This is a genomic window from Faecalibacterium sp. An192, from assembly GCF_002160175.1.
Lineage (GTDB): Bacteria > Bacillota > Clostridia > Oscillospirales > Ruminococcaceae > Faecalibacterium.
The window spans coordinates 1-47,104 of record NZ_NFKB01000028.1; the positions used below are offsets into that span (position 1 = coordinate 1).

41 protein-coding genes and 3 pseudogenes are annotated in these 47,104 nt (G+C 54.6%); 9 read left to right on the forward strand and 35 right to left on the reverse strand.

What is annotated here, in order from left to right; genetic code table 11:
* Positions 1 to 49 precede the first annotated feature (49 nt).
* The 3 genes from B5F27_RS09425 to B5F27_RS09435 all read left to right on the forward strand — a co-directional run bounded on the left by B5F27_RS09425 (position 50) and on the right by B5F27_RS09435 (position 2,451).
* Positions 50 to 700, forward strand: coding sequence for a hypothetical protein (locus tag B5F27_RS09425; RefSeq protein WP_087366903.1), 651 nt, complete (start codon positions 50 to 52; stop codon positions 698 to 700).
* 685 nt (positions 701 to 1,385) lie between these two features.
* Positions 1,386 to 1,775: a CidA/LrgA family protein gene (locus B5F27_RS09430; protein ID WP_087366968.1), complete on the forward strand. Its 390-nt coding sequence runs from the start codon at positions 1,386 to 1,388 to the stop codon at positions 1,773 to 1,775.
* Entirely contained in the window at positions 1,768 to 2,451 is a 684-nt protein-coding gene (locus tag B5F27_RS09435; RefSeq protein ID WP_158098226.1) for an LrgB family protein, read from the forward strand. The genes B5F27_RS09430 and B5F27_RS09435 overlap by 8 nt, the downstream gene beginning before the upstream one ends.
* Before the next feature lie 111 nt (positions 2,452 to 2,562).
* On the opposite strand, the gene bsh is transcribed toward B5F27_RS09435, so the two are convergent.
* Positions 2,563 to 3,534, reverse strand: a complete 972-nt coding sequence (gene bsh / locus B5F27_RS09440) for a choloylglycine hydrolase (protein WP_087366909.1) — start codon at positions 3,532 to 3,534, stop codon at positions 2,563 to 2,565.
* A 158-nt stretch (positions 3,535 to 3,692) separates the two neighbouring features.
* Between bsh and B5F27_RS09445 the strand changes: the two genes are divergently transcribed.
* Positions 3,693 to 5,114 (forward strand): RNA-binding domain-containing protein, encoded by a 1,422-nt coding sequence (locus tag B5F27_RS09445; protein WP_087366912.1) that lies wholly within the window; start codon positions 3,693 to 3,695, stop codon positions 5,112 to 5,114.
* Positions 5,115 to 5,356: 242 nt separating this feature from the next.
* On the opposite strand, the gene B5F27_RS09450 is transcribed toward B5F27_RS09445, so the two are convergent.
* From B5F27_RS09450 to B5F27_RS09515, 12 genes are all read right to left on the reverse strand, one after another.
* Positions 5,357 to 6,550 (reverse strand): site-specific integrase, encoded by a 1,194-nt coding sequence (locus tag B5F27_RS09450; RefSeq protein ID WP_002587453.1) that lies wholly within the window; start codon positions 6,548 to 6,550, stop codon positions 5,357 to 5,359.
* A gap of 155 nt (positions 6,551 to 6,705) precedes the next feature.
* Entirely contained in the window at positions 6,706 to 7,926 is a 1,221-nt protein-coding gene (locus B5F27_RS09455; RefSeq protein ID WP_002587452.1) for a site-specific integrase, read from the reverse strand.
* Positions 7,927 to 8,010: 84 nt separating this feature from the next.
* Positions 8,011 to 8,241, reverse strand: a complete 231-nt coding sequence (locus tag B5F27_RS09460; RefSeq protein WP_002587451.1) for a hypothetical protein — start codon at positions 8,239 to 8,241, stop codon at positions 8,011 to 8,013.
* A 572-nt stretch (positions 8,242 to 8,813) separates the two neighbouring features.
* Positions 8,814 to 9,227 (reverse strand): sigma-70 family RNA polymerase sigma factor, encoded by a 414-nt coding sequence (locus B5F27_RS09470; protein ID WP_002587450.1) that lies wholly within the window; start codon positions 9,225 to 9,227, stop codon positions 8,814 to 8,816.
* 464 nt (positions 9,228 to 9,691) lie between these two features.
* Complete coding sequence (locus B5F27_RS09480; protein ID WP_016147206.1) at positions 9,692 to 10,378, reverse strand: response regulator transcription factor; 687 nt, start codon at positions 10,376 to 10,378, stop codon at positions 9,692 to 9,694.
* A gap of 127 nt (positions 10,379 to 10,505) precedes the next feature.
* Entirely contained in the window at positions 10,506 to 11,378 is an 873-nt protein-coding gene (locus tag B5F27_RS09485; RefSeq protein WP_002587448.1) for a DegV family protein, read from the reverse strand.
* On the reverse strand, positions 11,378 to 12,742 hold the full coding sequence (locus B5F27_RS09490) for a radical SAM protein (protein WP_002587447.1): 1,365 nt from the start codon (positions 12,740 to 12,742) through the stop codon (positions 11,378 to 11,380). Before B5F27_RS09490 ends, B5F27_RS09485 begins: the two co-directional genes overlap by 1 nt.
* A gap of 89 nt (positions 12,743 to 12,831) precedes the next feature.
* On the reverse strand, positions 12,832 to 13,005 hold the full coding sequence (locus B5F27_RS09495) for a cysteine-rich KTR domain-containing protein (protein WP_072419552.1): 174 nt from the start codon (positions 13,003 to 13,005) through the stop codon (positions 12,832 to 12,834).
* A 45-nt stretch (positions 13,006 to 13,050) separates the two neighbouring features.
* Positions 13,051 to 13,836, reverse strand: coding sequence for an ABC transporter permease subunit (locus B5F27_RS09500; RefSeq protein WP_002587446.1), 786 nt, complete (start codon positions 13,834 to 13,836; stop codon positions 13,051 to 13,053).
* Positions 13,837 to 13,848: 12 nt separating this feature from the next.
* Positions 13,849 to 14,643: an ABC transporter permease subunit gene (locus B5F27_RS09505; protein ID WP_002587445.1), complete on the reverse strand. Its 795-nt coding sequence runs from the start codon at positions 14,641 to 14,643 to the stop codon at positions 13,849 to 13,851.
* 13 nt (positions 14,644 to 14,656) lie between these two features.
* Positions 14,657 to 15,544, reverse strand: coding sequence for an ABC transporter ATP-binding protein (locus tag B5F27_RS09510; protein WP_002587444.1), 888 nt, complete (start codon positions 15,542 to 15,544; stop codon positions 14,657 to 14,659).
* Complete coding sequence (locus B5F27_RS09515; RefSeq protein WP_242962146.1) at positions 15,541 to 16,146, reverse strand: TetR/AcrR family transcriptional regulator; 606 nt, start codon at positions 16,144 to 16,146, stop codon at positions 15,541 to 15,543. Before B5F27_RS09515 ends, B5F27_RS09510 begins: the two co-directional genes overlap by 4 nt.
* Before the next feature lie 241 nt (positions 16,147 to 16,387).
* On the opposite strand from B5F27_RS09515, the gene B5F27_RS16535 reads away from it, so the two are divergent.
* The 5 genes from B5F27_RS16535 (at position 16,388) to B5F27_RS09545 (ending at position 21,230) form a co-directional block, all read left to right on the forward strand.
* Positions 16,388 to 16,744 carry a helix-turn-helix transcriptional regulator gene (locus B5F27_RS16535; protein WP_002587442.1) on the forward strand — a complete coding sequence of 119 codons (357 nt, stop codon included), beginning with the start codon at positions 16,388 to 16,390 and terminating at the stop codon, positions 16,742 to 16,744.
* Between the two features lie 195 nt (positions 16,745 to 16,939).
* On the forward strand, positions 16,940 to 17,920 hold the full coding sequence (locus B5F27_RS09530) for an alpha/beta hydrolase (RefSeq protein WP_002587440.1): 981 nt from the start codon (positions 16,940 to 16,942) through the stop codon (positions 17,918 to 17,920).
* Between the two features lie 27 nt (positions 17,921 to 17,947).
* Entirely contained in the window at positions 17,948 to 19,483 is a 1,536-nt protein-coding gene (cls, locus tag B5F27_RS09535) for a cardiolipin synthase (protein WP_002587439.1), read from the forward strand.
* A 12-nt stretch (positions 19,484 to 19,495) separates the two neighbouring features.
* A complete protein-coding gene (locus tag B5F27_RS09540; protein WP_002587438.1) occupies positions 19,496 to 20,686 on the forward strand; it encodes an AI-2E family transporter in 1,191 nt (396 codons plus the stop codon).
* Positions 20,687 to 20,873: 187 nt separating this feature from the next.
* Positions 20,874 to 21,230: a helix-turn-helix transcriptional regulator gene (locus B5F27_RS09545; protein ID WP_002587437.1), complete on the forward strand. Its 357-nt coding sequence runs from the start codon at positions 20,874 to 20,876 to the stop codon at positions 21,228 to 21,230.
* 188 nt (positions 21,231 to 21,418) lie between these two features.
* Here the strand turns inward: B5F27_RS09545 and B5F27_RS09555 are convergent, their stop codons facing one another.
* The 22 genes and pseudogenes from B5F27_RS09555 to B5F27_RS09670 form a co-directional block, all read right to left on the reverse strand.
* Positions 21,419 to 22,831 carry a relaxase/mobilization nuclease domain-containing protein gene (locus B5F27_RS09555; RefSeq protein ID WP_087366918.1) on the reverse strand — a complete coding sequence of 471 codons (1,413 nt, stop codon included), beginning with the start codon at positions 22,829 to 22,831 and terminating at the stop codon, positions 21,419 to 21,421.
* 100 nt (positions 22,832 to 22,931) lie between these two features.
* Positions 22,932 to 23,240: a hypothetical protein gene (locus tag B5F27_RS09560; protein ID WP_087366921.1), complete on the reverse strand. Its 309-nt coding sequence runs from the start codon at positions 23,238 to 23,240 to the stop codon at positions 22,932 to 22,934.
* Positions 23,237 to 24,085, reverse strand: coding sequence for a nucleotidyl transferase AbiEii/AbiGii toxin family protein (locus B5F27_RS09565; protein WP_087366923.1), 849 nt, complete (start codon positions 24,083 to 24,085; stop codon positions 23,237 to 23,239). Before B5F27_RS09565 ends, B5F27_RS09560 begins: the two co-directional genes overlap by 4 nt.
* Positions 24,082 to 24,675 carry a type IV toxin-antitoxin system AbiEi family antitoxin domain-containing protein gene (locus B5F27_RS09570; protein WP_087366926.1) on the reverse strand — a complete coding sequence of 198 codons (594 nt, stop codon included), beginning with the start codon at positions 24,673 to 24,675 and terminating at the stop codon, positions 24,082 to 24,084. The genes B5F27_RS09565 and B5F27_RS09570 overlap by 4 nt, the downstream gene beginning before the upstream one ends.
* 103 nt (positions 24,676 to 24,778) lie before the next feature.
* The gene (locus B5F27_RS09575; RefSeq protein ID WP_087366929.1) at positions 24,779 to 25,090 is read right to left on the reverse strand and encodes a CD1845 family protein; all 312 of its coding nucleotides are present in this window, start codon (positions 25,088 to 25,090) and stop codon (positions 24,779 to 24,781) included.
* Positions 25,087 to 25,392, reverse strand: coding sequence for a hypothetical protein (locus B5F27_RS09580; protein ID WP_087366933.1), 306 nt, complete (start codon positions 25,390 to 25,392; stop codon positions 25,087 to 25,089). Before B5F27_RS09580 ends, B5F27_RS09575 begins: the two co-directional genes overlap by 4 nt.
* Before the next feature lie 141 nt (positions 25,393 to 25,533).
* Positions 25,534 to 25,878 carry a plasmid mobilization relaxosome protein MobC gene (mobC, locus tag B5F27_RS09585; protein ID WP_087366936.1) on the reverse strand — a complete coding sequence of 115 codons (345 nt, stop codon included), beginning with the start codon at positions 25,876 to 25,878 and terminating at the stop codon, positions 25,534 to 25,536.
* Positions 25,875 to 26,951, reverse strand: coding sequence for a DUF3849 domain-containing protein (locus B5F27_RS09590; protein WP_087366939.1), 1,077 nt, complete (start codon positions 26,949 to 26,951; stop codon positions 25,875 to 25,877). The genes mobC and B5F27_RS09590 overlap by 4 nt, the downstream gene beginning before the upstream one ends.
* 1 nt (position 26,952) lies before the next feature.
* Positions 26,953 to 28,812 (reverse strand): annotated as a pseudogene (locus tag B5F27_RS09595) (helicase-related protein); the annotation flags it as partial.
* 104 nt (positions 28,813 to 28,916) lie between these two features.
* Entirely contained in the window at positions 28,917 to 30,731 is a 1,815-nt protein-coding gene (locus B5F27_RS09600; protein WP_002576337.1) for a reverse transcriptase/maturase family protein, read from the reverse strand.
* A gap of 587 nt (positions 30,732 to 31,318) precedes the next feature.
* A pseudogene (locus B5F27_RS17500) lies at positions 31,319 to 35,632 on the reverse strand (DEAD/DEAH box helicase family protein); the annotation flags it as partial.
* A 203-nt stretch (positions 35,633 to 35,835) separates the two neighbouring features.
* Positions 35,836 to 36,192 carry a TnpV protein gene (locus B5F27_RS17235; protein ID WP_087366945.1) on the reverse strand — a complete coding sequence of 119 codons (357 nt, stop codon included), beginning with the start codon at positions 36,190 to 36,192 and terminating at the stop codon, positions 35,836 to 35,838.
* Between the two features lie 848 nt (positions 36,193 to 37,040).
* Positions 37,041 to 37,256 (reverse strand): transposon-transfer assisting family protein, encoded by a 216-nt coding sequence (locus B5F27_RS09625; RefSeq protein WP_087366948.1) that lies wholly within the window; start codon positions 37,254 to 37,256, stop codon positions 37,041 to 37,043.
* 1 nt (position 37,257) lies between these two features.
* Positions 37,258 to 40,341, reverse strand: a complete 3,084-nt coding sequence (locus B5F27_RS09630; RefSeq protein ID WP_087366951.1) for an LPD16 domain-containing protein — start codon at positions 40,339 to 40,341, stop codon at positions 37,258 to 37,260.
* Positions 40,342 to 40,343: 2 nt separating this feature from the next.
* On the reverse strand, positions 40,344 to 40,625 hold the full coding sequence (locus tag B5F27_RS09635; protein WP_087366955.1) for an immunoglobulin: 282 nt from the start codon (positions 40,623 to 40,625) through the stop codon (positions 40,344 to 40,346).
* Positions 40,622 to 42,721 (reverse strand): type IA DNA topoisomerase, encoded by a 2,100-nt coding sequence (locus B5F27_RS09640; protein ID WP_087366958.1) that lies wholly within the window; start codon positions 42,719 to 42,721, stop codon positions 40,622 to 40,624. The genes B5F27_RS09635 and B5F27_RS09640 overlap by 4 nt, the downstream gene beginning before the upstream one ends.
* Positions 42,718 to 42,918, reverse strand: coding sequence for a hypothetical protein (locus B5F27_RS17240; RefSeq protein WP_087366962.1), 201 nt, complete (start codon positions 42,916 to 42,918; stop codon positions 42,718 to 42,720). Before B5F27_RS17240 ends, B5F27_RS09640 begins: the two co-directional genes overlap by 4 nt.
* Complete coding sequence (locus B5F27_RS09650) at positions 42,915 to 43,697, reverse strand: DUF4366 domain-containing protein (RefSeq protein WP_087366965.1); 783 nt, start codon at positions 43,695 to 43,697, stop codon at positions 42,915 to 42,917. The genes B5F27_RS17240 and B5F27_RS09650 overlap by 4 nt, the downstream gene beginning before the upstream one ends.
* Complete coding sequence (locus B5F27_RS09655; protein WP_002576345.1) at positions 43,687 to 43,941, reverse strand: DUF4315 family protein; 255 nt, start codon at positions 43,939 to 43,941, stop codon at positions 43,687 to 43,689. The genes B5F27_RS09650 and B5F27_RS09655 overlap by 11 nt, the downstream gene beginning before the upstream one ends.
* Before the next feature lie 33 nt (positions 43,942 to 43,974).
* Positions 43,975 to 45,708 (reverse strand): CHAP domain-containing protein, encoded by a 1,734-nt coding sequence (locus tag B5F27_RS09660; RefSeq protein ID WP_002576346.1) that lies wholly within the window; start codon positions 45,706 to 45,708, stop codon positions 43,975 to 43,977.
* Positions 45,701 to 46,081, reverse strand: a complete 381-nt coding sequence (locus B5F27_RS09665) for a DUF3851 domain-containing protein (protein WP_002576347.1) — start codon at positions 46,079 to 46,081, stop codon at positions 45,701 to 45,703. The genes B5F27_RS09660 and B5F27_RS09665 overlap by 8 nt, the downstream gene beginning before the upstream one ends.
* Positions 46,078 to 47,104: pseudogene (locus B5F27_RS09670) on the reverse strand (conjugal transfer protein TraE); the annotation flags it as partial. The gene B5F27_RS09665 and the pseudogene B5F27_RS09670, both read right to left, overlap by 4 nt.

Below are 47,104 nucleotides of genomic sequence, written 5' to 3' on the forward strand. Positions count from 1 at the left end.
CTGTTTTGGGTCTCTATCTTTTTACACCATTAAGGAGGAAAAATTCATTATGAAACTCAAGAAGATTGCTTCTCTGATGCTCGCTGGCGTTATGGCCATCAGCATGCTGACCGCTTGTGGTGATAAGGGCAGCTCTAGCTCTTCCAGTGAGGTTCCTGAGACCAATGACTTGGTCAGCAAAGTGGTTGCTGAGCTGGATGAAGACATCACCAAGAAAGTGACCTTTACTGCAGATTCGAGCCTGCAGGATACGCTGAATGAGATGATTGCCTACTATGGCTATCAGAACTCTATGTCGAACTTCAAAAAGGAGAATCTGGTGAAGTTTGACACCGATCTGAAGGATGATGAACTGGCTCCGCTGGATACTACTGTTGTCAGCAAGGATGATGACAAGCAGACTACTACTGTTGTTGCTGTCGTGAAGACCAGTGATTCCAATGATACCTATGTTGCAAAGAAAATTGCTGCTGCAATCGAGGATCAGTATGTCATGACTGGTGCCATCAAGCTTGCAGGTCTTCCTGTTAAGGGCAATGATGTGAAGAGCAGCTCTACCGCTTCGGCAGCTGATTGCTACTATACTTTTGAGTATACTGGCAATATGGCTGTGCAGTCCGTGGATGATAGTCTGGGCAATGTGACTGGCTACGTTGTTGCTTTCACTGTTACCCGCACCCCTGCCAAGCACGACCTGTAATCTGTTGGTAACAGCATATAAAAGTTAACTTTACTTATAACACCCCGGCAGCACCATAGCCGGGCGTGATGTAAGGGATCTTGGGCAAGAGACCGCCTGAGATTCGGGTAAATAACCCATCCGATGTGGCGACAAAGGGGAATAATTAACCACTATTCCTTCTGTTGTTGATCGCACCAAAACAAAAGAACTTTTGCGTCACGAAAGATAGGGTCCCTCTGCGAGGGCCGGCTCTTACGAGCTGGCCCTCGCATTGTTTGTTGTACGGAAAATATCCGGTATAGAGAATGTACTCTGTGTTTCAGCCCTTGACGCCGCGGTCTGAATTTTCAAGCATCATGCTTGAAAATTCAGGGCACCGCAAGATGGAGCTTTTCTGCGGTTCAGAAAACCGGGCTATGAGGCAGTTTGCATCGTACCCGGCCGCAGGCCGGACGTAACGTGAGCGCGGCATGGCTTGCAACCTCCACAAACGGTATAAAGAGCGGCCAGAGTGTATGGTACCCAGTAAAGTTTTTTGCAAAGCTTTTTTTCAAAAAAGCGTGAAAATGGGGGAAGAATATGGGATGGTTTGCACATTGTACAGGGGAGGGGATTGTGGTACAATAGCCGCTGCATGGTCCATAGAGGGGCTGTGGGATGATAAGAATCAATGATATTGAAAATGAAAAGAAGGGGATTGGTTTTGCATTATCTGCGTCAATTTTTGTGGATTATCGGCTTCACCCTGGCAGGTGAAGTGCTGCATGCGGCTGTCCCGCTGCCGGTCCCGGCGGCGGTGTGGGGCCTGGTGCTTCTGTTCGCAGCGCTGGAAAGCGGAAAACTGAAACTGAGTTCCGTGCAGGACTGCGGTCAGTTCCTGCTGGGCCTGATGCCGGTGCTGTTCATTGCGCCGTCGGTGGACCTGATGGACAGCTGGCCGCTGCTGGCCAGCGTCTGGCCGGCGGTCCTGGCCATCATTGTGCTTTCGACGGTGGTGGTGTTCGCCGTCAGCGGCCTGGTAACCCAGGGCCTGCTGGATGCTTCCAGCCAGACCGAAAACGCCGCCCAGGCGGAGGAGGTTTCCGATGAGTGAGTTTCTTTTCGGATCGTCGCTGTTTGCGATCCTGTTGACGTTTGGCGCCTATGAGCTGGGCCGTATGTTCCAGCAGAAAACCCGCATGGCGATTTTTAACCCGATTCTGGTGGGCGCTCTGCTGGCCGGTGTGGTTCTGGTCCTCACCGGCGTGTCCAATGAGGCTTATCAGGAAGGCTGCGCCACCTTCTCCTGGCTGCTGACCCCGGCCACCGTCTGCCTGGCTATCCCGCTGTATGCCCAGTTCAGCCGCCTGCGGCACAATCTGCCCGCCATTCTGGCCGGCGTCACCGCCGGCACCCTGACCAGCCTGGGCTTTGTGTGGCTGCTGACCCGCCTGTGCGGCCTGAATGAGGTGCTGACCGTTTCCCTGATGCCCAAGAGCATCACCACCGCTATGGGTATTGTGGTCAGCGAGGCCGCCGGCGGCGAGCCCGCCATCACCACGGCCGCCATCATCCTGACCGGTATTCTGGGCAGCATCCTGGGCCCCGCCCTGTGCAAGGCTCTGCGGCTGCAGAATTCGGTGGCCCAGGGCGTGGCCTTTGGCACGTCGGCCCACGTGGTGGGCACCTCCAAGGCGGCCGAAATCAGCCAGACCGCCGAGGCGGTCAGCAGCCTGTCCCTGGTGTTTGCAGGCATCCTGACCGCGGTGCTCTGCCCGCTGATCCTGTGATTCCCATTGTGCGATTTCCAGACCCAAGTGCAGGCGTCTGAAACGAAAAACCGGCATTCCCGAGGCTCTGTCAGCCCGGGGTATGCCGGTTTTGTTTTGTTGGCTGCGGAATCAGTTCTCAAAGGCTACGTCCTGCGCCTCCCGCAGGGGGAAGGCCATGGGCTGGTCGCTTTCCAGGTCGGTCCCGGCCATGCGAACCGCTGTGATCCGGCTGTTGCCGTAGGTCTTGTAATAGTAGGTTCCTCCGGCACAGCAGCAGGAATAGGTGGTGAGGTCGTATTTCCCCTCGGGGGTGAGGACGGTTCCCCGCACCATGGCCACCGTGTCCAGCAGGTGGAAGAACTGGGTAACCCGGGTCAGCTCATCCCCTTGGTCGGGGCTGTTCAGCTTGCTGAAGGCGGCCCGGACGTACCGCGACGCCGGGGAGGCGTCGCCCGGCAGGCCGAGGGCGCCCATGCCCTGGCCAAAGGGGGCCAGATCCACCCCCGGCGCCAGATGGTTTTCCGGGGGCCGGGCGGTGAGGGCCTGGTACTGCCGCAGGTTCAGCTGGTGGAAGGGGAAGGGCGGGTTGTTGGTGAGGACCCCCACCGGGTCGTCGTAGAGATGGACCCCGTCCCGGGTGGCTTCCAGCACGGCGGCCCCGGTCTTGTCGGCAATGTGCCAGTGGAGGGCTGCCAGGGGCAGCCCCTCCGCAAAGGCCACCCCCAGCGGCCGGAATCGGGCCAGCTTCTCTTTGGCCTGGGCCAGCGTCTCGCAGCTGCCCAGCACCCAGGGGATCAGCTCATAGGGAGCCACGGCGTCCCATTCCGGCGCCACCTCGGGCTCATACCAGGCATTCCCCGGGAAATACAGCCCCGCCATATACAACCCCGCCTCGTTGACGGCCTCCGCATACAGGGGATGTCCATCCGCCATGTGGGCCATCCCCACCATGGCCAGATGCCGGTCCAGCGGCGGCTGACGCCGGAACCGCAGGGGATACTGCCGCGGCGTCACCACCACCTGTTCCCCAAAGGAATATTCCAGGTCCAGGTTGCGGCCGAACAGGCCGCCGCCCTGCTGCATCGCGATACTGGTGCACATCTTGTCTGCCTCCTTTTGTATCTTTCATTATGAACCGAAGGGCTTCCGTTTACACCGGTTTGGTCCCGGCGGGCAAAGGTTTCGTTTGCTTCCCGCCGCGGCCTATGATATGATAAGAATAACATACGGCCGTCCAACCTGCAAGGAGGTGCCCGCCTGTGATCGACCTGGATCATCTGGAACAATACCGCGAAAACAACCGCATCGAGGCCAAGAAGGCGATGGGCGGTCTGCCCAAGAGCCTGTGGGAGACCTATTCTGCCTTTGCCAACACCATGGGCGGTCTGCTCCTGCTGGGGGTGGAGGAACTGCCCGACAAGTCCCTCCACGCGCTGGAACTTCCGGCGCCCCAGCGGCTGGCAGAGGAATTCTGGGAGATCGTCAACGATCCCAACCGGGTCAGCGTCAACATCCTCTCCCGGGGGAGCCTGTCCATCGAGGAGACCGGCGGCGGGCGGATTCTGGTGATTCGGGTGCCCCGGGCCCAGCGCACCGACCGCCCCATCTACATCGAGGGGGACCCCATGTGGGGCACCTACCGGCGGAGCGGAGAGGGGGATTACCGCTGCACCCCCGAAGAAGTGCGGGCCATGCAGCGGGACGCTGCCGTCAAAACCCAGGACATGACCCTGCTGGAGGATGTCTCTCTGGATGTGCTGGACAGGAACAGCCTCTGCCGCTACCGGGCCCGGATGGAGGCCTGCCGGCCCGGGCACATTTCCCAGCAGGACAGCGACAATGAGTTTCTCCGCTGGATTGGCGCCGCGGACCGGGGCGCAGACCAGAAACTGCACCCCACCGTCGCCGGCCTGCTGATGTTTGGCCGGGAACCGGCCATCCGGCAGGTGTTTCCCAATTATCAGCTGGACTACCGGGAACAGGCCGTCCCGGGCGGCCCCTGGACCGGACGCCTGCTGTCCTCCTCGGGGACCTGGAGCGGCGGCCTCTATGACTTTTACTGCGGGGTATCCCGGCGGCTGGACCGGGGCCTGTCTCAGGAGCCGGTGCGGAATGCCCTGCGGGAAGCCCTGGCCAACTGCCTGGACAATGCCGACTTTCACAGCCGCCAGGGGGTGGAAATCACCCGGCGGCCCGACAATATCACCTTCATCAACCCGGGCGGCTTCCGAATCGGTCTGCCGGAGGCTCTCAGCGGGGGCATCTCGGACCCCCGCAACAGCGCACTGACCCGGATGCTCAATCTGATCGACGTGGGCACCGGCACCGGCCGGGGCCTGCCCAACATTTACAACGTCTGGAACGCCCAGGGCTGGCCGCCGCCGGTGATTCGGGAGCAGTTTGACCCGGAGCGGATCACCCTGACCCTGTCCATGTCGGCAGGGCTGGTGGTGCCGGTCAGCAGCGCCCTGCAGGTTCCGGCGCCGGCCCAGGATGCGGTCCAGAAGGCCGCCATTGTGGAACATCTCACCAACTACTCCCGGGCCTCCTCGGCCGAGCTGGCAGCCCTGCTGGGGGTGAGCCGGGCCCGGGCCTGCATCCTGCTGAACCAGCTGGCGGAACAACAGATCGTGGTCCCTCTGGAGGAGGGCAATCAGCGCTTTTACCGGCTGAAACGGTGACTGTACATAAAAAGAAAAATCCCCGAAGCCGCAGGGCCTCGGGGATTTTGATTGCATAAAAGGGACGGGCTGAAATCAGCGCTTGGAGAACTGGGGAGCGCGGCGGGCAGCCTTCAGACCGTACTAAACTCCTTTGAGCGCCGATTTTCCTTGGTATTCCGGGCTTTTCCGGCTTTTCAATGTTCAGTTGTCCTATTCCTTAACCAAGGAAAATGGTGCATTTTCAATCAGCATCCCGCCAGTTAAAGCGCGCTGTTCACTACCTCGAACAACTCCTCTGGCTTATTATATTTCACCTTTGCGTAAATGTCCATAGTTGTTTTGCTGTTTTCATGTCCTGCAAGGTACTGAACTGTCTTGGGATCAACGCCTGCATAAAGAAGGTTCGTGATGTAAGTGTGCCGTAACAGGTGTGGGGTAACATCAAAATCCAGCGTATATTGGATATTGGGATTGTTCTTCTGTGTCATACCCAGCGTTGGCTCCACTGTGTATTTGATGCTCTGCCCATTCACATACTTATAGTAATTGCGGGGTTTGGTGGACCGGACGACTACATACTGCCACACCCGTTGAAACTGCGATGCAGCTAAAGGCTGTCCTTCGCTGTCCGCAATCACATAGTCTGATCTGGAGACTGCCTTGGCTTCCCGCAGGCAATCAACCAAACACTTGGGGATTGGAATATCTCTTTTTGCCGCCTTAGTCTTTAGCACCGTAGAAACCACGGGCCTGTTATGCTCTGTGCGCCATGCCCGCCTCACCGAGATATAAGGCGTAGACTCGTCCAGAAATACACAGTCCCATTGCAGTGCAAGGATTTCTTCCCGGCGTAGGCCCGAATACAGGCCGAGCATAATAAACAGATAAGGTGGAAGTCCCCGGACCGTATCCAGAAGCACCTCTACCTGCTGGTCTGTCAGTGCATCCTTCTTTTTCGCTGGCTTTCCGCCCTTTCCCGATATTCCTACACAGGGGTTATACTCAAGTATTTGGCTGCGCTCCGCCGAGTAGAAAATACACTTGAGAAGCATATTCACCGTACTGTATAACCCCTCCGATTTATTCGACAGCGGCACAAGTGCCAGTCGAATATCATCAGCCGTCACTTCCTCCATATACATCTCTCCCAAAGGTTTGATGATGTAATTCTTCATGTCGGTGGTATATCCCTTCAATGTAGCCGTAGATACCTTTGCTGATTGCATCAGTAGCCACTTCTCGCAATACTCAGCCACCGTCGGATGCTGCCGGCGAAAGATAATCTCCTCTACCTCGCGCCGCGCCTCTAATTGCTTTTCATACAATTCCTCGCAGGTGGCAGCATACAAGCTCACCTGCTTGCCATCCGCATCCAGAATCCGGGTTCTGTAATATGGGATTCCTTTTCTCATAACAGTTCCGTACTGCGGAACCTCCGTTTTTTTCTTAGCCATCTTTGACCTTCCTTTCTTGATTACGTGCAGTTTCCGTATCTACACTCTCTTTTTATCAGAAAGTCCAAATTTAATCAAAGATACGGCCTATGTAAAACAAAGAGCGAGACATCCTTGCCTCGCTCCTGCTCCATTTCCTATTTTATTGTTTCGCCTTATGCTCGTACAGCATCCCATTGAGCAAATGCATTGCCCATCGTTCTGACCAGCTCATCCGGTCTGTTGTATTTGACCTTTGCGTAGATGTCCATGGTAATTTTGCTGCTTTCATGGCCTGCCAGATATTGAACCGTTTTGGGGTCTACCGATGAATGAATAAGATTCGTGATGTAGGTGTGCCGCAGCTGATGCGGTGTAACCTCGAAGTCCAAGCTGTAAACCACATGGCCGTTGTTTCGGGCCTTTTCTCCAAGCTCCGGGTAAAGCATATACTTCACATATTTTCCGTCCACCAGTTTGCGGGCCATTCTCGGTTTCGCGGTTCGCGTCACAATATACTGCCACAGCCGCTTAAACTGCGTATAAGACAGAGGTTCTCCATCCCGGTTTGCGACCACATACTCCGAAGTCGAATTTGCTTTTGCTTCTTTCAGACATTCTGCCAAGCAGGTCGGAAGGGGGATATTTCTCTCCGCAGCCTTTGTCTTTAATTCGTCGAGAATCACCGGCCTGTTATTTTCAGTATGCCATGCCCGCCGCACTGCTAAGTAAGGGAAGTCTCCATCCAGATAAACCGCATCCCATTTCAAGGCAAGTATTTCTTCACGTCTCAAGCCTGCGTACAGGCCAAGCATAACAAATACATAAGGGGGAAGTCCCTGTACGGTATCCAATAAGCGCGCGGCCTGATCGTCTGTCAGTGCCGCTTTATCTTTCTGCGGAACGCCGCCACCTTTTGTCGTAAGATAAATCGTCGGGTTATCATCAATGATTCGGCTTTCCTTTGCTGCACGAAAAATAGATTTATACAGAATCACGACTGACTTATATACCGATGCGGATTTTTTTGAGACAGGGACAAGCGCAAGCTGAATATCATCCAGGCTAACCTCTCCCATCCGCTTATCTCCCAATTCCGCAATGATGTGCCGCCTGACCTTTGAGGTGTAATCCGTCAAAGTAGTTGCCCGTACATGGACAGACTGCATCAGCAGCCATTTCTCACAGTATTCTGCAACCGTGGGCGATTTCCGATGGAATGTGGCGTTGTTGATCTGCTCCAACGCATTTGTTTCCTTATTATAAAGTTCTTCGGGCGTTCTTGCATAAAGGGCTACGAGCTTCCCATCTGCATCTTCAATCCTTGTTCTGTAATACTCAATACCATTGAGCATCACTGTACCGTATTCTGGAATCATCATTTTTCTTTTTGCCAATTCCGTCACCTCCAAAAAATAATCTCCAGCGCTGTATCTTTGTTTTATCAAACTTCTTCAATTCCAGCAAGGATACGGATTGGCTCATGCTTTGGCGTTCCGGGGCTTGCGGTAAGTTGCGCTCTTTTCCATAGGTTTTGCCCGGTGTGTGCATTTTGCGATATACTCCTGAAGGCCCATATCAGTAAAATATACACAACCGTTCTGCACATACTGAACATAAGAAATCAAGCCATTGTTACGGGCTGCATCTAAGGTCGTAATACTGATCCCCAAGATTTTGGCAGCTTCTTTTCGTGTAATCAGTTTTTCCATAAATCATATTCCCTCCATTCTGTCAAGGTTGTCATCGTGCTTTCAAAATCACATGAATGCACTGGCAGCCGAAACTGCCAGTGCATGGTATCTAACTTTGAAAAGAAAACTGCATCTGAATACTGAGCTGTTGTTTACAACAAATGGACGCAGCTCTCTTGAATTTTAGTTTTGCTTTCGCCACATTTGCCACGCATCCCTGACGATGGGGACATTCCTGATCTCCGCTGGCGCGGCTGTCATAACTCCGCAGCGTCGTTTTATTCGTGCGCCGCAGGGTTCCGCCTCAAGTCCGTGGGCGGGTGTGAACAAGTATCTTTAAGCCCCCATGGAGTCCTCGCGCCCGAAGTGCCACCTCCGGGTCTCAGGCTGGCGTTGATCGCTGGGAACAGCCTTGTTTATCACCTCCTTGGGCTGTCCATCTTGGCGGCGCGCCTGATTCGCTCGTACATGGGTTATGTACCAGAAATGCCGTCTATTCGATTGTCAAAGTACATCGAAGGGGAGAAACTTGTCCTTCTTATTAACACTGACAAAAAGAGTGAAAAACAGGCGCTTCAAATGAAACTTTATCAAAAATATTTTGCTAACTGTTTCAACCCACGCCGGATGCTGTCACGAACACGGCTCGGATCTACGCCTTCGGCTCTGGCAATCTCATTTACGCTCATCCCCAGATAGTACCGGGCGTAAATTCTCCTTGCCTGTTTCTTCGGCAAAGCCATCACGGCGGAGTAAATCTGCTCGCGCAGCTGCTTTTCCTCCAGAAGCATCTCCGGCGTCTCCAGCTTTCGCAGGACCGCATTTTCAATTCCATTCTCACAGTCCAGGGAGTACTGCGCCTTATAGCGATACATTTTTCGCTCATAGGCTGCTTCAGCTCGCTCGTCAGACTGAAACACCGCTTGTACTTCATCGGTTACTTCCAAAAAGGCATCGGTTTTATAAACATCGGGATACAGATCCCGAAGATTGACTTTCTTCATTATGTACCTCCATTTCGATTCACGGGTGATTAGCGGGTGAATCGAATGGAGGCGGGGAACGGCATCGAGGCCGTTTGGGGACATTCGGCAAAAAACGACAAGCAAAAGCGCCAGTCTCCCATTCCAGGAAACTGGCGCAACAAAAAAGATCATTATTATTCCGGTTTGCGCAGAACGATAATACCGACAGGTTGCCGAACTGCCCCGGAGGGGAAGCTACACTTTTTTTAGCAAGTGAAGATTATGAGAACTGTAAAAGGTTAAAACAAACAAAGCGGCATCCTCCTATATGCCGCTGTAAATAACCTTTCTGTCTACGCAGTATAAAGCGGCAGCTATTCAGCAAGCCGCGTTTTCATTGAACCATTACTCAATTAACAGCTGCTCGCCATTATTGAGAGCTATGGTATAGAACAGAAAGCAAGATTTACTTTAGATTTATACAAGATTTGCACAAGAAATACCTATACTTCGAATTTGTAGCCTATTCCTCGAATGCTTTTAATATGTTCTGATGCAGTTTCCGAACTTTTTAACTTTTTCCGTAAATTACTTATATGGCTTGAAATCGCATTGCGTGAATAAAACGAAAAATCATCATGCCAAACAGAATCCATTATCATTTCATAAGTATAGACTTGCCGTTGATTCATAATTAGCAGCGCAAGAATATCAAACTCTTTTTCGGTCAAATCAATGCATACCCCAGCTATCTCTACAGACCTGTACTCTAAGCAGAAAGACAAGTCTTTCACAGTGATGATTGTTAGCGGTCTTCTTTTATCTTTTGGTATTTTCAAACAATTTCTCATACTATTTTTCTCTGAAAACATTTCTACCATAGGATGATTATAGGTATGTAAATATTGAGCAGCACCAAAATGGACACATGCATACCGCTGTTCCTCCGAATATGAAGGTGGCACAACAATAATTGGTACCGCACGTTTTTGTCTCAAGATATCCAAATCGTCTTGTGGAATCACATCAGAGCAAATAGCTACGCATATATATTCTTTAAAAGACAGCATTGCGGCCGCTTGTTTAATATTATCAGCATAGTCAAATTCAATTTCAAATTCTTTCCATCGGCCAGCAGTAACCTCATATTCATTATAGGCGTATCCTACGCCCAATACATGCGGAACCATATGTTCACCTCCTACTACTTCTAGCAGACAGTTCAAAGCTGCCGAGCATAAGTTACCCGGCAGCTCTAAACAAAACTATATTTTTCTATGATGGAGAATGCTTTTTTGCGTATCTACAAATCCTCCGTCATCGATTATTTCCCCAGTAAATCAATGCCAGTGCGCCGGGACCGGTGTGTGCTCCGATGATAGGGCCAATATAAGCAATACAAATCTCAGAATCCGGGAATTGTTCCAACAACCTTTCTTTCAGCATATCTGCTGCTTCAGGGTCATCGGCATGACCTATCAGAATCGATTTACCAAGTTCAGGTTTCCAGCCCTGTTCCATTCGGGCAATCTGAGTGGTAACAGCCTTTTTTCTTCCACGAGGTTTTTCCACTGCTTGCAGCTTTCCTTCGCTGTCCACATGAAGCAACGGTTTGATCTGCAAAGCCGTTCCCATTGCGGCTGCGGCACCTGAAACCCGCCCGCCATGTTTCAAATGGGTAAAGGTATCAACCGTAAACCAATGACATACCTCTAATCGGTGTTCCATGACCCAAGAAGCCAATTCATCAATAGACAGTCCTTCCCTCTGCTTTTTCGCAGCTTCTCTGACTAAAAACCCTTCACCCACTGCGGCAGCAAGCGTATCAATGCAGATGATTCTTCTTTCCGGATATTCCTGCTGTAGTTCTTCAACCGCTAAAAACGCAGACTGATATGTACCTGACAGACCAGAGGAAAAACAGAGATACAGAATATCGGTTCCCTGTCGCAGACAGGGTTCAAAATGCTTAAAATAAATCGTTGGGTTGATTTGTGAGGTCGTTGCAAAATTCCCAGCTCTTTGCAAGCGGTAGAACTCCTTGGCTGTGATTCCTTCCGGGGAACCATATGAGTATTCTGTTCCGCCGATCTCAACATTCATAGGAATCATTTCAACAGATGGCAGACCTGCGGTTAACTCCGGTGCGAGATCTGAGGTGGCATCTGTGAAAATTTGATAGCCGTCCATCACTTCTTACACCCACTACAGCCCTGACAAGCAGCCCACAGCTCATCGGCCTTCGGCTTCCAGGTTTCTGCATAAAGTGTAGTCTTATCACACAGATGGTCAACACTTTCCGGGGACTGATACTCGGTAGAATGGGCACCGGATTTCTTTACCATGCTACGCAGACATTCAGGATTTTCCAGCATAGGACACGGCTGGAACATATTATCATTAAAGGGCTGACCGTCGTGATAGGCCATAAACAGCGGAGACTGATATGCTTCCAGCAGGGTCTTTTCACGGATGTTGGAGTCAGAGTAATGGATAAAAGCGCAAGGCTCAATGTCACCATTGGCATTGATATGCAGATAGTTGCGGCCACCAGCAATACAGCCGTTTACAAATTTCGCATCATTCTGAAAGTCAATTGTGAAAATAGGCTTTGTGCTACGGTATTCGCAGATGCGGTTATACATCTTTTCACGCTGGTCAGGAGACGGGAGCAGCTCCACAGCGGAATCGTTGCCCACAGGCATATAGTGGAAGAACCATGCGAACTTCGCACCGCACTCCACCAGATGATCGAAGAACTCATCCGAGCTGATGGAGTCGATGTTCTTGCTGGTATAGCACCCAGATACGCCGAAAGGCAGCTTCTTTTCTTTCAGAATCTTCATCGCCCGCATAGTAGCCTGATAAGTACCCTTGCCACGGCGGAAATCAGTAGCTTCCTCGAAGCCTTCAATGCTGATGGCCGGGTAGAAGTTCTTCACCCGCAGCATCTCATCGGCAAACTTCTCATCGATAAGGGTACCGTTGGTAAAGGCAGAGAATACGCAGTCAGGATGCGCTTCACACAGGCGGAGCAGATCGTTCTTGCGTACCATAGGTTCACCGCCGGTGTAGAGGAACATATAGGTTCCCAGTTCATTGGCCTGATTGATGATGTCATCCAGTTCCTCATAGCTCAGATTCAGCTTATTACCGTATTCTGCCGCCCAACAGCCGGTGCAATGAAGGTTGCAGGCGGAAGTGGGGTCCATCAGGATTGCCCAGGGGATATTGCAGCCGTACTTTTCACGATTAGCCACCTGCTTGCGGCTGCCTAAGAGAGATGCATTGACAATAAAATTGCGGAAGAACACTTTGCGGACTTCAGAATCAATGTCCGTCCAAAGGCTGTTGATCAGGCGCATCCAGTTGCTGTCAGGCTGCTCCATCACCTTACGGATTTGCTGGCGCTGTGTGAGATAGAGGTTATCCTTATCGAACTTATCCGCCCAATCTAACAACTTGGGGAATGCTTCCTGCGGATTGCTGTCAACATATTTCAGCACTTGATTGACGGCGAAAGCCTGTGCGCTGTCTTTAATAGAATTACTCATGGTTTTGTCTCCTTTTCTATCTTAAAAGCAAAAAGAGCCGATAATCCGCAGCACAAGGCTAACGGGCTAACGGGTTATCGGCTCTGCGTCTATGCGTCTGGCTCTGTGATAACTGTGGTATTGAATTGTTTTACGCTGATTATTATTTCCCGTTTGCACTTCGGACAGTATAGCGGAAAATTTTCAAGTACTGTATTATCACAGATTTTAATTCTCGTTTTGTTGTTGCAGTTGGGGCATAATAGCCATTCGTTTTTTTTCATTCTTTGTTTTTCATCAGATAATAGAATATCTATGGACAATTACATTTACAACTCACGCAGTTTCCACCGCCTTGTAGAAACCATTACACACGCGCCCACAATGAGTACTGTTAAGACGATGTAGGAAAGATAGACGCCATTTAGTGCTACTTCATACACATCATAGTACCGCAGAGGGGTCAGATAATCCAAGAAACGATTCCCTGTGTACTCGGCAGTAAAGGCCAACACATAGGCGGCCAATACGAAAACCGTACCGGCGCGTACCGCGGCCTTATAAGATTTGAAAAGGCTGGCAAACAGCAGACCCAAGGCAAAAAAGAGAAGCTGGGTAAAGAACATTCCCATCGTTGTGGAAAGCACCGCTCCCGGCTGATCCAGACCGCCCAAAGGAAGAACGATCGTGAAATAATTGCACACGCCGCTGAACAGGGCGAACACCAGCAGGTTCACTGCTGAAACGATCACCTTCGCCAGAACAATGGTTTTCCGCTCCACAGGCTTTGTGAACAGGTATTCGGATGTTCCAAATTTCTTTTCCCTCGCCACACAGGACAGGCCCAGAGAGATTGCATAGGCAAAGGCCAACAGCCCCTCCCAAAAATAGATACACGCGTACCAACCAAGGGCAGTCGTGAGATCCCCTTTCACACCGAACATGATCATGATCAAGCGAGGAAATTGGCCGACTGTCCGGGCCATCTCATCCAGACTGTCCTTCAAGGATAAAAGTTCAAAATAGCAGAATCCGCACAGCAGTAACATGATCCCCAGCCAGATCAGCAGGGTCTTTCTGGTTTGGCGGAATTCGTTTTTCACCAATGTTTTCATCTTTGCACCCCCTCATGAGCGGAACTGGATGTCTTTTTTCAAAAAGACACGATAAGACAGCACCAAAAACAGGGCAAACAGCAGTACACACCATCCCAAGTAATCCAACTCATAAAAGCCAGATTTGGAAATCTCAGCCGCACTAAAGAACGAGTACGGGGACAGAAAACTAATGGCACGGTTGCTGACAATGTTGGAGAAGCTGGTGACGCAGTACTCGACAAAGACAATTAACCCGGCAGTCAAAAGTGGGCTTCGATTGCGTGAAAATAGAATTCCAACCAAAAGCCCCATAGCTGCAAGGAACAGCGTGACCAGCATGAGGGAAAGAGCAATCAGAAAGAACTCTCCCCAGTCAATGCCGGAGCGGAACAGGGCCAGCGCCAAAAAAGAGGCGAGAAGATATACCATGCTCACGACCACTACGCCGAAAAAAACCGTGAACGCCTTTGCCCAGTAAATCGTTTTTCGGGTATGGGGTTTTGTAAACAGATATTCAGAGGTTCGCTCCGAGCACTCCTTGGTGTGAATGGCGATACCGAAGTGCATCCCGAAAATACCGGACGCAATCATAAAAAAGCTGGTAAGAAACGCATAAATGCCCAACGGTGAGGTCAGATATTCCATGGACACACCAACGCCTTTGTAAAAATCACTCGTACCCAGCGTTTCATAGAGGTCTCCGGTGGAAACATCCATAAAGCTGTAATAGGTAGGCGTCATCACAAAAACACACAGAGCCAAGGCGATGGCCCAACCCAAAATATATTTGCGGTGCCTTTTCAGTTCATATTTCAAAATGACCATGCCTGACACCTCCTTACGCATAGTAGTGCATGAAGATTTCCTCCAAAGAGGGCTCTTCCAAAAGCACATCGTCCAAATGCAGCAGGTGAAGCTTGTCAATAATCGCCGTGATATTTCCGTTATACATAAAGGAAACAGAGGTCTTATCCGCAGTCTCCGCATAGTTCGCAATGCCGGACAAATCAAAGAAATCGCGAGGGATAGCCTCCTTTGCGCTCAGAGAGACTTTCTTATAGCCGCTCTCACGCAGTTCTTTGATGGACTGTATGCCAATAAGCTGTCCCTCTTTCAGAATGGCCACCCGGTCACACAGTTTCTGCACCTCACTCAGCACATGGGAGGAAAAAAACACGGTAGCGCCCCGGCTGTTTTCCTCCTTCAGAATATCATAGAAAGCCTGCTGGATCAGTGGGTCTAATCCGCTGGTGGGCTCGTCCATAATAATCAGTTTGGGCGAAGTCATAATGGCAGACACGATACCCACCTTTTTCTTGTTGCCCAGAGAAAGGTCTGCAATCTTGCGGGACAAATCCAGATTGAGCCTGTCGGCAAGCTCCTTCATCTTTGTCTTGCAGTCCATGCCGTACAGATCGGCGGTGTACTGCAAAAGTTCACGGACTTTCATGTTTTCGTAATAGCTGTTCTCGCTGGGCAGATAGCCCACATCCCTGGCGATGACGCTGGCCTTGGAGTGACAGTCCAAATCGAAGATAGATGCGCTGCCTCCGGTGGGACGGATCAGCCCCATTAGGGTGCGGATCGTGGTGGACTTACCCGCACCGTTGGGGCCGATAAAGCCGAAAAACTCTCCCTGGTTGACAGAGAAACTGAGGTTATTGATTCCTCGATGCTTCCCATAGTGCTTGGTCAATTCATTCAAGACAATCGCTTGTTCACTCATTTCAAATACTCCTCCTTATAAAAATTTTTCCGCAGAATTGCGATGTTCTTCTCAAAATCCCCCATGACAGCCTGAAAATCGAAAGCCGCCGCCCCCCGGTACCCGGCCGCATAGCCCTCGGCCATCAGAAGCAGCATCTGAAAGACCGGCTGGGCATCCTCTGGGTCTTTGAATTTCAAAGCATCCTCTTCCCGCAGAACAAGATCGTTTCGGAATCTGCCGGTCTCCTCCGTCAGGATCGCCAGCGTATCCGTCACCTCGGGAGAATTTTCCTCCCAGGCACTGGTAATAAACTGCAAGATAAAAGGCTGATTTTGGAACCCCTCCATTTTCATGCGGCTGGATGCCAGAATCCTGTCGAACAAATCTGTTTCGGAATCGAGGGCTTCCTTATCAAATAGTCCCTCTATGATTTTCTTGCAGTATTCCAGCAGGTAAATGTAGAGCTGCTTTTTACTGCCGAAATACTGAAACACAGACGCTTTGGAAATGTGTGCGGCTACCGCAATATCATTGATTGAGGCTTTTTCATAACCAAACTTGCCGAAGCACTGGAGCGCCGCATTGAGAATGGTCAATCTCTTTTCTTCGGTCAGGGCCAAAAATTTGTCCAATTCATTTCCTCCTTTTTACACAATAACCGTTTCGGTTATTTAGAGTATAGCACCAATAACCGAAACGGTCAAGTATTTTGGAGTATGATTCAAAAGTTTTCTTTTTATACTGTTAGACCAACGAAGATTAGTCTCGAAAGTACCGGTGTGTTCAAGTCAGCAGTTGCACGAAAATGTAATTCGTTCAAATACTACTACCTGAAATATAAAATTACATTGGGTGATGTCTATGAAATTTGAACGCGATGAGCGCAAATTTGATTTCCACGATATAGGGTGCGAGATAAAGCGCAAAAGAGAAACCAGCGGGATGACACAGGATCAACTGGCCCTTATCATTGACCGTGATCCCCGCACCATCATATATAACGAAAACGACGGTCAGCATCCGAGCTTGAACACTTTTTATCAGATGGTGACAATGTTCGATATATCGGTGGATCAGTTCTTTTATCCAGACATGAGCGCAGATGACGCTTGCAAAAAGCGCATCAATACACTTGCTGCATTAACACTTGACCGATTCGGTTATTGGTGCTATACTCTGAATAACCGAAACGGTTATTGCGTAAGAAGAAGGAAATGAATTGAACAAATTTTTGGCCCTGACCGAAGAAAAGAGATTGACCATTCTCAATGCGGCGTTCCAGTGCTTCGGCAAGTTTGGTTATGAAAAAGCCTCAATGTCGATTCTGTTATATTACGCATATCGCAGAAAATTAAGTAAGAAAACTGCCAATGACAAAGAGTAAGTTATACCCACGTTATGAAAGGACGTGCTATGAAGGATTCATTGAAAAAAGGATTGATAATAGGTGCTGCCGGTAGTGCGATTTGTGTGCTTTGGCATCATCTTCTAACCAAAAAGATGATGCAGCTCGCCATGGATCGGGTTGCGCCGCAGGACAGAAGCAACGGAAAAATGCGTGTGTCCGGTTCACCTGAAATGATAGAAACCACTGAAATTGTAAAAAAGGCAGCTGGTCAGCTCGAAAAAAGCGGCTGTGACGTGGTGGAAATCACTGCTCACGACGGAATTTCATTGATTGGGCATTGGTGTCCCTGCGAAGAACCGAAAAGAACTATAGTTGCCATGCACGGGTGGCGTTCCTCCTGGTCACATGATTTTGGTCTAATCGCAGATTTCTGGCGCAATAATCATTGTTCTGTACTCTACGCAGAGCAGCGGGGACAAAATAATAGCGGCGGCGACCATATGAGTTTAGGTTTGCTGGAACGCTACGATTGCCTGGCATGGACAAATTGGATAAACGAGAAAACAGGAAAAAGCATTCCCATCTATCTTGCCGGGGTATCCATGGGTGCAACCTCTGTGCTAATGGCGTCCGAACTGGAACTGCCGGATAATGTATTTGGAATCGCAGCGGACAGTGCATTTACTTCGCTCCATGCAATTTGGAAACATGTCTCCGAAAGCAATCTGCATATTCCTTATGCTCTGCATAAAACAGGTGCCGATAGGATGTGCAAAAAGCGCATCCAAATGGATGCTGATGCTGCCTCAACTACAGAAGCGTTGAAGCACTGCCAAATTCCTGTTCTTTTTGTCCACGGAACAGATGACCACTTTGTTCCAGTTGAAATGACATACGAAAACTATAAAGCCTGTACATCAGAAAAGCGTCTGCTGATTGTTCCGGGCGCTGACCACTGTATGAGCTATCTCGTAGGAAAAAGCACCTACGAGCGCATTGCAAAAGAGTTTTGGGAATTTTGCGAACAGCGGAAAAAGAATCCGTAGATTTGAGTTTGAAGGGGGGGAATCATTATGCGCCAGCGTTGGCTCCGTGTCTTATTCCGTAGAAGGATGTTGACGATACTCCTGCTACTTTTACAGGTATATTTTCTTATATGCCTTGTACTTGGGGGAAGTCAGCTTTCCCGAAATTTCAGTCGCCTACTGACAATCGTCAGTATCATTGCGGTGCTTTATATCGTTTCCCAGAAAGACAAAGGCGCCTACAAAACTGCATGGGCGATCCTGATCCTAACCTTCCCGTTGTTTGGTGGACTGATGTATCTTTTGTCTAATGCACAATCCTCGAAATGGCGCTTTGCAAAAAGTGTCCTCCATACACAACAAAAGGCAAAACCACTCTATGCACTCCCCGGCATTTGCTATGAAAGCGCAACAAAACAACTGCCTGAATATTACCCTCAAATTCATTACTTGCAGGAATACACGGGGTTTCCAATATATGCAGATACAGAAACACATTACCTTACACCGGGTGAACGAAAGCTGGAAACACTTTTGGCGGAACTTGAAAAAGCCGAGAAGTACATATTTCTGGAATATTTCATCGTGCAGGAAGGCGTTATGTGGAACAGCATCTTGGAAGTTTTGAAGCGAAAAACCACGCAAGGCGTAACTGTGCGACTGATTTATGACGATATGGGTTGCTTTCTCACTCTTCCGAAAGACTACGCAAAGCAGCTAAAAAAACACGGTATCCAGTGCGCCGTATTCAATCCCTTCCGACCTGTTCTGACCGTAAAGCAAAATAACAGAGATCACCGAAAAATAGCGGTCATTGATGGAAAGGTGGCTTTTACCGGAGGTATCAATCTGGCAGATGAATACATCAACGCCATTGAGAAACACGGACACTGGAAAGATGCAGCGATCATGCTGAAAGGCAAAGCCGCATGGAGTTTCACACTAATTTTTTTACAGACGTGGGAAATTTGTACCCATACAGACGAGGACTACGAAATCTTCTACCCATGGAAAGAACAAGAGTGCCCTGTTACTGCAAAGGGGTTTGTTCAGCCATACGCTGACAGTCCAATGGATGAAGAAAATGTGGGCGAACACGTTTACCTGCATATCTTAAACAATGCAAAGAAGTACGTGTATATCAACACCCCATATCTGATTGTCGATGATAGTATGCTTTCCGCTTTGCGTCTTGCGGCAAAAAGTGGTGTAGATATACGCATCATCACACCCCACCGCTGGGATAAATGGTGGGTACACATGACCACACGCTCGTATTACCGAGAGCTGATAAAATCAGGCGTTAAAATCTACGAATATACCAATGGTTTCATCCACTCCAAAACCTTTGTGTCCGATGACCGTACTGCAACAGTCGGGACAACAAATTTGGATTTTCGCAGCTTATATCTGCACTATGAATGTGGTGCTCTGCTCTATGAGGCCAAAGCTGTTATGGAAGTCAAGGAGGATTTTCTGCAAACGCTGGAGATATGCCAACAGGTGACAGAAAAGGATTGCAAAACAAATATCGTAGTGCATCTGCTCCAGGATATACTGCGGCTATTTGCACCACTAATGTAAGGAGGGTCTTGAATGTTTGAAGATATTGAAACACACAAAAAATTATCAAAGTGGATTATCGGAACGTTTACAGCCTGCATTTTGATTTATCTTGGCATCCGACATATTAGTCATGTAGCTGATGCCGTGATGTGGTTGAAAGACCTGCTGAACCCACTTTTAATTGGATTGATTTTGGCGTTGTTTCTGAATGTTCCGTTGGGGGTTATTGAAAGACATCTGTTCCCCAAACATCCGACATCTAGGAAAACGAAAATGCGCCGCCCGCTTGCGATCCTGCTTTCATTTATTTTGGTGATAGGGGTCTTTGTCGGTGTTGCTTTTCTTGTTATTCCCGAATTGATCGATGCAGTATCTATTGTCATATCATCCTTGACGAATGGTCTGGATCAACTGGTGGCATTTGAAAGCACGGCTGACTATTCTAAAATCCCATTCGGAGAACAGCTGTCCCAAATTGATATTGATTTTCTTGAACTGAAAGACAATTTGAATGAATGGTTGAATCAATTGGGAACCACCATTATGGACACTGCTGCTTCCGCATTTGGAAGCGTGGTTGCGACGGCAGTCGATTTTGCGATTGGTCTTGTGTTCTCAATTTATATTTTGGCCAATAAGGAGAAATTAAAAAGTCAGATCACCCGAATTGTCCGTGTATGGATTCCAGCATGTTTTGCCGAGCGGGGCATTCATGTGGCAGCTGTCTGTGAAAAAAACTTCAAGCTTTTTGTAGCAGGGCAAACGACTGAGGCAATAATTTTAGGCAGCCTGTGTGCAATCGGTATGTTAATTCTGAGAATACCATATGCGCCGATGATCGGTGCGCTTGTTGGGGTAACAGCACTGATTCCCTATGTCGGTGCCTGGATTGCTACACTTGTGGGTGCATTTTTGATTCTGACAGTCAATCCTTTTAAGGCACTGGTATTCATTATTTTCCTGCTTACTTTGCAACAGATCGAAGGAAATGCAATCTATCCGAAAGTTGTGGGCGCAAAAATCAACCTTCCTGCCATGTGGGTTTTAGCGGCAATCACAATAGGTGGCAATCTGGCTGGACCAATCGGTATGTTGCTTGGCGTACCTGCCGCAGCAGCCACTTACGCTCTTTTGAAAGAAGCAACCGATAAGCGGGAAACGCATCTGAAAACACAAGAAAAAGAGCAGATGGGTAATTCACATAAACAGAATATATCCTAAAAAAATTATCTCAAGATAAAAACTCATAGTAGGGTGTAAGGACTCATGATATAAAAATATCAAGGGTCTTTGCGCCCTATTCGTTTTTTATATTACAAAATCGGCATTATCATACCTTTTAGCGGGCATAATAAGGTTATTCCTCAAAACAAATCGGCACGATACAATGTTATTGAGGTGAATGATTATGCCGATTGACGATTTAACCGCTTTGGGTCAAATAATGCGGGAGGCCCGAAAGAAAAAAGACCTGACACAGCAGGAGCTTTCAGACCAGAGCCATGTTTCTGTAAAACAAATTGCCAACATTGAAAAAGGGCAGATGAATCCTTCCTATTTGATTTTAAGAGCATTGGCCAAGGTTTTGAACATCTCTCTGGATTCTCTGATAAATCCGGATGTTTCTCCAGAAGATGAGGGAGCCAACCAGATGAAAATGCTTTATTCCAGCTGCCCGTCAGAAATGCGTGAAACCCTGCTGCACCATACACAGGAGACCATGCAGGAATTAACAGAGCTATCTAAGAAAATTGAAGCGAATTGAGCCAGTGAGTGAAATTTGACGGTTTCCTCTCTGGCTCTTTTCATTTCTGCAAAGAAAGCGGCAAGCGATGCCTGTGGCTATCCAGATAGCCCCACGCGCTTGTTGAGGGAAGTCCCCCAAGCCCCTTTGAACACAGATTTTCAATCTGTGGCTGCGCGTTCTTGCGAACGCTTTTGACCGCGACCAGCTCACCGCTGGCCGTGGTCTTTTTCTTTCTGTTGCGGCTCGGTCTGCTCCATCGCCAAGACCCTATCCACATTGTTCTTGACCGTCAGCAGCTCCCGCATGGCAGTGCGGGCCTGTCGGTACTCGCCATAAGCCTTTTTCTTATCCGCCAGCAGTTGGGCGTACTCGGTCTGAAGCTCCTTGATGGTGGGCAGCTTCTTCACATTCAGCTCGTTGAAGGCTTCCTTGGCGGCCTGGTGCAGCAAGATTTCCTCCTCATGCTCCTGCCGGAATTTCTTTGAATACCCGGCCTTGCGGTAGGCCACATAGGTGTCGCGGGTCTTGGCGTAGTTGACGATATGAGTTCGCAGCACGGCGATCTCGGCCATGCGCTTCTCGGCGGCCTTGATCTGATCGGACAGCGCATGGTAGCGGGCCGTCGCCTCTGCTGTTTTGGTTTCTAAATCGGCATAATCCAGCAGCCCGTGTTCAGACAGGTAGTTGAGGGTCTGGGCCATCTGTTTGAGGTTGAACACCTTGGCCCAGCGAGCATACCCGGCGCCTTTTCCGGCCTGGAGTTTTGCCTGGATGTCCACCAACAGATTGACCTTGGGTGGAGCGGTCTGTACAGCGGTTTTCTTGCGGGGCGTATGCTCTTTCTGGCCGGAGAGGACCGCCAGCAGATCGTCCAGCGCGTAGCCGTCCCCCAGCCGGTCAAAGCGGACGTTGTTGCCCCAGCCCTCCGCGCCGATGGAGATGGTTTTGCCGCGCTGGTGAACGGTAAAGCCGTCCTGTTCCAGCAGGCACAGCAGCTCCTCCAGGCTGGCCGGTTTCTGTGCCAGCGCCCGGTCAATGGCCTGGCGCAGCAGCTCCTTGTGGGAGGGCTTGGCCGCATCGCCCAGCCACTTGTTGTAGCTCTGGCCGCGCCGCTTGGGAGCCTCCACAATGGAGTAGCCATTCTCGATGCAGATGGTATCGCTCAGACGGTGGACAGCGCGAGTGCTGCCCCAAAAGTTGCGGAACTTGCGGTCACACTCCAGCGTGGTGGAGTTCCATATAATATGGTTGTGGACGTGAGCCTTGTCGATGTGGGTACAGACGATGAAAGCGTGCTTGCCTTTGGTAAAGCGCCGGGCCAGCTCCACGCCCAGGCGGTTGGCTTCCTCCGGCGTGATCTCGCCCGGCACAAAGGACTGCCGCAGGTGGTAGGCGATCACGTCGTCCGCACCGCGCACCCGGCCAGTGCGGGCGGCGTAGGTCTGCTTGTCCAGCAGGAACTGCGCGTCGGCCACGCGGCTGTCACACTGGTAGCTGGTAATGAGCCTGCCGTGGTCGGTCTTTTCTGGATTTTTTACATAGTCGATGATGTCGCTGATCGCCTTGCCGACCATGCGGCCCTTGCCGGCGTGCAGCGGTATGATGCGGGTGGTGGCCATGCGGGGTCCGCCTCCTTTCCAAAAAATAAGCGGCCTGCTCATCACAGACCGCATCGGTTTACTCTATATCAGTTTCCTCGTCCATATAAAAATCGAAATCTTACTCAAAGTCATCTTCCAATTCATCCAGTTCTATCCTGGGCGGGAACCTCATTTCATACTGTTCCGTTGCCAAGGCCCGCACGGTGTCCCGTCGGTCTTTCATCCGCTTCCTCAGCCACGAAAGCTGTCCTTTGGATAATCGCCAGGGAAGGTTGACAAGCTGGGTAAGTGTCATTTCTTCCGCCTGCTTTTCTGGCGGGAGAGCGGCGCAGGTTTTACAAATGTGCGCGGCGTGACCCTTGCTGGAAAACTTTTCGTTTGCCTTATACTCGCCACAGACCTTGCAGTAGTGTCCACGTTTTTTCATACCTCACCCTCGCAACGAGAGAACAGCTGCCGCACCGCAGCCATGACCGTATTCCAGTCAAGGTCGGACGCATAGGAAAACTTTTTCTGATAGGCCGCCCACAGGTCCTGCATGACCGGGCTGTTCTCCACTTCATCAAAGACTTCGGCGGCCTCGGCCAGATGGCGCTCGGTGCCGCGCTTGTGGGCTGTCGCCAGCAGCGCGTCATGGAGAACGTGCGGGTCCAGAGTGCTGCCATAGAGTTGTTGCAGGATGGCGATGTCGTAAAAATCTCTCATACGGGTGTTGGTCGTAGTGCGGGTGATGATGGTTTCCAGCTTTTCGGCCAGCACGGTCTCCAGGTTATAGGCCCAAACGTCGATGGAGCGGTCCTCCAGCATGAGCTTGAAGCTGTACCGCACCTCTTTAGGGGTGATGGCGTCGCCGGTTGAAATGTCGATTTTCAGCGGGGTGCGCACCCCGTCAAAGAGCGTTGTCACCGTGACCCGGATACCGGGATATTCCGCTTCATCCATGATTTCCGAAATGCTTTTCACCTGGAAGGTAACGCCGTCGTCAATGGGAACAGCGATGATCTCGGCCATCATGTTCTCCACATCCTCTATGCTGACGTTAGCTCCCTTGACCGTTGCGTCCAGGTCCATCGTGGAGCGGGCGTCCAGGCCGACCATCGCGGCCACCAGCATCCCGCCCTTGAGGATGAATTTGTCCCGGTAGGACGAGAGAGAAATGCGTTCCAGAAAACGCTCCATCATATAGTTGCGCATCAAAATCTGCGCATCCGCAGCATTTTTCTTTGACAGGTTGCGGATCAAATCTTTCAGCTGTCTGGCTGTCTTTATCATAGCAGTACCTCCAAATACTGGCGTAAAATCTTCTCGACACGGAACAGCCTGGCATAGCGCATCAGCGTCCGCAGGTCCTTGTCTTTCCGGCGGGCATACGCTTTCAAAGCGTCCTGAAATGTCTGCATCTCGATGTGGCTCCGGCTGCGCAGCACATCGCAGATCGTCCGTTCCATATCATAGACCGGCACATCGTGACCGAAGGGGGTCTGCGCGGCTGTCAGGCCGACCTCATGCAGCTCCGCCTTGATGGTAAAGACCTGGACGCCCTCACCTTTAAGCCGGGTGGGGTTGTACCCTGTCTTGACCGTGACAGAATAGGCCAGCGGCTCCCGGTCGGTCAGGTCGTGGAAAAACAGCGCCGTTTCATGGGAAAAAACCGCCTGCGGACAGCGAAGATGCAGCAGATACATGGCGTCCACCCAGGCATCTTTGGAAAGATAAATCCCATGCGCCGCCTGTTCCAGCCCACGAGACTGCACGAATTGATAAAAAACAGGTTTTGAGATCCCGGCCGCGAGGACCTGCCCGGTGCGCAGCATCCCATCCTGACGTTCCATCAGCTGGTCCAGCTGTTGAAATTTGCTCATGTTCTTCACCTTCCTTTCATGCTAATATTATACGCGAAATTAGCGCGAAAGTAAAGTCAAAAAATTGCCGGGCAATCACTCCCGGCAATTCTTCGCTTCCTATTCAGCCGTACACCGCGTCCTGGATCGCATACCGCAGGTCCTGCACCTTGCCCACCAACCATGCAGCAGCCATCGGCAGGCCCAGCGGGCTGACCAGGAAGGCAATCACCAGCAGGATCACACCGTTTTGCGGCGAGTAGGTCACAAGCACCGCGATCCCCAGCAGCGCCACCACTGTGGAGGCCAAGCCGAAGATAAAGCTGGACACATACAGTAGCCCGAAGCACAGCCAGGTGAACAGCATCAGCGCCAGCACTACCGGCGCAGCAAGGATTTTCAGCCCCAATTTCAAAATAAACAGCACCGCTCTCATTTCAGCGCCTCCTTCCGCCAGTCCAGGTATGGCTGGCACAGTTCCTCTACGGCCTTTTCGTCCGCCTCTGTGACCTCCCGGCGTCCCCGCGTCCGGCAGATCATGGCAAAGTCCTGAAAATCCGAGAGAAGTATATCGAACAGCTCCTCCGGGGTCCGGCAGAGAATGCCGTCCACGCAGTAGCGGGAATCCTTGTCCCAGGCCAGTCGGACGTAGCCGCGTTTGCAGGGAAGAACTTCTTCCTCCGGGTCGCGCAGCAGGTATTCTTGAAAAATCTCTAAGACGTTTTCAAACGTTAACATCAGCCATCACCTCGTTTCTGACTCCATTATCAATCACAGCCCGCCAAAACGCAACGATACCGGCAAAGAAAAAAAGAGGGAGGCCCGGCGATGCAGCCTGCACGCGCCGGACCTCCCTCACAGCAGGGGCGTATGCCCCTGTCACGTCAGCTTTGCCAGCTGGGTCAATACCTGATGCACCCCGTCCCACAAAGCCTCCTGCCTCCGGGATATATCCTCCAGGTCGGCGTCGTAAATGCGCCCGGTTTCATGCGCACGGCGGGCCAGCTGGTTCAAGTTATTGCTGGAATAGCGCATCAGGGACACCAGCTCCTTCAGCTCCGGCAATTCCAGGCGCACCACATAGCCGTCCAGGGCCATCTTGCGCAGGTACGCCTCCCGGTTTTTTGTCCCCAGCTGGGTCATCTTCTGCTCGATCAGCGCCAGTTCTTCCGGCGAGACCCGGAAGTTCAGCTGCACCTCCCGCTTGCGCTTGGGGGCGCTCATCGCTCCGGCTCCTTTTTCTTATGGATGGGGGATTTTTTCTCCGGCTTTTCAGCGGGGCGCGGCTCCTGTTTCAGCTGGCGACGGACCGAGGGGCGGCGCTGACGCAGCTCCTTGGAGCGGTCCTCACTGGCCAGGATGGTGACATAGGTGCCGGGCAGGTCCTTCATGCCGGTGATCGCCAGACTGCGGAATGGCAGCAGCGTTATCAGCTGGTCGTGGGCCTGGGTGCCTGCGCGGGCCAGAAAATCCGGCGAAACGCGGGCCATGTAGTGGGTGCCGTGGGGGCTGTTGGGCGTATCCGGCGCACGAAGCTCCTGCAAGAGCCGGGCGGCCTCGGCGCGGATTTCCTCTGGCGTCAGCGGCTGGAGCCGCAGATAGTCCTGCCGCGCCTGGCTCAAGAACAGATCGACCAAGCCGGAGTGGCTGTCCACCACAAAGTCCAGGTTGCGTTCGCCGCCAAAGCCGTCCGGGTTGGGCGGGATGTCCACCGTCCTGGCCCACGTCTTGTTGGCCGGGCTGAAACGCTCATCCCACTCTTTCTGCTGCACGGTGTTTGCCAGCACATAGAGGGTGCGGGTGTAGCCGAACTGCTCGATCACCTGGGGCACCGCGTCCTTGTCCAGCCGGTTGTCCCGGTAATGTTCTGAAATGGACGCCTCGATGGCCTCCTTGCAGGCGATGTTGGCGCGGCGGGACGCCCGGTACAAATCCAGGTCGCCCTGTTCGCGGGCATGGGCGGCGTCGTGCCGGTAGAGCGGCAGTTCCCGCTGGGCGTCCAGCGCCGCCTCGGCCCGCTGCTCGATACTGTCCCGCACCACATCCATGTAGGAAGTCTCCCGATCAGAAAACTCCTTGTAGACATCGGCCAGCGGGGACGGCGACGCCAGCAGCGCGGCGGCCCGGCTTTGTGGCAGGTCCAGCTCCTCCATCGCCATCAGGATGTCCTCCCGGACCGTGTACTCATAGGTATGCTTTAGAATTTCCTCCAGGGGCTGGCTTTTCAGCCAGTCCCGGAACTTATCCTGTTCGGCGGCCATCTTCTCATAGAGGGCCGTGTTTTTATCGGTATTCATGTTATCGCACCTCCTGTTCGTGGTGTTTTGGTTTCTTTTCGGGATTGCGCGGAACCGGGCGTTTCAAGCCCTCCAGCACCGAGGGGCGGCTGCTCTTGGCAAGAACCGCCTCCGGCGCAGGGCGGCCCCGGCCGTCCATGTTCAGCAGTACGTCCAGTTCGGCCAGCCGGGCGGACTTTACCCGCAAATCATCCTCAAAAGGGAATGGCTTACCCACCTCCGCCTTGGCGGCGGCCTGCTGCTGGTAGAGATTGTCCAGTTGGTTCTTCACCGCCTCCAGCCGCTGGGGCATCTGACTGAGCGCATTGTCGATACGGGTGAGGTTGCCGCGGGGGTCTGTGCCCAGCGTCGCCCGGTGGGTCATCTGGCCTTTCAGCAGGAGCATATACTCTTGCCGGAAAGCGTCAAACGACACCGACATAGCGAAGCCCCGGTAACTGCCCACCGGCACCGGGTCGGTCCCTTTGACCTCCTTGCAGGCGTCCAGCAGCGCGGCCCCGGCGTTCTCCTTGTCGGTGAGGGTGTCGCCACGGACTTCCATCCCGGCAAAGCCGTCCTCCGGGTGCGGGTGTTCCGCCAGCGTTTTCATATCCGCTTCCAGCCCGGCGATAAATCCCTTGTTTTTCTCGATCTCCTCCGGGAAGGTTTTGAGCAACTGGTCCTCCAGGCGGTACTGCTTGCTCTGGTGGTCGGCCTTCATCAGCTTTAACCGCGCCACGTCCACATCCAGGTCCATGCGCTCTTTGATGCGCGGGTCCCCGGCGCACAGCGCCTTGATCTCGGCAAAGGACAGCGCCGTTTCGTCCACATCGTCGCAGCTTCGCACCGGCGATTTGGAGGTCATGATCTGGCTGATGAATTTCTGCTTGTTTTCCACCGTCTGCCAGAGGTAGGCGTCAAACGTCCCCTCGGTGACATAGCGGTACACATGGACGGTCTCGTTCTGGTTGCCCTGGCGCTCGATGCGCCCCTTTCGCTGGGCCAGGTCGCCGGGCCGCCACGGACAGTCCAGATCATGTAGCGCCACCAGGCGGTCCTGGACGTTGGTGCCCGCGCCCATCTTGGCGGTGCTGCCCAGCAAAACGCGCACCTGGCCGGTGCGGACCTTGGAGAACAACTCCTTTTTGCGCACCTCGGTGTTGGCCTCATGGATAAAGGCGATCTGCTCGGCGGGCACACCTTTAGCGATGAGCTTCTGCCGGATGTCCTCATACACGGTAAAGGCCGGTTCCGGCTCATCCAGCGGCACCGCGTCCTCCAAAGCGTGGAGGGTCGGGTTGTCCAGCGCCTTGGCTACCTTTTTGGCGGGCCGGGCCTGGGGCGTGGAGATGTCGCAGAACACCAGCTGGGTCAGCTTGTCAGCCTCGCCGTCCCGCCAGATCTGCATGATGTTGTTCACGCACTGATTGACCTTGGTGCCCGGCTCATCCGGCAGCAGCTGGTTGATGATCCGCTGGTCCAGGCCCAGCTTGCGTCCGTCGCTGGTGATCTTGAGCATATTGTCCTGGGACGGGTCCACCGTACCGCTGTGTACCAGGGAAGCGCGCTCCGAGAGCGCCTTCACCATTTCCTGCTGCTGTTCGGTGGGCTGGGCCACGATGTTGTGGTACTCCACCTGGGGCGTGGGCAGGTGCAGCTGGTCGGCGGTTTTGATGTCCGCGACCTCCTTAAAGAGGTTCATCAGCTCCGGCAGGTTGAAAAACTTGCTGAATCTTGTTCTTGCCCGGTAGCCGGTGCCCTCCGGGGCCAGCTCCAGCGCCGTCACGGTTTCGCCAAACCGGGACGCCCAGCAGTCAAAGTGGGCCATGCCCAGCTCTTGCAGCCGGTCATATTGGAGATACCGCTGCATGGTGTAAAGCTCATAAGGTAGGAAACGCCACGCCATACTTCCTTTCGTCCGTGGTCTTGGCGTAACCCCCTCCAGAACCGTGCTTACACCTCTCGATGTACACGGCTCGCCATCTTTCATAGTTTAAGTGATTTTGTCTTTGCTTCTTCGTAGCATTTCGGGCAGAGAGCCAATGACTTCCGCCTTTTCAGTAGCATCAGTTCATCAAATTCATTATCAGCGTTCAAATCTTTTAAGCGCTTTACATGGTGCATATACACTTTCACGGGGTTTGCTCCGCACATCTCGCATTGTCCGCTTTTTAAACGTCCTGCAAGACTATTCGGTTTTATCTGCCCTCTGTATTTCGGCATAATGTCTACAAATTCAGGTGCGATATTGTTATTACGCCTAAATCCTTCATTGTAAAACTCACACCGCTTTGTTCCACTCTTGGTTTTGTAATCTGCGCCAAAGTCGCCCTTTACGCTACGGTATTTCTTATACATCTTCATAACAGAAGAATTATATTTTGCCGCCAACGTCTTTAAACAGCTTCCACGCATGATAGAATGAAATTTCCCCAGATTGCATACATTGATTGCTAACCTGTAATAATTGTACAATCCTCTGATTTCAGAATTATATTTACTGATGATTGCCACATCGTCTAATGGCATAAGCGCCCCTCTGTGGAGTGGCTTCCAAATCTCTTTGCCGTTTTCGTCTTTTTTGATTTTAAACGCACCGTATTCGTGCAGTTTCGCAATCCATTTTTCTTTCGGCATATATAACTGCACTTTTCCATACCACACCCGTTGCAGACCTTTTTTCGTCCGCTTTGTGTCCTGACTTCTTGATATTCTTATGTCGTATCCAAGATACCGCACCTTTTCAGAGGAATGGGTAACGTGAGTTTTCTCCTCCGACATTGTGAGATTTAGCTTGTCTTTTAGAAATATCTTTACCTGTTCCTTGATATTTTCAGCATCCTGCTTTGAACCTGTTATTGAAATCAGGAAATCGTCAGCGTAACGGTTGTATTGAAGTCTTTTGTAATTCTCATCCATCTCGTCTAAATGTGGTGTGGACAACATCACTTTCCTTGCTTCTTTAAATGCTGCTAGGTTTGCTTCTGTGCGCTCTATTTCCAGATTTTTCTGCGCTTTCCGATAAGCCCAGCGTACCTTATCATGGTCTTTGTGGACTTTACGGCTTCTTGTATCGCCTTTGTCAAAACTCTTTTTCATCCTTGCCATGAACTCATCAAGTTCATTCAGATAGATGTTGGCAAGTATCGGACTGACACCGGAGCCTTGTGGACTGCCGGAGTACGTTTCATGGTATGTCCACTGTTCCATATATCCTGCCCTTAGAAACTTCCACATCAGCGATATGAACGCTTCATCTTTTATGCGCTTTCTCAAAAGCTGTATTGTGATATGGTGGTCGAAGCTGTCAAAACAAGCCTTAATGTCTCCTTCGATTATCCACTTTGCACCAGTGAACAGCGTTACGATTTCTTTTAACGCTGTGTGGCAACTTCTTTTCGGTCTGAAACCATGTGAATTATCAGAGAATGTCGGCTCATAGATTGCTTCAAGTATCATACGGACAACTTCCTGTAACAGTTTATCGTCCGTTGACGGAATCCCCAATGGGCGCTTTTTACTGCTGTTTTTCTTCGCAATATAAACACGCCTTGCAGGGTTCGGCTGGTATGAGTGGTCTCTCAGCTTCTGAATGAGCTTTTCAATGCGCTCCATGCTCATACCGTCAAGAGTGAATCCGTCTGCACCTGCCGTCATGCTCCCCTGAGAGGTCGCAATATTCTGGTATGCAAGCAGATAGAACTCTGGGTTGTACAGGTTACGGTATAATCTCTCGTACCTGTACTCTTTGTTTTTTGCTTTTTCACTTAAACTTTTCAATACATTTTCGGGACTTCTCATAATGCCTCACGCACCTTTCCTTATTATTTGTATTGAAGAAAGACTGTCTCCCTTCGCCATGTGGACGGCTTTCCCGTCCTCGGACTACTACGGAGACTCTGTTGCCATAGTAAATATTCAGAGTCACTTTTCTCATAGCACTCATAGCCGATTTTCGGCATTTTACCTTAGGCAATCCCCGTTTAGAACTGTAATAACATAAGCCTGTTATGATTTCGGATGTGACGTTCGTCGTTTTCCATTATCCTATGGCTGATTTACTCTGGGTATCTTGTGGATACGCATGGCCGACTCATATCCACCAGAGTACATGCGAGTATAACTTCCTTACGCATGGAGCAACATTTTGCCCAATCTCCGACTGTCATTCAGGCAGTTTAGCTTTCATCCTTATTCATAACTTTTCGCCACTACCACGCAAACACTTTGGAAGTTTCCGTGTTTCGTGCCCTCCGACATGCTACACTCCCCATCGGGTTTCCCCTTTTGGATAAGTCGGGTGACGATAGGGTGCGGATTATTCCGCTTTGATACCTTGCCCTATTACTTGCTCAAGGTAAGATTATTACAGCCCCTTACGGGCGCACGGTCATGGAGTTGGAAACCGGCGTGCCGGTGGCAAAGATGACGCCCCGGCTGCCGGTGATCTCGTCCATGTAACGGCACTTGGCGAACATATCCGAGGATTTCTGCGCGTCCGTCGTAGAGAGGCCCGCCACGTTGCGCATTTTTGTGTAGAGAAAGAGGTTCTTGTAGTTGTGTGCCTCGTCCACGAACAGCCGGTCTACGCCCAGCTGTTCAAACGTCACCACATCGTCCTTGCGGCCCTCGGCTTGCAGCTTTTCCAGCCGCGCTTCCAGAGACTTTTTCGTGCGTTCCAGCTGCTTGACGGTGAACCGTTCCCCGCCGCTGGCCTCCACCTCGGCGATGCCCTCGGTGATTTCCCAAATCTGCTCATGCAGCAGCCGCTCCTGGCGTTCCTTGCTGATGGAAATCTTCTCGAACTGGGAGTGACCCATGATGATGGCGTCGTAGTCGCCGGTGGCGATGCGGGCGCAGAACTTCTTGCGGTTGTGCTTCTCGAAGTCCTTTTTGGTCGTTACCAGGATGTTCGCGGACGGGTACAGCCGCAGGAACTCCGAAGCCCACTGTTCGGTCAGGTGGTTGGGCACCACAAAGAGGGATTTCTGGCACAGACCCAGCCGCTTGGCCTCCATCGCGGCCCCCACCATTTCAAACGTCTTGCCTGCGCCCACCTCATGAGCCAACAGCGTGTTGCCGCCGTACAGCACATGGGCGATGGCATTTTTCTGATGTTCCCGCAGGGTGATGGCCGGGTTCATACCGCCGAAAACGATGTGACTGCCATCATACTCGCGGGGCCGGGTGGCGTTCATTTCCTCGTTATATTGGCGCACCAGCGCCTGCCGACGCTCTGGGTCACGCCAAATCCAGTCGCGGAAAGCGTCTCGGATGGCCTGCTGCTTTTGCGCGGCCAGGGTGGTTTCCTTGGCGTTCAGCACCCGGCGCTCCTTGCCGTCCGCGTCCTCCACAGTGTCGTAGATACGCACGTCCCGCAGATTGAGGGAATCTTCGAGGATTTTATAGGCGTTGGCGCGGCCGGTCCCGTAGGTCGAGTAGGCGGCCACGTTGTTTTGCCCCACGACATTTTTGCCGGAGATCTGCCACTCCGCCGTAAAGGGGGTGTAGTGGACTTCAATGCTGCGCTGGAGGTAAAAAGGCGTGTCGAAGGTCTCGTACATGAATTGCTGGATGTACTCCTTGTCGATCCACGTTGCCCCCAGCCGCACCTCGATCTCGGAAGCGTCCAGGTCTTTGGGCTGGGCGGCGGTCAGAGCCTCCACGTTGACCGCAAAGGCCGGGTCCTGCTCCGCTGCCCGCTGGGCCTGGCGGAGCTTGCGCCGCACGTTGCCGGACAGGTACTCGTCGGCGGTCATATAATGGGGCGTTCCGTCCGGCTCAGTCTGGCCCGGTACACGGAAGATGACACCGCGCAGCTCGTCAGCCAATTCTTCGCCGGTTTTGCCGGTGAGCTGTTCCATGTAGGCCATATCCACGCAGGCTTTTTCAGAAATGGAGACTGCCAGGGCCTCGCTGGCCGTGTCCACGGTGGTGACGGCCTCATGGGGCTTAATCGTGCGCTTGGTGAACATATCTGCCTTGCGCTCCAACCGGCCATCCTCGTCCAGTACCTCCAGCGCGCAGAGCAGATAGTAGCTGGAATCATCGGCAAAGGCCAGCCGGTTCGCCCGGTCATTGATAAGGCCGTACTTGGCAGAGAAATCGTCATAGCGGCGGTTCAGTTCGGCCATCTGCGCCCGGATGTCGGCATCCGGCGCGGCGGCGTCCATCTCCAGGTCGATGAGCCGTTGCACACAATCCCGCAGCCCCACCAACCCATTGACACGTGCTTCGGCGGTAGCGTTCAGGTCAGGGCGCACCATGCGGCTGTTTTCCCGGAAGTACACCGCGCCGTCCACCACCGTGTAGGAGTAATTCTTCACATTGGGGTCAGCCGGGAGGGATTCGTCGATGTCCTCGCCCTCGCCCAGCTCCGGCAGCGCGGCCTCCTGGTAGGTGCCGTGAATGTGCTGTACGGCGTCGTGCAGCTGATCGGCCAGCTCCAACCCCTCGATGGGGGCCACGGTGTAGTCCTGCTTGCCGTATTGGGTGCTTTCGGCGGTGGGACGGCCCAGCACCATCTCCGGGTGGTCGAGAAAATATTGGTTGACCGTGAAGCCTTCCTCGGTCCGGCCGGTTTGGGTCCAGTCCGGGGCGATGTCCAGCGGACGGTCCCGCTTTTGCAGAAACAGGATGTCGGATACCACATCGGTCCCGGCGTTGGCGCGGAAAGCGTTGTTGGGCAGGCGGATCGCCCCCAGCAGTTCGGCCCGCTGGGCTAAATACCGGCGCACGGTGGAATCCTTGGCGTCCATTGTATAGCGGCTGGTGACGAAAGCCACCACGCCGCCCGGACGCACCTGATCCAGCGCCTTGGCAAAGAAGTAGTTGTGAATGTTGAAGCCCAGCTTGTTGTAGGCTTTGTCGTTCACCTGATACTGGCCGAAAGGGACGTTGCCGATGGCAAGGTCATAGAAGTCCCGCCGGTCGGTGGTCTCGAAGCCCGCCACGGTGATGTCGGCCTTGGGGTAGAGCTGTTTAGCAATCCGGCCGCTGATAGAATCCAGCTCCACGCCGTACAGACGGCTCTCGGTCATGCTCTCCGGCAGCATCCCGAAGAAATTGCCCACGCCGCAGGACGGCTCCAGAATGTTGCCGGTACGGAAGCCCATCCGCTCCACGGCCTCATAAACGGCGCGGATAACGGTGGGGCTGGTGTAGTGGGCGTTGAGGGTGGAGGCACGTGCCGCCTCATATTCCTCCGGGGTCAGCAGTTCCTTCAGTTCCGCATACTCGGCGGCCCACGCGGGTTTGTCCGGGTCAAAGGCATCCGCCACGCCGCCCCAGCCTACATATTGCGAGAGAATATGCTGTTCTTCTGGGGTGGCATAGTGATTTTCCTGCTCGATCTGCTTCAGTGTGGCGATTGCTTTGATGTTGCGCCAGAACTTTTCCTTTGGCCCGCCTTTCCCCAGGTCATCGTCCAGAATGCGGAAATTCTCAGGCGGACGCTGTTCGGGCGGCGTGGGTTCGGGCCGGTCAACGTGCAGCCGCTCCACCACCACGTCATAGGGAAGTCCGTTTTTGTCGCCGGGGTAGACAGCCACCGTCTCGGAGTGGAACGCCGGTGCCTCGGCGGCTTCTTCAATGGGCTTGGCGGGTTCGGCAGGTTCTTCCACGGCGGCAGGGACTTCCATATACGGTTCATCCTGCTCCTGTACGAAGCCGTCCAGCTGGCGGGCATACAACCCGCGCAGCAGCGGCGCGACTTCATCCCAGCGGAAGAACAGCATGGCCAGCCGCTTTTCGTCCGCGTCCAGCACTTCCAGCTCAATGCCTTCGGGTATGGTGCGGTAGTCGGAGGTATCGCCGGTCTCCAGCTCCATCGTCTCGATGATGTCAGGATAGGCCCGGCTCAGCCACAGGGCGACCTCCCGGTTGCTCTTGCCGGTACGCAGCAGTTCGGAAAGCTCCGCCTTGTCCGGCGCGCCGATGAGGCCGTGGGTCAGCACGTCCCGTAGGTCCTGGTCCGCCGTGTCGGGGTTGACAGGCAGGAACTCGGTGTAAAAGTCGTTGCGGTTGTCTGCCCGCAGAAGCTGCTCGAACCGTTCCCGGCTTTCGGCCCGGTAGATGGGATAGCTCATGCCGGTGGGCAGCAGCTGCACCGTATCCTCTCGCAGTTCGGTAATCTGGTGGGCGCGGTCATCCAGATAGACGGTATCGCCCACGTTGTAGACCGGGGCGGACGGGTCGTAAGAGGTGCGCTCCGGGATAGTGCCCCGGATGGCGGCATATTCCTCGTCCGACACCGTGATGTCGATCTCATGGGTGGGTTCACCGCTGCCGATGGTGAGGGTGTCTCCCTCGCGGGTGACGGGCTGGCCGGATAAGTCCGGCACAGGCGGCTTCGATGCGGCCTCGGCCTGTTCTTCTGCCGCGACGGCCTCCACATCCCGCATGACCTGCTGGATGAACGGGTCGTTGTCCAGCTTTTCCGGGTCCACCACCTGGCCGTTCACGATCCCGCGCTCGGCCAGGACCTCCCGGATGGCGATGGGGTCGATGTTGTCAAAACGGTCCTGCTCCGCCTCGGTGTAAAACCGATCTTCCTTGATGAGCTGTGCGATCCGGCGCTGCACCTTGGGCCAGGGCACATCGCCCGCCGCGCCGTCCACCGTCACAGGCAGGGCCGGGAGGTCATCGCCGTACTCCTGCCGCAACCAGGCGGCGGTGTCCTTTTCACGGGCGTGGTCCTTCATGTAGCGGACAACTGCGTGCTTGCTCTCGATCTTGCCGTTCCATTCCTGGATGGCGGCGTCGATCTCCGCCTGGGTTAGCGCCCGGCGCACAGGTTCCGCCTGCGCAGCGGGCTTGGACATAGAAAAAGCAGAGGGCGTTTTCACACTCTCTGCTTCGTCGATATTCTGGATTTGTTCCGCTTCGGAGAGGAACAGGTTTAGGGTCAGCTGTTGATAAGCTCCGCCAGCAGAATCTCCTCCGCCTGGGCCTTGCAGGTGTTCATCAGGCCCACCCAGGCCATCGGGTCGCGGGCTTTCAGTTCCTCCGTCGCGCCCGCCGACTCTGCCAGCCGGGGCATCATCTGATCCAGACGGCTGTTCGCGGTCTCGTCGATCTCCCGAAGATGCGGGTACAGCTTCTCGCTCATCAGCAGCTGGTTGTAGAGGATGGGCCGGTGTTCTTTCAGGTACGCTTTCCTCATCCTGCCGTACTTGCCCAGGGGCTTCTCCGGCTGTTCGGACAGCTTCAGGTCGGGGATCAGGTAATCGCCGTTCCTCGTGTAAGTCAGGTTGTTCTCCATGTGTGGCACTCCTTTCCGCGCTCTTGGCGCGCTCATAGTTCTGGATGGTGACGCCGATCTGCCGCAGCACCTGCTGGTTTATCTGGCTGACCGCCGTGCCCAGCGCCCCCACGGTAGCGGGGGTATTGAAGTCGAAAATCGCCATGAAATCCTCATGGCTGAAATACTGCTCCGGCTCCAGCCCACAGCGGGACATCAGGGCGTAGGTGATGCTGACCGTGGCGGCGGATTTGAACTGCATCCCGATGTTTTCTTCATCGTACTCTTCCAAAAAGGAACCGTCAACGATGTAAAGAATGTCTTGCCGGTGGTCCGTCCAGTATTCTTCCGCCAGACCGGCAGCCACATCGGCCAGCTGCTGGGCCAGGTCTCCGCCGCCTACGTCATAGTTTCGCTCCAGCATCGCCATGACCGGCGCGGTGTGTTCCTCGTTCATCGTCCACAGCCAGGGTGTGCGGGAGTGTTCACGGGTGCCGGTGTCGGAAATATCAAACACATACCGCAGCCGGGGCCGGTCCCCGGAATCATCCACCAGGGCGATGCCCTTGGACCCGCGCCGCACATACCGGCCCATGCGGTTGTTCCACAGGTCGTACTCGGCGCAGGCGGTGGCGTCCGGGCGCTGGGCGTAGATCATCAGCTGCTCATGGAACGGATATTTGTAAAGCCGGGCGGCGGTGGTGAGAAAGCCCGCCCACTCCTGCCAGCTGCCGGTGAGCTGCCGCGCCACCTGGTCGGCCATCTGCGCATATTGTTCTGCTTTGGTTGGCATGGGGTTCTATCCTCCCTTCCTTCGGATATGAAAATGGGGCGGCACGGCGGCCGCCCCGGCTGGTTAAAACAGGGGTTTACTCGTCAAAATCCGGGTACAGCTCCAGCTCGTCAAACTCGGCGTCGGGCATGGCGCGCAGCTTGGCGAGGGTGCTGTCGGTCAGGGCCAGCAGCTCGGCCTCGTCCGCCTGCAAGTGGCCGCGCATCTCGGTCAGGGCCTCGATGGCCCCCTGGCGGGTGCCGGGGTTGTAGATGCACAGCAGGTTGGTTTCCTCAAAGGTCAAAGTGTTCATATCAGATCTCCCTTTCCGCGCTCTTTTTTGGCGCTGTCTTTTTATGTTCGGGTTTGGGCTGGCTTTTCAGCTGCTCCACAACGGATTTCTTCTTGTCCCGGTCCTCCCGGTGGGCGACGGCAGCCAGGTCCATCAGGGAAATGGGCTGGCCGCTGCGGGCCTGCTGTTCCAGCTGGGCCACCGTCTGCTCCTTGGGGCCGTTGTTGATAATACCGTCGATCATGCCGTAGTCATCCTCCACGGCCATCTCCGTATTTTTCAGCGGATTGTCCGGCAGGAAGCCGGGAACCTCGGCAAAGCCGAAGCTGTCGCAGTAATGACAGGATACCTTGCCGTCCCGCTTGATGGCAACGATGTCGCTGACGCTCATGGACGGATGGCGGTAGTCGGCTGGGTGTTCATTGTTGAAACGGTATTCAAGATTGTCCAGCACGCTGCCTTTCAGGTCGCCGGGGGCCAGCGGCGCGGTGTAGACCAGATCATAATTGTCCCGCTGCACCGTCTGCCCGATGGACTTGATCCACTCCAGCCCCTCATAGCGGATGTCCCGCAGCTCGTCGGTGTGCTTCACCTGATAAATAGCGAAGCAATCGCCCTTGTGGTCGAGGAACGCCTGCTCCCGTTCCTCTTGGTGGTCCATGCGCGCCTTGACCTGGGCATCAAAATCCGGGCTTTCCTCCCATTCCTCGCGGGTGACGGCGAAGATCCCGTCGTGGGCGTCCAGGTCGGCGGTATCAAAAGCCATCGCCGGGTTCTCGCCCTGCTGGATGATGTAAACGGTCAGGTCGCGCTCCATCAGCTCATAGGCGCGTTCTTTGGAAAGGGGCAGAAGGTCCCCGTCCATGTAGCCGCACTTTTCCAAATCGTCCTGGGTCAGCGTGGGGTCCGGCATGGGGTATTCGTCCAGATGCTGTTCCGGGGCGTCCGGCAGCTGGGTGGTTTCCGGGGCGGCGGCCTTGGCCGCTGTCTGCATCTGCTGGACAGCCGCCTCCTGCAAGGTCTCGATTATGGGCAACGGCGCATACTGAATGGATTGGCCGCCCATCCCGTGCATCTCACAGATTTTCAGCGCGGCGGTGGACATGGGCAGCTCCGGCGCATCCAGCTGGCCGCCGTCCAGCTGCTTCATGGTCGCCACATCGTAGAGCGTGTAGTCCCAGCCGGTGTCGCAGGGCTGAACATGAAGATAGGTGGTATCGTCCAGCACCAGCAGGGCCTCGCGGTACTCGGTGCTGGGCGGGGTGGTTTCTATGCCCATCGCCATCGCTTCATCCGCCATTTTCACAAGGTTGGGGTCAGGTTCCGGCACCAGTTGCTCCAGACGATCCAACAGCTCGGCAGCTTTTGTGGCCGCTTCTCCAGGTTCATTTTCATCGGCAATTTCCTGGAGCCAGTCCCGAACACCGCTGGCATCCCCGCTGCGGAGCGCAGCGGTCAGTTCCCGCAGCGCATCCTCACGATTGTCCACCTGATCCCGGTATTCATAGGTATCATAGTCAAAAGAAAACTGGTCGATGTCGGCTGCCAGCTGCTCGATAGGGTCCCGCTGCGGTTCCGGGGCAGCAGTCAGGTCAATGCCGCGCTCCTTGCAGATAACCTTATAATGCCGGTCAATGTCCGCGATCAGTTCCCCGGCTGCCTTGTTGATGGTCTCCAAACTGGCCCGCAGCTCCGGCAGTTCCTTACCCTGGCTCCAGGTGGCGATGTAGCCGAAGCTGTTCTCGCCGGTCTGGATACCGTAATACTGGCAAACCGCGTAGGAAATGCTCTCGGCCTCCACCTCCTCGGTGTTGCGGTCTTTCTTCTTGGGCGGCTCCTTGTCACCGGCCCTGGCCGCTTCCTCCTGGGCCTTGGCGTAGTTGTGCAGTTTGCTGTGGGCGATCTCATGGACGGCGGCGGAAACCGTCTGCACCTCGCTCATGCCCTCCCGGATGGCGATGCGCTGCTGGTCCGGCGAGAAATACCCGTCCATTTTGGCGGCCATCGACTCCACGGAGAGCGGCACCGGCGCGGACCGGCGCAGGGCCTCCATGAAAGCCTCGTAGTTCTGGACACTCCCGGAAAGGGTGGACGCCAGCTCCGGCAGCGGTTTCCCGTCCGTCTGGCTCACATCAAACACCTTCACCGGGCGGAACATGGGGATTTCAACTTCCCGTTCCTCCATGACCGCTTTGCCCTCCGCGTCCAGGATGGGGGCCTTGGTGTCCGGGTCCAGTTTCTGTTCCTCAATCTTTTTCTTGAACGGCGTGGGCGCGATGATGGTGATGCCGTGTTCGCCGCGCTTCACATGGCGCTCAAACTGATTTTTCCACTTGTTGTACCCGGCCACCAGCGTGGCGTCCGGCTTCTGCATATAGATGAGCATGGTGTTGTTGACGGAGTAGCGGTGGAATCGGGACATCACGGACAGGTAGCGCATATACTTTTCGCTCTCGAACAGTTCCTTGATGCCCTGCTCGATGCCCGCCGTGATTTGCTGCAACCGTTCCCGGTTGGTGGGTTTATCAGCCATGATGTTCACTCTCCCTTCTATGGCCGAAATTTCAGCGGTGTGTTCTGCGATCCACTGGTCCTGTTCCTCGGTGCTGCTGTCGAGAAAGGTGTCCAGCAGATACGCCATGTAGTCTTTTTTCTGGACGGCCTCCAAAAAGCGCGGGTGCGGGTCCTCGTCCGGCGTCTTAGGGGAATAGTCGGCCTCCCATTTTCGGAGCAGATGATAGTAGTCTGTCAGGACGCGCCAGCCGTGTTCGCGCTTTTCTTTCCGCACCTGCGCCTCAGATTTTTGCCGGACATAGCTTCGCCGGGGCGGGGCCTTGCTGTCATAGGAAAGGTCAAAATCCTGGGCCAGCTTTTCGGCGGCCTCCTTGGGGGACAGGTCGTAGAGCCGGGCGGTGAAGTCGATCACGTCGCCGTCTGCACCGCAGCCAAAACAGTGGAAACGGGTGTCCACCTTCATGCTGGGGTGGCGGTCATCGTGGAAGGGGCAGCAGGCCATGCCGCCGCGCCCCACCGCGATGCCGTAAAGCTCCGCCGCCTCCCGGACGGTGAGGGACTGTTTTACGACTTCAAAGACGCTCTCGCCCATGCTCACTTGCCGCCCGCTTTCGGGACGGGCGGTTTGTACCCGGCAGCCTTGGCCCGTTCGCTGGCGGCCTTTCGGCGCTCGGCGCTGTACGGCTCCCGCACCGACACGCAGCGTTTGGGCACCGTAAAGGTCTGGCGATCCTTTTTCACGATCTGGTCCGGGTATTTCTCCGCCAGCCGCCGCAGCTTTTCCAGCAGGCGCGGGTCATGGGAGTAGACCTCGGCGGTGGCCTCGGCCTGGTTGTAGAGGATAATGGATTCCTGTTCATACAAACTCAGTTTCATTTACCGCCGCCTTTCTGCCGGTCAAATTCCAGCTTGAAGTTGACGTACTGGCCGGTATCTTCCAGTACCACGGTAGCGTCATAGGTCTTGCCGCTTTTCTCGGAGTACAGCCCGGTCACATGGGCGCGGCCATCTTTCAGCAGCGCCGCCACAATGGCCTTGGTGGGCTGCTTGCGCTTCGCTGCCCACCAGTTGTTGTTCTTCCAGATCGCAAATTTGCAAGATTGGTCCTGGCAGAAGAAGCCCTTTTGCGTTTCTGCAATTTCACCACCGCAGCGGGGGCATTTGCCCACCACCTCGCGGGGCGGGGCAAATAGATACTCGCTGCCCTTGATGACCTGATAGGTCCCCACCAGCTCCTTCAGCATGGCGGTGATTTCGGCCATGAAGTCCTCCGGGGCCAGCTCACCGCGCTCGATCTCACCCAGCCGGTACTCCCACTCAGCGGTCAGCAGTGGGGATTGCAGCTGCTCCGGCAGGACGGTAATCAGGGAAATGGCGTCGTGGGACGGCAAAAGCTGCACGGTTTTCTTGCTCTTTTTGCGTTCCAGGAAGCCGGTGGACACCAATTTCTCTAAAATCCCGGCGCGGGTGGCGGGGGTGCCCAGCCCCTTACGTTCGGCGTCCTCCGGCATATCGTCCTTTCCGGCAGTTTCCATCGCAGAAAGCAGCGTGTCCTCGGTGAAGTGCTTGGGCGGGGTGGTCTTGCCCTCCTTGACGGCAGCACCGGCGACCGGCAGCTCCTGGCCCTCGGTCAGTTCCGGCAGGGCTTTGTCCTCGGCCTCTTTGTCCGGCTCCACATTTTTCATGCTGGCCCGGTAGGCGGCGTCCAGCGCCCGCCAGCCGGATTGCTTTACCATGCGGCCCTTGGCGGTAAACCCCGCACCGGCGCACTCTACCGTGACAGAAGTTTCATCATAGATATAGGGCGGGGCCACCGCACACAGCAGCCGCAGCGCCACCAGCTCCAGAATGGCCCGTTCGCCCACCGGCAAAGCCGACAGGTCCGCTTCCCGGATGTTGCGGGTAGGAATCACGGCATGGTGGTCGGTCACTTTCTTGTCGTTGATGACCGCCGCCGCATCGCAGGAAATGGCGATGCCTTTGCGGAACGGCATGGCGTTGGCGACCAGATTCACCAGCACCGGCAGGCCCTCGGCCATATCGGAGGTCAGGTAGCGGCTGTCCGTCCGGGGATAGGTGCAGAGCTTCTTTTCATAGAGGTTTTGCAGATAGTCCAGCGTCTGCTGCGCCGTGAACCCCAGCAGGCGGTTGGCGTCCCGCTGGAGGGTGGTGAGGTCATAGAGGGCGGGTGGCTTCTCGGATTTGTCCCTGCGATCCACCTGTTTAACCGTCACTGTGCTGCCCTGGCAGGCAGTTTTCAGCTGTTCGGCATCGGTTTTTTTGTCCATGCGGGCGCTGGCAGCGGTCAAACCGGGCAGGTCCAGCGCCACGGTATAGAATGGCACCGGCTTGAAGGCGTCGATTTCAGCCTCCCGCTGGACGATGAGAGCCAGCGTCGGGGACATGACCCGCCCAATGTTGAGGGTTCGGTGGTACAGCACCGAAAACAGCCGGGTGGCGTTGATGCCCACCAGCCAGTCGGCCTTGGCCCGGCAGAGGGCCGCCTGGTGCAACCCGTCATAGTCCGCGCCGGGGCGCAGGTGTGCAAAGCCCTCCCAGATGGCGGAATCCTCCATGCTGGAGATCCACAGCCGTTTCATGGGCTTTTGACAGCCCGCCAGGCAGTAGACCGTTCGGAAAATCAGCTCGCCCTCGCGCCCGGCGTCGCAGGCGTTGACTACCTCGGTCACGTCCTCCCGCCGCAGCAGGGTGCGCAGTACGTCAAACTGATCCCGCTTGTCCTTGGCGATGATGAAGCGCCAGGACTCCGGCAAAATGGGCAGGTCATCATAGCGCCACTTGGCGTAGTCGGGGTTATAGGTGGCGGCGTCTGCCAGCCCGGCCAGGTGCCCCAGGCACCAGCTCACCAGCCAACCGCCGCCCTCCAGGTAGCCGTCTTTGCGGGTAGTGGCCCCCAAAACGGCGGCCAGGGATTTTGCCACCGAGGGCTTTTCGGCAATTACCAATTTCATTTTTGCTTCCTCCTTTCGCGCAGCCACGCAGTCAGCTCTTTGTGGCAGAAGCCCACGCAGGGCTGGCCGGGGCGGTAGGTTCCGCAGCCATAACAGGGGTGGCCGGGAGATAAAGAGGGAGGACGGGAAGCTGCCTTCCCGCCCTCCGGCCTGCGCGTCATCATGGATTCATAGGGGCTGTCGGTGAACCGGGTCATTGGGCCGGGTTCTCGCTTTCTTCATCGCCGCCCCCGCCGGCGTCCTCCGGCTCATCGGATTCCTCCGTCTCCCAGGGGTCCTCGTCCTCCTGTTCGGTATCGTCCTCGCCGTAGTCGTAATCATCCAGATTGTCGCTGCCCTTGGTCTTGGGCTTCTGCTTGATGAATTTGAAGTAGACCAGCGCACCGATGCCGCCCAGCACAGCCAGTACCACCAGCAGCATCGCCGGGTTCAGCCCCGCCGGTTCCTGTTCCGGCTCCGGCTCTGTTTCCGGGGCGGGCGTAGGTTCCGGCTCCTGGCCCGTACACTCCGCCATGTTCACGGCACAGACCGGGCAGGCCGTGTTCACCGCACCGGCGGCGCACTTTTCCGTGCAGTTGCAGACAGCGGGCGTTTCCTCCGCCGTCTCGCCGTCCTCCATCAGCGCCTCCAGGTCAGCCTCGTCCACCTGGTTCAAGAAGTGGACGGCGGTCTCCTTGTCCTCGTTGGCGCGGTCAATGAGGATGTAAAAATAGTTACCCGCCTTGGTGGTGACGGTGATGAGCTGCTTGTTGCCGCCAAAGTCATCCACCAGGGCGGCGTTGCCCTCCGGGGTCAGGGCGGGGCTGTCCTCGGTTTCCTCCACCACCACGTTGCTGTCGTTGGTGGCGTCCGCCGCCGGTGTGGCCGTGGGCGCAGGGTCAGTGCCCTGGGCAAAGGCGGTCACAGAGAAGCCGCCCATCAGCATCAGGCAGGTGCAAAGGGCGGCAAAGGTTCTGAAAATCTTTTTATTCTTCATGGGTCATTTCCTCCTGTTCGGGATTGGCAGAACCCACCGCCCGGCCGGGCACCATGCCGCCAGACAGCATGGCGGACAGCTGGGCCGGGGTCATACGCAGGGCGCGGACCATCTGGACGATCTCCAGGTTCTCCGCCTCGGTTTTCTGCGCTTCCAGGTCTTTCAGCTTTTCCTGCTGTTCCGCGATCTTCTCGCGGGTTTTGGCGATCTCCTGGTCGATGCGCTCGATTTTGTTTTTAGCCATAGTCAAATCACTCCTATTCTTCATAAAAATTTGTCACCAGTTCATCAAGCCGTAGCCCTTGATGCACTCGTAGGTCAGGGAATAACTCTTGATTTTGCAGGCGTCGCCGGAATTACCCTCTACGGTGTAAACCCGGCTGCCGTCGGTGCCCACTACGATGCCCACATGGTCGGCGCTGCCATCCAAGTCCCAATCGAAGAAGATAGCGTCGCCTGGGGCGATGTTGGCGTAATCCCGCCCGCCCCATTGTCCGTGCGACTGGAACCAGGGGATGCCCTGGGACTGGCAGGCGGCAAAGCGCGGCTCGGAAAGGCCCATCTGGCCGTAACACCAGGACACGAAGCAAGCGCACCACTCCACGCGGGAATTAAAGCCGTACCAGCTCCAATAGGGCTGGCCGCCCACGTTGCCCACCTGGCTTTTGGCGATGTCCACCACCGCCTGATTGCCGGGCCGGGTGCCGTTGACAAACTCCACACCGGCCAAACTCTCGGAATCGCTGGTGTCGGCGGACCCGCCGCCGAAGATCAGGGGCTTGTTGCCCAGCGTCTGCCGGTACACCTGGTACATTTCCAGCTGATCCGGCGTCAGCAGCTCCAACGCCACGGAGGAGATGGGCTTGCTGGTGAGGGTCACATTTAAGATGTAGTAGTTGTAGGGCACTTCCACGTCATACTCGTTGCCCTCGCTGTCTGTCCGGGTCTCGGTGCGGTAGCGCACCTCCACTTCCTCGGTCAGCGTCAGCTGGTATTGGGCCGCGAAAATGCGTTCCAGCTCCGCCTGGGCGCTTGCCCGCGTGTAGCCTTGCAGCACAGCGGACAGGTAGGCCGCCAGCTCGTGGGGGTCGTGGCCGATCATATCCAGGTCATAGCGGTACTCGTCATAGCCGGGGTGGCTGCTCTCGATGTTGTCGATCTCGGCTTGCAGCGCGGCCTCCTTGGCGGCGTAGTTGGCCTCCACCGCCACCAGCTCCGGGTCATCCGATGGGTAGGTGGTGCCGGAGATCATCGAACCGATGCTCTGCGCCATCATGGAGCAGGAGGACATGGTGTTGAGCAGCAAGCAGACGATTAAAAATAGGCCCAGGGCGATGCCAAAGCCCTTTTTATGGCGCATCACATAGGCCCCGGCCTGCTGGGCTTTCTCCTTGACCGTCTTGGCCGCTTTGCCGGTCTTTTGGGCGGCACCGGCGGCGCTCCCGCCGGACTGTGCGGCCCGTTTGGCGGCGGCGTACTGCTTCTTGATCTGCTGTTTCTGCTGCCAGCGGGACAGCGGGTTGCTGGCTGCCGCAGGGTTTTCATAGACAGACTTCTGGAACAGCGCCTCGATGTTGGCCTTTTCCAGCTTCCGCTCGGCCTGGGCGGCCTTGCGGTAAGGTTTCAGTTTGTGGCTGCGGTAGCCCTCCCTCGCCAGATGCACGCCGGTCTCTACGGCTTCCTCAGACTTGTGGGCGCTTTCCACGCCCACGTTACCGTCCTCGGTCTTGCGGATCTCCTGGTGGAGCTTGCCCGCCACTGCGTTGCCCGGCGCGTCCCGCACTGTATGGGACAGTTTGGAGGGCGGCCGGGGCTTATCCTCCAGCACCAGCTTGGTCGTGACCTTGCCGGTCTTGGGGTCCACCTCGGCCCGTTTGACCTGCTTTTTCGGGATTTTTGCCTGCGCCTTGTCCGCTTTGACGGCGGCCTTCTCCGCCTTGCGGATGGGCTTTTCCAGCGCCGGGTCCGCCCGTTCTTCCTCCGTGAAGCGCAGGCGCGGTTCCTTAATCAAACCATTCCCCCAGCATGAGGGAGGCCGCCATGCTGGAAAGCTCCGCATAGGCCGCCAGCCCCAGCGGACCCACGAAGCGGCACTCGGTCAGGCAGGCGTAGAGCTGGGCCACTACGTCGGCCAAAATCTGGACCTCGGTGCCCTCCAGCACAGTCTCACCGGCCTGCCCGCGCTGGACCTTGGCGGCGCACAGAATCTCCACCAGCCGCAGCAGGCCGGTCTCGCCGGTCTCGGTCAGTTCAGCGGCCTGATCCGCCGCCGTGCGGCACTCGGAAACGGCGTCCGCCATCGCCGTCAGGAGCGCGGTGCGCTGGGTTTCCAGCGCCCGGTCCAGAAACATCATGTGGTCGTTATGCAGAATTTCGGGTTTCATCGTCCATCAGCCTCCTTCATTTCCTGGGGTTTGGTCGTCATAATGCGATACAGTTCGGTGTTTTTCGGGAAGTGATCCACAAAGGGCAGAATCGTGGAGCCGTAGAACAGCAGCCCCTCGCCCTCGCCGGAGTGGGTCACATAGGACAGCTGGTGCGGGGAAATGCCCAGCTGCCGGGCCAAAATCTGCCGGTCGCCGCCCGCCTGGTTGAGCATATACACGAAGTCGGAGTTTTCAAAGATGTTCTCCACCTCGCGGGAAGAAAGCAGGTCCTTCACGTTCTGGGTGATCCCGGTCGGGATGCCGCCCCACTTTCTGAACCGCTTCCAAATCTCCACCGTATAGGCGGCGGTCTGTTCCTCTTTGAGCAGCAGGTGCATCTCGTCGATGTAGTAGCGGGTGGACTTACGGGCCGCCCGGTTGATGGTGACGCGGTTCCACACCTGGTCCTGCACCACCAGCATCCCGATCTTTTTCAGCTGCTTGCCCAGCTCCTTGATGTCATAGCAAACAATGCGGTTGTTGATGTCCACGTTGCTGCGGTGGTTGAACACGTTGAGGGAGCCGGTGACGTAGATTTCCAGCGCCGTGGCGATGTACTGCGCCTCTTTCTCATCCTGCGCCCGCAGCAGGTCGTATAAATCCTCCAGAATGGGCATATTCTCCGGGCGCGGATCGTTGAGGTAGTCCTGATAGACCAGCCGCACACAGCGGTCAATGATGGTTTTCTGTACCGGCTGTAATCCGTCCTTTCCGCCCACGATCAGCTCGCACAGCGACAAGATGAAGTCGCTCTTCAGCGACAGCGGGCTTTCATCGTCCGAATAGTCCAGGTTCAGGTCCATCGGGTTGATGTAGTTGGTGGAGGTGGGCGAGATTTTGATGACCTGCCCGTGCAGGCGCTCCACCAGCGGCGCGTAATCGGCTGGGTCGGCGGTGTTACCACCGCTTTCCCGCCTAAGAACCGTACGTGACAGATTTCCCGTCATACGGCTCAAGCATTTCATCACTTTTTCAAGCGGC

Coding starts and splice junctions, on each gene's coding strand:
- B5F27_RS09425 (WP_087366903.1), top strand. CDS start 50: ATGAAACTCAAGAAGATTGCTTCTCTGATGCTCGCTGGCGTTATGGCC.
- B5F27_RS09435 (WP_158098226.1), top strand. CDS start 1,768: ATGAGTGAGTTTCTTTTCGGATCGTCGCTGTTTGCGATCCTGTTGACG.
- bsh (WP_087366909.1), bottom strand. CDS start 3,534: ATGTGCACCAGTATCGCGATGCAGCAGGGCGGCGGCCTGTTCGGCCGC.
- B5F27_RS09450 (WP_002587453.1), bottom strand. CDS start 6,550: ATGGCTAAGAAAAAAACGGAGGTTCCGCAGTACGGAACTGTTATGAGA.
- B5F27_RS09460 (WP_002587451.1), bottom strand. CDS start 8,241: ATGGAAAAACTGATTACACGAAAAGAAGCTGCCAAAATCTTGGGGATC.
- B5F27_RS09470 (WP_002587450.1), bottom strand. CDS start 9,227: ATGAAGAAAGTCAATCTTCGGGATCTGTATCCCGATGTTTATAAAACC.
- B5F27_RS09480 (WP_016147206.1), bottom strand. CDS start 10,378: ATGGTTCCGCATGTATTGGGCGTAGGATACGCCTATAATGAATATGAG.
- B5F27_RS09485 (WP_002587448.1), bottom strand. CDS start 11,378: ATGGACGGCTATCAAATTTTCACAGATGCCACCTCAGATCTCGCACCG.
- B5F27_RS09490 (WP_002587447.1), bottom strand. CDS start 12,742: ATGAGTAATTCTATTAAAGACAGCGCACAGGCTTTCGCCGTCAATCAA.
- B5F27_RS09495 (WP_072419552.1), bottom strand. CDS start 13,005: ATGAAAAAAAACGAATGGCTATTATGCCCCAACTGCAACAACAAAACG.
- B5F27_RS09500 (WP_002587446.1), bottom strand. CDS start 13,836: ATGAAAACATTGGTGAAAAACGAATTCCGCCAAACCAGAAAGACCCTG.
- B5F27_RS09505 (WP_002587445.1), bottom strand. CDS start 14,643: ATGGTCATTTTGAAATATGAACTGAAAAGGCACCGCAAATATATTTTG.
- B5F27_RS09510 (WP_002587444.1), bottom strand. CDS start 15,544: ATGAGTGAACAAGCGATTGTCTTGAATGAATTGACCAAGCACTATGGG.
- B5F27_RS16535 (WP_002587442.1), top strand. CDS start 16,388: ATGAAATTTGAACGCGATGAGCGCAAATTTGATTTCCACGATATAGGG.
- B5F27_RS09530 (WP_002587440.1), top strand. CDS start 16,940: ATGAAGGATTCATTGAAAAAAGGATTGATAATAGGTGCTGCCGGTAGT.
- cls (WP_002587439.1), top strand. CDS start 17,948: ATGCGCCAGCGTTGGCTCCGTGTCTTATTCCGTAGAAGGATGTTGACG.
- B5F27_RS09540 (WP_002587438.1), top strand. CDS start 19,496: ATGTTTGAAGATATTGAAACACACAAAAAATTATCAAAGTGGATTATC.
- B5F27_RS09545 (WP_002587437.1), top strand. CDS start 20,874: ATGCCGATTGACGATTTAACCGCTTTGGGTCAAATAATGCGGGAGGCC.
- B5F27_RS09555 (WP_087366918.1), bottom strand. CDS start 22,831: ATGGCCACCACCCGCATCATACCGCTGCACGCCGGCAAGGGCCGCATG.
- B5F27_RS09560 (WP_087366921.1), bottom strand. CDS start 23,240: ATGAAAAAACGTGGACACTACTGCAAGGTCTGTGGCGAGTATAAGGCA.
- B5F27_RS09565 (WP_087366923.1), bottom strand. CDS start 24,085: ATGATAAAGACAGCCAGACAGCTGAAAGATTTGATCCGCAACCTGTCA.
- B5F27_RS09570 (WP_087366926.1), bottom strand. CDS start 24,675: ATGAGCAAATTTCAACAGCTGGACCAGCTGATGGAACGTCAGGATGGG.
- B5F27_RS09575 (WP_087366929.1), bottom strand. CDS start 25,090: ATGAGAGCGGTGCTGTTTATTTTGAAATTGGGGCTGAAAATCCTTGCT.
- B5F27_RS09580 (WP_087366933.1), bottom strand. CDS start 25,392: ATGTTAACGTTTGAAAACGTCTTAGAGATTTTTCAAGAATACCTGCTG.
- mobC (WP_087366936.1), bottom strand. CDS start 25,878: ATGAGCGCCCCCAAGCGCAAGCGGGAGGTGCAGCTGAACTTCCGGGTC.
- B5F27_RS09590 (WP_087366939.1), bottom strand. CDS start 26,951: ATGAATACCGATAAAAACACGGCCCTCTATGAGAAGATGGCCGCCGAA.
- B5F27_RS09600 (WP_002576337.1), bottom strand. CDS start 30,731: ATGAGAAGTCCCGAAAATGTATTGAAAAGTTTAAGTGAAAAAGCAAAA.
- B5F27_RS17235 (WP_087366945.1), bottom strand. CDS start 36,192: ATGGAGAACAACCTGACTTACACGAGGAACGGCGATTACCTGATCCCC.
- B5F27_RS09625 (WP_087366948.1), bottom strand. CDS start 37,256: ATGAACACTTTGACCTTTGAGGAAACCAACCTGCTGTGCATCTACAAC.
- B5F27_RS09630 (WP_087366951.1), bottom strand. CDS start 40,341: ATGGGCGAGAGCGTCTTTGAAGTCGTAAAACAGTCCCTCACCGTCCGG.
- B5F27_RS09635 (WP_087366955.1), bottom strand. CDS start 40,625: ATGAAACTGAGTTTGTATGAACAGGAATCCATTATCCTCTACAACCAG.
- B5F27_RS09640 (WP_087366958.1), bottom strand. CDS start 42,721: ATGAAATTGGTAATTGCCGAAAAGCCCTCGGTGGCAAAATCCCTGGCC.
- B5F27_RS17240 (WP_087366962.1), bottom strand. CDS start 42,918: ATGACCCGGTTCACCGACAGCCCCTATGAATCCATGATGACGCGCAGG.
- B5F27_RS09650 (WP_087366965.1), bottom strand. CDS start 43,697: ATGAAGAATAAAAAGATTTTCAGAACCTTTGCCGCCCTTTGCACCTGC.
- B5F27_RS09655 (WP_002576345.1), bottom strand. CDS start 43,941: ATGGCTAAAAACAAAATCGAGCGCATCGACCAGGAGATCGCCAAAACC.
- B5F27_RS09665 (WP_002576347.1), bottom strand. CDS start 46,081: ATGAAACCCGAAATTCTGCATAACGACCACATGATGTTTCTGGACCGG.